Source organism: Duganella sp. OV510, from assembly GCF_900100205.1.
In the GTDB taxonomy this organism is placed as follows: Bacteria; Pseudomonadota; Gammaproteobacteria; order Burkholderiales; family Burkholderiaceae_D; genus Rugamonas.
Genome location: NZ_FNEQ01000015.1, coordinates 1 through 52,964 on the forward strand (window position 1 = coordinate 1; position 52,964 = coordinate 52,964).

63 protein-coding genes (1 of these 63 running past the window's edge) are annotated in these 52,964 nt (G+C 61.5%); 38 read left to right on the forward strand and 25 right to left on the reverse strand.

Annotated features, from left to right (window positions below; translation table 11 throughout):
* The 5 genes from BLS51_RS29880 to BLS51_RS27775 all read left to right on the forward strand — a co-directional run.
* Positions 1 to 705: hypothetical protein (locus BLS51_RS29880; RefSeq protein ID WP_175472713.1), on the forward strand; the 705-nt coding region annotated here is incomplete at its 5' end.
* Positions 706 to 713: 8 nt separating this feature from the next.
* Positions 714 to 1,364, forward strand: coding sequence for a hypothetical protein (locus BLS51_RS27760; protein ID WP_090192319.1), 651 nt, complete (start codon positions 714 to 716; stop codon positions 1,362 to 1,364).
* Positions 1,365 to 1,397: 33 nt separating this feature from the next.
* A complete protein-coding gene (locus BLS51_RS27765; RefSeq protein WP_090192318.1) occupies positions 1,398 to 1,832 on the forward strand; it encodes a hypothetical protein in 435 nt (144 codons plus the stop codon).
* Positions 1,829 to 2,326, forward strand: coding sequence for a glycoside hydrolase family 24 protein (locus tag BLS51_RS27770; protein WP_090192317.1), 498 nt, complete (start codon positions 1,829 to 1,831; stop codon positions 2,324 to 2,326). Before BLS51_RS27765 ends, BLS51_RS27770 begins: the two co-directional genes overlap by 4 nt.
* On the forward strand, positions 2,323 to 2,889 hold the full coding sequence (locus tag BLS51_RS27775) for a hypothetical protein (protein WP_090192316.1): 567 nt from the start codon (positions 2,323 to 2,325) through the stop codon (positions 2,887 to 2,889). The genes BLS51_RS27770 and BLS51_RS27775 overlap by 4 nt, the downstream gene beginning before the upstream one ends.
* On the opposite strand, the gene BLS51_RS27780 is transcribed toward BLS51_RS27775, so the two are convergent.
* Together BLS51_RS27780 and BLS51_RS27785 are read right to left on the reverse strand one after the other, a co-directional pair.
* Complete coding sequence (locus BLS51_RS27780) at positions 2,886 to 3,116, reverse strand: hypothetical protein (RefSeq protein WP_090192315.1); 231 nt, start codon at positions 3,114 to 3,116, stop codon at positions 2,886 to 2,888. The genes BLS51_RS27775 and BLS51_RS27780 overlap by 4 nt on opposite strands.
* Positions 3,113 to 3,808: an SOS response-associated peptidase gene (locus BLS51_RS27785; RefSeq protein WP_090192314.1), complete on the reverse strand. Its 696-nt coding sequence runs from the start codon at positions 3,806 to 3,808 to the stop codon at positions 3,113 to 3,115. The genes BLS51_RS27780 and BLS51_RS27785 overlap by 4 nt, the downstream gene beginning before the upstream one ends.
* A gap of 92 nt (positions 3,809 to 3,900) precedes the next feature.
* On the opposite strand from BLS51_RS27785, the gene BLS51_RS27790 reads away from it, so the two are divergent.
* Together BLS51_RS27790 and BLS51_RS29615 are read left to right on the forward strand one after the other, a co-directional pair.
* Positions 3,901 to 4,575 (forward strand): hypothetical protein, encoded by a 675-nt coding sequence (locus BLS51_RS27790; RefSeq protein ID WP_139168809.1) that lies wholly within the window; start codon positions 3,901 to 3,903, stop codon positions 4,573 to 4,575.
* 215 nt (positions 4,576 to 4,790) lie between these two features.
* Positions 4,791 to 6,047 carry a hypothetical protein gene (locus BLS51_RS29615; protein WP_139168810.1) on the forward strand — a complete coding sequence of 419 codons (1,257 nt, stop codon included), beginning with the start codon at positions 4,791 to 4,793 and terminating at the stop codon, positions 6,045 to 6,047.
* A 433-nt stretch (positions 6,048 to 6,480) separates the two neighbouring features.
* Here the strand turns inward: BLS51_RS29615 and BLS51_RS27795 are convergent, their stop codons facing one another.
* The 3 genes from BLS51_RS27795 to BLS51_RS27805 form a co-directional block, all read right to left on the reverse strand.
* Positions 6,481 to 6,903, reverse strand: a complete 423-nt coding sequence (locus tag BLS51_RS27795; RefSeq protein WP_090192312.1) for a type II toxin-antitoxin system HicB family antitoxin — start codon at positions 6,901 to 6,903, stop codon at positions 6,481 to 6,483.
* 28 nt (positions 6,904 to 6,931) lie between these two features.
* A complete protein-coding gene (locus BLS51_RS27800; protein WP_090192311.1) occupies positions 6,932 to 7,114 on the reverse strand; it encodes a type II toxin-antitoxin system HicA family toxin in 183 nt (60 codons plus the stop codon).
* Between the two features lie 394 nt (positions 7,115 to 7,508).
* Complete coding sequence (locus BLS51_RS27805) at positions 7,509 to 7,778, reverse strand: hypothetical protein (RefSeq protein WP_090192310.1); 270 nt, start codon at positions 7,776 to 7,778, stop codon at positions 7,509 to 7,511.
* 130 nt (positions 7,779 to 7,908) lie between these two features.
* Here BLS51_RS27805 and BLS51_RS27810 point away from each other — a divergent pair, with 130 nt between their 5' ends.
* The 7 genes from BLS51_RS27810 (at position 7,909) to BLS51_RS27840 (ending at position 14,033) form a co-directional block, all read left to right on the forward strand.
* The gene (locus tag BLS51_RS27810; RefSeq protein WP_090192331.1) at positions 7,909 to 8,088 is read left to right on the forward strand and encodes a DUF3606 domain-containing protein; all 180 of its coding nucleotides are present in this window, start codon (positions 7,909 to 7,911) and stop codon (positions 8,086 to 8,088) included.
* A gap of 82 nt (positions 8,089 to 8,170) precedes the next feature.
* Entirely contained in the window at positions 8,171 to 8,848 is a 678-nt protein-coding gene (locus BLS51_RS27815; protein WP_217636508.1) for a glutamine amidotransferase, read from the forward strand.
* The gene (locus tag BLS51_RS27820; RefSeq protein WP_090192308.1) at positions 8,845 to 9,540 is read left to right on the forward strand and encodes an MOSC domain-containing protein; all 696 of its coding nucleotides are present in this window, start codon (positions 8,845 to 8,847) and stop codon (positions 9,538 to 9,540) included. Before BLS51_RS27815 ends, BLS51_RS27820 begins: the two co-directional genes overlap by 4 nt.
* 435 nt (positions 9,541 to 9,975) lie before the next feature.
* Positions 9,976 to 10,626, forward strand: coding sequence for an aldehyde dehydrogenase iron-sulfur subunit PaoA (paoA, locus tag BLS51_RS27825; protein ID WP_090192307.1), 651 nt, complete (start codon positions 9,976 to 9,978; stop codon positions 10,624 to 10,626).
* Positions 10,623 to 11,576, forward strand: coding sequence for an FAD binding domain-containing protein (locus BLS51_RS27830; protein ID WP_090192306.1), 954 nt, complete (start codon positions 10,623 to 10,625; stop codon positions 11,574 to 11,576). Before paoA ends, BLS51_RS27830 begins: the two co-directional genes overlap by 4 nt.
* Positions 11,577 to 11,581: 5 nt before the next feature.
* Positions 11,582 to 13,774: an aldehyde oxidoreductase molybdenum-binding subunit PaoC gene (gene paoC / locus BLS51_RS27835; RefSeq protein WP_090192305.1), complete on the forward strand. Its 2,193-nt coding sequence runs from the start codon at positions 11,582 to 11,584 to the stop codon at positions 13,772 to 13,774.
* 43 nt (positions 13,775 to 13,817) lie between these two features.
* Positions 13,818 to 14,033 carry a hypothetical protein gene (locus BLS51_RS27840; RefSeq protein WP_090192304.1) on the forward strand — a complete coding sequence of 72 codons (216 nt, stop codon included), beginning with the start codon at positions 13,818 to 13,820 and terminating at the stop codon, positions 14,031 to 14,033.
* 1 nt (position 14,034) lies between these two features.
* Here BLS51_RS27840 and BLS51_RS27845 read toward each other — a convergent pair whose 3' ends face one another.
* Positions 14,035 to 15,237 (reverse strand): serine hydrolase domain-containing protein, encoded by a 1,203-nt coding sequence (locus BLS51_RS27845; RefSeq protein WP_090192303.1) that lies wholly within the window; start codon positions 15,235 to 15,237, stop codon positions 14,035 to 14,037.
* 2 nt (positions 15,238 to 15,239) lie between these two features.
* A complete protein-coding gene (locus BLS51_RS27850) occupies positions 15,240 to 16,379 on the reverse strand; it encodes an aminotransferase class I/II-fold pyridoxal phosphate-dependent enzyme (RefSeq protein ID WP_090192302.1) in 1,140 nt (379 codons plus the stop codon).
* Between the two features lie 51 nt (positions 16,380 to 16,430).
* Here BLS51_RS27850 and BLS51_RS27855 point away from each other — a divergent pair, with 51 nt between their 5' ends.
* The 6 genes from BLS51_RS27855 (at position 16,431) to BLS51_RS27880 (ending at position 23,301) form a co-directional block, all read left to right on the forward strand.
* Positions 16,431 to 19,808, forward strand: coding sequence for a DUF748 domain-containing protein (locus tag BLS51_RS27855; protein WP_090192301.1), 3,378 nt, complete (start codon positions 16,431 to 16,433; stop codon positions 19,806 to 19,808).
* 1 nt (position 19,809) lies between these two features.
* Positions 19,810 to 20,664, forward strand: coding sequence for an EamA family transporter (locus tag BLS51_RS27860; protein WP_090192300.1), 855 nt, complete (start codon positions 19,810 to 19,812; stop codon positions 20,662 to 20,664).
* A 55-nt stretch (positions 20,665 to 20,719) separates the two neighbouring features.
* Positions 20,720 to 21,013, forward strand: coding sequence for a hypothetical protein (locus tag BLS51_RS29620; protein WP_139168811.1), 294 nt, complete (start codon positions 20,720 to 20,722; stop codon positions 21,011 to 21,013).
* A 59-nt stretch (positions 21,014 to 21,072) separates the two neighbouring features.
* A complete protein-coding gene (locus tag BLS51_RS27870) occupies positions 21,073 to 21,390 on the forward strand; it encodes a hypothetical protein (RefSeq protein WP_090192298.1) in 318 nt (105 codons plus the stop codon).
* A 97-nt stretch (positions 21,391 to 21,487) separates the two neighbouring features.
* The gene (gene alaC / locus BLS51_RS27875; RefSeq protein ID WP_090192297.1) at positions 21,488 to 22,687 is read left to right on the forward strand and encodes an alanine transaminase; all 1,200 of its coding nucleotides are present in this window, start codon (positions 21,488 to 21,490) and stop codon (positions 22,685 to 22,687) included.
* An 86-nt stretch (positions 22,688 to 22,773) separates the two neighbouring features.
* Positions 22,774 to 23,301 (forward strand): hypothetical protein, encoded by a 528-nt coding sequence (locus tag BLS51_RS27880; protein WP_090192296.1) that lies wholly within the window; start codon positions 22,774 to 22,776, stop codon positions 23,299 to 23,301.
* On the opposite strand, the gene BLS51_RS27885 is transcribed toward BLS51_RS27880, so the two are convergent.
* Positions 23,298 to 24,314: a zinc-binding alcohol dehydrogenase family protein gene (locus BLS51_RS27885; RefSeq protein ID WP_090192295.1), complete on the reverse strand. Its 1,017-nt coding sequence runs from the start codon at positions 24,312 to 24,314 to the stop codon at positions 23,298 to 23,300. The genes BLS51_RS27880 and BLS51_RS27885 overlap by 4 nt on opposite strands.
* Before the next feature lie 102 nt (positions 24,315 to 24,416).
* On the opposite strand from BLS51_RS27885, the gene BLS51_RS27890 reads away from it, so the two are divergent.
* Both BLS51_RS27890 and BLS51_RS27895 read left to right on the forward strand, forming a co-directional pair.
* Positions 24,417 to 25,316 carry a LysR family transcriptional regulator gene (locus BLS51_RS27890; RefSeq protein ID WP_090192294.1) on the forward strand — a complete coding sequence of 300 codons (900 nt, stop codon included), beginning with the start codon at positions 24,417 to 24,419 and terminating at the stop codon, positions 25,314 to 25,316.
* Between the two features lie 88 nt (positions 25,317 to 25,404).
* On the forward strand, positions 25,405 to 26,481 hold the full coding sequence (locus BLS51_RS27895; protein WP_090192293.1) for an AI-2E family transporter: 1,077 nt from the start codon (positions 25,405 to 25,407) through the stop codon (positions 26,479 to 26,481).
* A 72-nt stretch (positions 26,482 to 26,553) separates the two neighbouring features.
* Here BLS51_RS27895 and BLS51_RS27900 read toward each other — a convergent pair whose 3' ends face one another.
* Entirely contained in the window at positions 26,554 to 26,784 is a 231-nt protein-coding gene (locus tag BLS51_RS27900; protein ID WP_090192292.1) for a hypothetical protein, read from the reverse strand.
* 229 nt (positions 26,785 to 27,013) lie between these two features.
* Here BLS51_RS27900 and BLS51_RS27905 point away from each other — a divergent pair, with 229 nt between their 5' ends.
* The 3 genes from BLS51_RS27905 to BLS51_RS27915 are packed head-to-tail and all read left to right on the forward strand — an operon-like array spanning position 27,014 to position 29,361.
* Positions 27,014 to 27,646, forward strand: coding sequence for a phosphatase PAP2 family protein (locus BLS51_RS27905; RefSeq protein ID WP_090192291.1), 633 nt, complete (start codon positions 27,014 to 27,016; stop codon positions 27,644 to 27,646).
* Positions 27,643 to 28,533, forward strand: a complete 891-nt coding sequence (locus BLS51_RS27910; RefSeq protein WP_090192290.1) for a diacylglycerol/lipid kinase family protein — start codon at positions 27,643 to 27,645, stop codon at positions 28,531 to 28,533. Before BLS51_RS27905 ends, BLS51_RS27910 begins: the two co-directional genes overlap by 4 nt.
* 9 nt (positions 28,534 to 28,542) lie before the next feature.
* Complete coding sequence (locus BLS51_RS27915; RefSeq protein ID WP_090192289.1) at positions 28,543 to 29,361, forward strand: metallophosphoesterase family protein; 819 nt, start codon at positions 28,543 to 28,545, stop codon at positions 29,359 to 29,361.
* 84 nt (positions 29,362 to 29,445) lie between these two features.
* Here BLS51_RS27915 and cls read toward each other — a convergent pair whose 3' ends face one another.
* Positions 29,446 to 30,843, reverse strand: coding sequence for a cardiolipin synthase (cls, locus tag BLS51_RS27920; protein ID WP_090192288.1), 1,398 nt, complete (start codon positions 30,841 to 30,843; stop codon positions 29,446 to 29,448).
* A complete protein-coding gene (locus tag BLS51_RS27925; RefSeq protein ID WP_090192287.1) occupies positions 30,840 to 32,861 on the reverse strand; it encodes a site-specific recombinase in 2,022 nt (673 codons plus the stop codon). The genes cls and BLS51_RS27925 overlap by 4 nt, the downstream gene beginning before the upstream one ends.
* Before the next feature lie 194 nt (positions 32,862 to 33,055).
* Here BLS51_RS27925 and BLS51_RS27930 point away from each other — a divergent pair, with 194 nt between their 5' ends.
* Both BLS51_RS27930 and BLS51_RS27935 read left to right on the forward strand, forming a co-directional pair.
* Positions 33,056 to 34,126: a porin gene (locus BLS51_RS27930; protein ID WP_090192286.1), complete on the forward strand. Its 1,071-nt coding sequence runs from the start codon at positions 33,056 to 33,058 to the stop codon at positions 34,124 to 34,126.
* 51 nt (positions 34,127 to 34,177) lie between these two features.
* Positions 34,178 to 35,014: a branched-chain amino acid aminotransferase gene (locus BLS51_RS27935; protein ID WP_090192285.1), complete on the forward strand. Its 837-nt coding sequence runs from the start codon at positions 34,178 to 34,180 to the stop codon at positions 35,012 to 35,014.
* Here the strand turns inward: BLS51_RS27935 and BLS51_RS27940 are convergent, their stop codons facing one another.
* The 3 genes from BLS51_RS27940 to BLS51_RS27945 form a co-directional block, all read right to left on the reverse strand.
* Positions 35,015 to 35,551 carry a DUF3617 domain-containing protein gene (locus tag BLS51_RS27940; protein WP_090192284.1) on the reverse strand — a complete coding sequence of 179 codons (537 nt, stop codon included), beginning with the start codon at positions 35,549 to 35,551 and terminating at the stop codon, positions 35,015 to 35,017. It abuts the gene before it with no gap.
* A gap of 73 nt (positions 35,552 to 35,624) precedes the next feature.
* A complete protein-coding gene (locus BLS51_RS29625; protein WP_139168812.1) occupies positions 35,625 to 35,771 on the reverse strand; it encodes a lmo0937 family membrane protein in 147 nt (48 codons plus the stop codon).
* 78 nt (positions 35,772 to 35,849) lie between these two features.
* Positions 35,850 to 36,449 carry a glycine zipper 2TM domain-containing protein gene (locus BLS51_RS27945; protein WP_090192283.1) on the reverse strand — a complete coding sequence of 200 codons (600 nt, stop codon included), beginning with the start codon at positions 36,447 to 36,449 and terminating at the stop codon, positions 35,850 to 35,852.
* 106 nt (positions 36,450 to 36,555) lie between these two features.
* On the opposite strand from BLS51_RS27945, the gene BLS51_RS27950 reads away from it, so the two are divergent.
* Positions 36,556 to 37,275, forward strand: coding sequence for a Crp/Fnr family transcriptional regulator (locus BLS51_RS27950; protein WP_090192282.1), 720 nt, complete (start codon positions 36,556 to 36,558; stop codon positions 37,273 to 37,275).
* A 101-nt stretch (positions 37,276 to 37,376) separates the two neighbouring features.
* Here the strand turns inward: BLS51_RS27950 and BLS51_RS27955 are convergent, their stop codons facing one another.
* Both BLS51_RS27955 and BLS51_RS27960 read right to left on the reverse strand, forming a co-directional pair.
* Positions 37,377 to 37,601, reverse strand: coding sequence for a glycine zipper 2TM domain-containing protein (locus BLS51_RS27955; RefSeq protein WP_090192281.1), 225 nt, complete (start codon positions 37,599 to 37,601; stop codon positions 37,377 to 37,379).
* A gap of 107 nt (positions 37,602 to 37,708) precedes the next feature.
* Entirely contained in the window at positions 37,709 to 39,697 is a 1,989-nt protein-coding gene (locus BLS51_RS27960) for an AsmA family protein (RefSeq protein ID WP_090192280.1), read from the reverse strand.
* Positions 39,698 to 39,826: 129 nt separating this feature from the next.
* On the opposite strand from BLS51_RS27960, the gene BLS51_RS27965 reads away from it, so the two are divergent.
* The 6 genes from BLS51_RS27965 to BLS51_RS27990 all read left to right on the forward strand — a co-directional run bounded on the left by BLS51_RS27965 (position 39,827) and on the right by BLS51_RS27990 (position 42,833).
* Complete coding sequence (locus tag BLS51_RS27965) at positions 39,827 to 40,213, forward strand: DUF4398 domain-containing protein (protein ID WP_373994366.1); 387 nt, start codon at positions 39,827 to 39,829, stop codon at positions 40,211 to 40,213.
* Between the two features lie 15 nt (positions 40,214 to 40,228).
* Positions 40,229 to 41,122 carry an OmpA family protein gene (locus tag BLS51_RS27970; protein ID WP_229207787.1) on the forward strand — a complete coding sequence of 298 codons (894 nt, stop codon included), beginning with the start codon at positions 40,229 to 40,231 and terminating at the stop codon, positions 41,120 to 41,122.
* A 28-nt stretch (positions 41,123 to 41,150) separates the two neighbouring features.
* Positions 41,151 to 41,696: a ferritin-like domain-containing protein gene (locus tag BLS51_RS27975; RefSeq protein ID WP_090192278.1), complete on the forward strand. Its 546-nt coding sequence runs from the start codon at positions 41,151 to 41,153 to the stop codon at positions 41,694 to 41,696.
* 61 nt (positions 41,697 to 41,757) lie between these two features.
* Entirely contained in the window at positions 41,758 to 42,060 is a 303-nt protein-coding gene (locus BLS51_RS27980) for an ElaB/YgaM/YqjD family protein (RefSeq protein WP_090192277.1), read from the forward strand.
* The gene (locus BLS51_RS27985; protein ID WP_090192276.1) at positions 42,060 to 42,443 is read left to right on the forward strand and encodes a phage holin family protein; all 384 of its coding nucleotides are present in this window, start codon (positions 42,060 to 42,062) and stop codon (positions 42,441 to 42,443) included. Before BLS51_RS27980 ends, BLS51_RS27985 begins: the two co-directional genes overlap by 1 nt.
* Positions 42,444 to 42,452: 9 nt before the next feature.
* Complete coding sequence (locus BLS51_RS27990) at positions 42,453 to 42,833, forward strand: hypothetical protein (protein ID WP_090192275.1); 381 nt, start codon at positions 42,453 to 42,455, stop codon at positions 42,831 to 42,833.
* A gap of 43 nt (positions 42,834 to 42,876) precedes the next feature.
* On the opposite strand, the gene BLS51_RS27995 is transcribed toward BLS51_RS27990, so the two are convergent.
* Genes BLS51_RS27995 through BLS51_RS28005 form a run of 3 tightly spaced genes read right to left on the reverse strand, consistent with a single transcriptional unit; the run spans position 42,877 to position 43,848 of the window.
* Complete coding sequence (locus tag BLS51_RS27995) at positions 42,877 to 43,200, reverse strand: hypothetical protein (RefSeq protein ID WP_090192274.1); 324 nt, start codon at positions 43,198 to 43,200, stop codon at positions 42,877 to 42,879.
* Between the two features lie 15 nt (positions 43,201 to 43,215).
* On the reverse strand, positions 43,216 to 43,368 hold the full coding sequence (locus BLS51_RS28000; RefSeq protein WP_090192273.1) for a DUF3309 domain-containing protein: 153 nt from the start codon (positions 43,366 to 43,368) through the stop codon (positions 43,216 to 43,218).
* A gap of 30 nt (positions 43,369 to 43,398) precedes the next feature.
* Complete coding sequence (locus BLS51_RS28005; RefSeq protein WP_090192272.1) at positions 43,399 to 43,848, reverse strand: glycine zipper 2TM domain-containing protein; 450 nt, start codon at positions 43,846 to 43,848, stop codon at positions 43,399 to 43,401.
* 220 nt (positions 43,849 to 44,068) lie between these two features.
* Here BLS51_RS28005 and BLS51_RS28010 point away from each other — a divergent pair, with 220 nt between their 5' ends.
* Together BLS51_RS28010 and BLS51_RS28015 are read left to right on the forward strand one after the other, a co-directional pair.
* Positions 44,069 to 44,383 carry a BON domain-containing protein gene (locus BLS51_RS28010; RefSeq protein WP_090192271.1) on the forward strand — a complete coding sequence of 105 codons (315 nt, stop codon included), beginning with the start codon at positions 44,069 to 44,071 and terminating at the stop codon, positions 44,381 to 44,383.
* 61 nt (positions 44,384 to 44,444) lie between these two features.
* The gene (locus BLS51_RS28015; protein WP_090192270.1) at positions 44,445 to 45,623 is read left to right on the forward strand and encodes an AI-2E family transporter; all 1,179 of its coding nucleotides are present in this window, start codon (positions 44,445 to 44,447) and stop codon (positions 45,621 to 45,623) included.
* On the opposite strand, the gene BLS51_RS28020 is transcribed toward BLS51_RS28015, so the two are convergent.
* Both BLS51_RS28020 and BLS51_RS28025 read right to left on the reverse strand, forming a co-directional pair.
* On the reverse strand, positions 45,609 to 46,457 hold the full coding sequence (locus BLS51_RS28020; protein ID WP_090192269.1) for a YihY/virulence factor BrkB family protein: 849 nt from the start codon (positions 46,455 to 46,457) through the stop codon (positions 45,609 to 45,611). The two genes, BLS51_RS28015 and BLS51_RS28020, sit on opposite strands and share 15 nt — an antisense overlap.
* Positions 46,458 to 46,506: 49 nt before the next feature.
* The gene (locus tag BLS51_RS28025; protein WP_090192268.1) at positions 46,507 to 47,550 is read right to left on the reverse strand and encodes an OmpA family protein; all 1,044 of its coding nucleotides are present in this window, start codon (positions 47,548 to 47,550) and stop codon (positions 46,507 to 46,509) included.
* Between the two features lie 330 nt (positions 47,551 to 47,880).
* Between BLS51_RS28025 and BLS51_RS28030 the strand changes: the two genes are divergently transcribed.
* Positions 47,881 to 48,465, forward strand: a complete 585-nt coding sequence (locus BLS51_RS28030) for a winged helix-turn-helix domain-containing protein (RefSeq protein WP_090192329.1) — start codon at positions 47,881 to 47,883, stop codon at positions 48,463 to 48,465.
* A 115-nt stretch (positions 48,466 to 48,580) separates the two neighbouring features.
* Entirely contained in the window at positions 48,581 to 49,450 is an 870-nt protein-coding gene (locus BLS51_RS28035) for a M90 family metallopeptidase (RefSeq protein WP_090192267.1), read from the forward strand.
* Here BLS51_RS28035 and BLS51_RS28040 read toward each other — a convergent pair whose 3' ends face one another.
* The 4 genes in view from BLS51_RS28040 to BLS51_RS28055 are tightly spaced (at most 9 nt apart) and all read right to left on the reverse strand, a layout consistent with a single transcriptional unit that may run on beyond the window.
* Positions 49,451 to 49,951, reverse strand: a complete 501-nt coding sequence (locus BLS51_RS28040; RefSeq protein ID WP_090192266.1) for a response regulator — start codon at positions 49,949 to 49,951, stop codon at positions 49,451 to 49,453. It abuts the gene before it with no gap.
* Positions 49,948 to 51,324 carry an ATP-binding protein gene (locus BLS51_RS28045; RefSeq protein WP_090192265.1) on the reverse strand — a complete coding sequence of 459 codons (1,377 nt, stop codon included), beginning with the start codon at positions 51,322 to 51,324 and terminating at the stop codon, positions 49,948 to 49,950. Before BLS51_RS28045 ends, BLS51_RS28040 begins: the two co-directional genes overlap by 4 nt.
* A gap of 9 nt (positions 51,325 to 51,333) precedes the next feature.
* Positions 51,334 to 52,158 (reverse strand): HDOD domain-containing protein, encoded by an 825-nt coding sequence (locus tag BLS51_RS28050; RefSeq protein WP_090192264.1) that lies wholly within the window; start codon positions 52,156 to 52,158, stop codon positions 51,334 to 51,336.
* On the reverse strand, positions 52,155 to 52,964 hold the 3' portion of the coding sequence (locus BLS51_RS28055; protein ID WP_090192263.1) for an EAL domain-containing protein. 693 nt of this gene lie beyond the right edge of the window; 810 of the gene's 1,503 nt are visible here — the last part of the coding sequence; its start codon lies off the right edge, out of view; it ends in the stop codon at positions 52,155 to 52,157. The genes BLS51_RS28050 and BLS51_RS28055 overlap by 4 nt, the downstream gene beginning before the upstream one ends.

Sequence of the window (52,964 nt, forward strand, 5' to 3'; positions counted from 1 at the left end):
GCGCTACGCACCTCGCTGCCGACGAACAACACGCAGGGCCAGCCGGCCCGCGCCATCGTGATGCTGGGCGGCGCCACGCCGAACGGCTATGTCGTCGCTGAAGTGACCGACAACGTCGATGGCGCGACGTGCCGGTATCAGCTGGTGAACTGCAACTCCACGCCGGTGGCCGTCGGTACCCAACTCTCGTACGCCGGCCAGCCGGCCACCAATGTCCCGAACCTATTGGTTCCAATGGGAGCAATGAAGGCGGTCGCGATCGACGTCGGTGGCGGTTCAGCGAAGGCGCGAGCGTCGCTACTCAACACGAACTCGGCGACTGCGCCGACGACGCTACTCAAAGGCGCCGAGGTGGCGCTACCGCCACCACCTGGCAAGAGCGCTTCCGATGTCGTGGCCATGGTGCTCGTTCCTTACCTGGCCGGCAATGCTTGGTTCGGTGAAGGGAAGGCCGTAATCATCACGCGCTGGTTCCTGACGGACAGCACCAACGTCGAGCTGCCAATCCTGCTCTCGTCCAGTTCCACCTCCAGCATCACCGCGACGGTGCTGACCACCGACAGCCGGGGCAAGAACATCAACGCCATCATCGGCGGCGCCATCTTGGGATCGAAGTTCGTGGTCTCGGCGCCGGGCGGCAGGGCTGTCGTGTTCGTCAAGCGCGCACGCGACAACCAGCATGAACAGTTTGTCTACCAGCTCTGAAAGAACACATGAAACTAATCAATCTGACAACCAAGGCCACATGCAGCCTGGCCGAGTTCATCACCGCCCATGCCCCGACGATCTTCCCGACGGATGCCACCCTGATCGACTTCTCCGAATGGGACCACGCCGTGCTGGTGGACGATCCGCAGCCAGCGATCGACGACTTGCGCGAGAACGTGGTGCTGGGCGAGATCATCGAGCGGGACGGCTGCTGGTGCCAGACCTACCAGGTCGCCGCGCTGCCGGCGGAAGCCGTGGCCGCCAACCTGGTCGCCGAGCAGGATCGCATCACTGAAGTGAAGCGGCAGCTGGTCGGCCAGATCGATGATGCCATCGCAGCCATCTACGCGCGCTGGCAGCGCTTCGAGTCGGAATATGTGCTGCGCGAGGCCGCCGCGCGCGCCTATGTCGACGGCGGTTACCAGGGCGATCCGGGTGTGTGGGTGACGGCGTACGCCACCGGCGCCGGCATCGCGCTGGAGGTCGCTGCGGACCGCATCCTGCAACAGGCCGACGCCAGGCGCGACGCGCTGGAGCAACTGGCCGCCCTGCGCATGCAGAAGTATTCGATCGAAGCCGCCGCCGATATCGCCGGCGCGGCTACCGCCCACGATCTCATCGCGCAGCGCGCCGCCGAACTAGGCGCCGCTGCTTAACCCACGCCAATCACCACAACCATGAAAGCTAACATGCCAGCACTCGAAACCACCTCCGCCGGCGCCGGCGCGCTGATCAAAATCTTTGGCGTGCCTGTACTTGCCGGCGCCGCCGCGACCGCGCTGACCTTCTTGTTCATGTGGCCGCGCACGCGCCGCGAGGCATTCGTGCGTTTTACCTGTTCGATCTGCACCAGCACGATTCTCGGGCCGGTCCTGGTCGTCGCGCTGCACAGCTGGTGGCCCAGTCTGTTCGAATCAGCGGCGGCCGTAGCCGCGATGAATGGCGCCGACCCGACGTTGGGCGTGCTGGCGGTGGCCGGGCCGATCATGGTGCTGGCCGGCCTGCCGGCATGGTGGGTGCTGGGCGGCATCGTGCTGTGGCTGGAGCGCCGGCGCGGCAAGGACATCGGCGAGCTGGCGCGCGACGCCGCAGAAATCATCAAGGATGTGCGAGGTGCGCAATGATCGCGACGGCAAGCAAAAATCTCGCTGCGGTCCTGGACGTGATCTCCTGGGCCGAGGGCACTAGCACCAGCGCAGCCACCCGTAACAATGGCTATGACGTCATCGTTACCGGAGTAGATGGCATCCTCGAAACCTTTTCGGACTACAGCGCGCACCCGTTTGCCAATGGCCGCAAGTCGAAGGTCATCAACCGGAAGGGGCTGACCAGCAACGCTTCGGGCCGCTATCAGCACATGCTGCGGGACTGGCAGCACTATCGCGCGCTGCTATCGCTGCCTGACTTCGGCCCGGATTCCCAGGATAAATGGGCGATTCAGTTGATCCGCGAGCGGCGTGCGCTGCCGCTCATCGAAGCGGGCAATTTCGCTGGTGCGATCGCTGCGATCAGCAACCTTTGGGCCAGCTTGCCTGGCGCGAACTATGAAGGGCAGCCAATGCGCAAACTGGACCAACTGGCGCGTATTTACACGGCTGCTGGCGGGCGACTTGCATGAACCTGATACCGTGGTGGTGGAAGCTGATCGGCGCCGGCGCGATTGTTCTTGCGGCGGTGCTGGCCAAGCAGGCTTACGATGCGCGCCTAGTCAAACAGGGCGACGGTATCGGCTATGCGCGAGCAAAGGGGGAGTGGGCCGAGGCTGAGCGGCGCATCAAGGATGACGCCGAGCACGAGGCCGCAATCGAGACCGGCAAGGCGCGGCAGGAAACGGTAGCGCTACAGAAGAAATTTGACCAGCTGGCTGATAGTCAGCAAAACGATAGGATCGATCATGAAAACGAAAAACGCATTGCTGTTGCTGCTGCTCTCGCTGGTACTGAGCGCTTGTCATTCCCTGCCAGAAGCGAGTCCTGCGCCGGTGGTGCGGTACCTCAAGCCGGAGCGGCCGAAGATTCCGGCACTGGAGCCGGCGCTGGCGCGGAAGCGCGGACCTTCCTCTTGCCAGGAGCTGCTGCAGCAGTTTTCCGCATCGCCGGCGACTATGGACAGCTTGTGCGGGACTACAACGGCCTGGTCGAGCGGTATGACGCCGCCCGCGCCGTCTGCAACGCCGACTAAGTAGTTTGTTGCCCTCGCTCGACGATGTCCAGTTGGCCGGGCCTGAACACCTCGGTCTGCGGCTCGCCGTCAATGGTCCATTCGCAGAGAATCCCGTTCGAGACTCCCTCCCATAGGTGATCTTCACCCAACGCGGAGCATGTCACCCACATGACTTGGCCATCTGGGTCACCCTTCATTCTGACCAGGCTGCCTTCTGGCGGACGGTCGTTCAGATCCTCGCTCATAGCAACCCCATCTGCGTGTCTGGCGCCGGCGTCACCGGCTCTGATTTCTTGGTACGCGGCGGCACAGGGAATTCCCAGGCACGCATCAGATCGGCGGGGTAGTGCCGCAGGAAGCTGCGAGCGTATTCCGGATCGGTGCAGGCGAGCCAGTCATCCCATTCCGCCTGCGGCACGATCACCAGTGCGCGCTTTTCATCGCCCGGCTTGTGGAAGCGGCGCATCAGCAGGTGCTCGTCCGCATTGATGGTCAGCTGGGTGAAGCTGTGCTCCGGGCCGTTTTCGCCATCCCATTCGCGCCATAGGCCGCCGACGGCGAACATCGACTGATCGGACATGCCGATGCCCCAGCGTATCGGCTTGCCGCTCTCGTAGTTCGGTTCGTAAAAGGCGGTCATCGGTACCAGGCATAGCTGTGACTTCTTCCATGCGCCAGAGAACGAGCGCAGCTGGCCAACCGTTTCGGCGCGGGCGTTCATGGTGTCGAAGGGGCGCACGCCGGGCGGGATGCGTTTGCGCGGCACGATGCCATAGCTGGCCAGCAGACCCTCGCGCTGGCCGCCAGCGCCACGCCGCACGATCGGTGCGCCATAATCTTTCCACGTCTCGCCCCGCCAGATATCATCCGGGCCGAACAAGTCGCCCATGACGCCGTTTAGTGTAGCGGTGTCCGGCGGTCGGTAGTTCACGCACATAGCGGCACCTCTTTATGTTGGGAATTCAATAATAGCGCGTTTTCGCGCGTGCCATTATACTGTATGTACATACAGTATTTAGTGGGTGCGTGATGAAGGTTTGGGCGAAACGGCGACGTGACGATGGTGTGGTGCTGGGCGCGCCCGTGCCGGTGGTGGAGGGCGCCTCGCTGCTGGAGCTGGTCGTGGTCGAGATTACGGAAGAGGGTAACCGGCGCCCGATCAAGGTGGCCAGGCTGATGCCTATTGGCGAGCAGCGCATTCTCGCTCAGCTGAAGATGCCCACGCTGGTGCAGCTGAAAGGCTGGAAGCTGGTGCTGAGCGGGATCGAGGAGCTACGCGACGATCACAATAACGTCAGGGGCATGGCGCAGACCTGGCTGTGTGAACTGCACGCGCCGACGGCCGCTGTTGGGTTCAGGGTCAAGGATACGTTCGTTTGTGGTGTGAGAGTGCCGCGCGCGTCACTTTCCGGAACCGGCGGCACACGCGGGAAGCTGGTGGTGACCGGCGACTATTCCAGCGCGCTGCAACGCCACGCGGCCTGCGCCGAAGTGCATCGACACGAGATATCGACCTTCCCGGCGGGCCGGCTCATAGATTGCCACCTGGAGTTCATGTCGGATACCACGTTTGCCTTGGGCGGCTTGCGCGTGCGTGAGGCGCATGGCGATGATCCTCAGCGCATCGAGCGCGCCGGCTGGCTATGCGAGTTTGATATCTACGAGCGGGAGCTGACAAAGCGCGAGGCGCGCATGCTGAGGTAGGTGGCGTAACTTTTGGCGTAACTTCTTAGATCGCTGCACGTGCCGTCATAGCCAAATGGTGCTGCTGCATCAACGGCATTGATTTTCCAATTCAATTGTTGCTTTTCAGTTTAAATCTTGTTAATTTGTATCGTATTTTTGGATCTATTTTTTTAAACTAAACAGATGGCTTTAATATTTCTAGTTATGTCAGAGTTGGGCAGCGAAGGATCTATATGAATTCAATAGACAAGAAAAAATTAAATTCGCATTATCGAATAACGGATCAGGAACGACCAGCAGTTCTTGAGTCAATTAAGAGAATATTTGAAGGTGATTATAGGCGCTATTGTAACGGCATTGCCACGAAAGCCGAAAATATTCTTCGCAAAGACTATGTCGATTTAATTGAATGGGCTAAACACAAGATTATTTTAGGGTTGCATGTAATTTTTAATGAATCCGATAATCTAATATTTAAGAATTATGAAAGTGAGGCTTGGATTTTTTTGCGCTTCTTTTCGTTATCATATGAGCGTGCAGACAGCGTATTGAAAAATAAATTGAGAGGGCAATTTGTCAACGGCATAAAAACGGATCACGGTTTTCCTGCATTATTTTTGGAACTTAATATCCTTCAAACTTTCTTATCGTTGGGGCATGCTGCTGAACTAATTAGCGAGGATGATGCCCCTGATATCTTATTGCGGTCTGACTTCGGTGATATCTACGTAGAATGTAAGTGTATGTCGATAAAATCGAAGCCCCCAATTCCTGAAGGCGCCGATATATTTTTGGGGAAATTAATGTCTAAGTGTCTAGAAGCCACACCCGAAGGCGAGCGACGATTACTAACTATGACATATCATGGGCCACGCGACGAAAAATTGCGAAATATTGAAGCTTCGGCTCAGGAAGCTCTTGAGAAAATTGTAATGGGTCGGGAATTTTCTAATAGGTTTTGGAACTGCAAGTTAGAGCTCCTGCCGTTTGGTATCGGCGTAGGGGAATGCGAGAAGGCTATTTCTGATAGAAAATATGTTATGCCAACAGCGCTCGAAGGATGTTTTCTCTTCGGAACCTCAGTTGGGTATGCTGTTGTGAAATCTGTGCATACTCATCGATTGGAGCGCGCAATAGAAAATTTAATTGTCGATGCATTAAAACAACTTCCATCCAGCGGATTGAGATTCATTTGCATACAGGTTCTAGGCAGTTTTGGCCACTCGCAAATAATGAATCACTGGAGAACCTTAATTCACGAAAGTGTGGCGCCTGGGTCGGGTGCAGGGAGAAAAATTGAAAAGGAAAATAAAAAGGAAAATGGTTTTGCCGGAGTAAATTTTATTAGCGATTTTTATGTTAATAAATATGAAGATGCAGTAGGAATTGATTATGTTTCGATTATCCATGGTGGCATAGGTAATGGGCTGGTCGACTTGATGAACTATGGCATTTATAAGAGACCAGTAACTAGTATTGGTACGTACTAAAAAATCATTGAAAACTTATCTAGGAGACGTTGTAGAGCGTTGACCATATTTAAGGTTCTGATTTGTTGGGAAATTTTTTCCGGCAAGCGGGCACGAAATTTGTTGTGCACTGGCTTTTCGCAGTAAATTTTCACTAGGATTAGCCGTAGGTATAGCTGTAGGTACGTGATCGCGTACCATCGCGCCAGGGCTCATGAAAGCTCGATATGTGCATTACACCGCTTCCGCCAAGAAACAAAAAAAATAACCGCCGAAGAGGCGGTTTTTTTGTTTCTTGGCGGAAGCGAGGGGAGCGCCTGCGCGCTCCCCGTGTGAGATTCGAAGGGCATGGCCCTACCGGGCCATCCCGCTCCGAATCGCCCATCTGCTGGCGCAACGCGCCAGCCCCGCGCGCCGAGGGCGCGCGTTCATCACACAAGCGAGCGAGAACCTCTTATGTGGATGCAAGCGAGTTTGTCTCTGCCTCAATTAGATGGAGCGCGGCGCGCGATAGCAGCCCGCTACGAGTTTCGTGGCGAGATTCTGCATAGCGGTCAATTTTGTTTAATACGAATCGAGGAACGCTAATATTTATGCGCTCCGGCTTGCTATCGAGCTTTTCAAGATCGACCTCTACCAAGGCCCAAATTCCGCCTTTGTAGTCAGGATGGCTTTGCAGAGTATCAATTTTGGTTTGAGCGATCTCAACAGGCTCATCCAATTCAAGGAGAGTTTCAATGTGGCTTGTAATGGCCTCTCTCACATTTTTAAGCGCATCCTCAACAGTATCTCCCCACGAGTGGACGCCTTTTATGTTGGGGACATTCACTCCAAAAACACTACCTTCGTCTTTGAAAATCACAACAGGGATGTCCATTTCTGCCTCTTTTGTGCATAGATACGAGTTACTTCAAACCCGCGTCCTTCAATATGCTGTTCCACGTTCCGATTGGCAGGTCTTTCTTTGGGTGAGGCATTGTTGCGAGGCCTGGCTTCGTCGGGTGCTTAAAGTGGTGGTGGCTTCCTTTAATGCGAATTAGCCTCCAGCCGTCCTCCTCCAGCAATCGGATCAATGTACTGGAGTTCATAAAGCCTCCGTATGTCTTCGTGTGTAATTTTACACACAAAATCCGGTTTGTGTGGAAGTGTGTAGGAAATCTGGCGAAATACTCCGCAGTCCCTTTGTACGCGTGGGCAAATGGGCCATGGTCGGCTTTTGACGTCGGTTCCCAATTCCATGCCGCGTCGAAGAAATAGGATCTTGCCAGCTGATGTGAGGTTTCGATAAGTCGCTAAACTCCCGGCGTTCTCGCGTAATCTTCCATCAATAGTTCAGCCTGTGTGAGATTGTCAGACCTGACACCGTATTTGTTGGCGCAGTCATCGTTACGTCCCCAACTGGTGAGCGGTTCCGATAATGATGGAGCGGAATTGTGGATTTCACAATTAAAGTCTCCAGACTAAGTCCTGGTAGTCGTCAGGTCACTCAGCAAACGGCGCTTCCTCAATGGCAATGCGCACCTGGTCAGCTGGGCCGAGGTAGACATCGCCGCCTATAGGGCCGTCCTGGAAGGCGAAGTGGGCGCCTTCGTAATCTTCTACTACCCAGATGTCCGTGATGATGCGGTCGGTGGGGTCCAGTGGGTTGATGACGTCTATCTTGCGGCGCTCGCCTGGAATGAGATCTTTGACGGCGTCCTTGGTGCGCTCGGTGGGGAGCGGCATGTATTTCGCTGCGATGTGTTCGTTCATGTAGGCCTCCTTAATCACATTGTAGACGCGGCATGAGTCCGGTGACGCGCGTATGACGTGTGGTAATTAACTGACCGCGTAGCTGCGTCATGCGACCCTTGGGCCACGCTTTTACATGGAGGACATTATCATGAGTGACGATCTGAACAACAAGGGTGCACAGGACCGCGCCCGCATCAATGTGAATGAGCCACATGAGGTGGCTTACTGGACCCACGAGCTGGGCGTCAATAAGGTGCGGCTGGAGCAATTGGTAAAAGAGGTGGGGACCAGCGCCAAGGCTGTCCGCGAGCGGCTGGCGGCTGGCTAAGCGCTGCTGATTGACAGGAGTTTCTCTCCTGTTTTCTTTTTCGTGATATATTTAGGATTCCTATTTAATTGAGAGTCCCATCATGAACTGCATCGCGCTCTATCACGTGGCTTTTGAAAACCTGGGGATCTTTGCTGCGCCGTTGCAGGAGCGCGGGTTCTCGATTACGTATCAGCATGCTTCCCAGCCGCTGTCGCAGGCGCAGTGGGCGGAGGCGGATCTGGTGGTGGTGCTGGGCGGGCCGATTGGTGTGAATGATGTCGATCTGTATCCGTGGCTGAATGATGAGATTGATGGCATCCGCTTGCGCTTGCAGTTGAAGCGGCCGCTGCTGGGTGTTTGCCTGGGTGCGCAGCTGATGGCGTTTGCGCTGGGGGGCGAGGTTGTCGCGCGTGAGGCCGGCAAGGAGATTGGCTGGTCGGCGCTGGATGTCGGTGTGGATGCCGGGCCGTTGAGGCATCTGCAAGGTGTGCCGGTGTTGCACTGGCATGGCGACAATATCCGTTTGCCGGATGGTGTGGCGTCGGTTGCTGCTACGGCGGGTACGCCTTGCCAGGCGTTTATGGTGGGCGATCATGCGCTGGGGATTCAGTTTCATGCGGAGTTTGAGCCGGAGGCGCTGGAGCAATGGCTGACGGGGCATGCGGTGGAGTTGCATCATGCGGGTGTCGATTTGCGGCGCTTGCGCGAGGATACTCAGTGCTATGGCGCCGGGCTTGCGGATGCGGGGAAGGCGGTCATTCGGGATTGGTTGAAATGAGCGTGCTGATTCAGTCGCTGCTTGTCGGCAAGGCCAGGCCGCTGCCGAGAGATGGTCATGCTGATGTGTTGAGCGGGATTGTGAAGTTGCCGCAGGATGGCAAGGTGTGGCTGTCGATTAACGGCTTGCAGGGTGATGAGCAGGGGGATCGTGCTTATCATGGCGGGCCGGAGAAGGCGCTGCATCATTATGCGGCTGAACATTATCCGCATTGGCGGTCGCTGTATGCGGATGGACCGGTTGAGATGGTTGCGGGTGCGTTTGGCGAAAACATTTCCACTGTCGGCATGACGGAGCGCGATGTGTGTGTTGGCGATGTTTATCGCGTCGGCTCGGCATTGTTGCAGGTGTCGCAGGGACGGCAGCCATGCTGGAAGTTGAATCGCTTGCTGCGTCGTGACGGTGCGGCGCTGGCGATGCAGGAGTCTGGTGCAACGGGTTGGTATTACCGCGTGTTGCAGGAAGGTTGGCTTGGTCGGGGCGACGGGCTGGAACTGGTGGAGCGGCCGCAGCCGGCGTGGCCGATGGCGCGGTTGATTAGTGTACTGTTCTCGCCGGCGTTGCTGCGTGATGAATGGCGTCAGGCTGCGGAGATTGCGCAGCTAACGTCAAATTGGCGGACAACGTTTTCGCGCCGCTTGCAGACAGGCCAGGTTGAGGACTGGGTACGACGTTTGCTGGAGCCTTTGTAGGACTTTCCTCCTTCGGAGCCAAACGCAAGAACAAGGTTGAACTGACGGTGATAGAGATTGCCGTCAATGCGAGCATCGTTCCGATCATCCATTTCACGGCATCGATTAAACTGCGATGAATGCTTCCTTCCAATTGGGAAATTTTCTCGTTGAATTCAACACGAAAGGCTTGAAGATCTCGTTGGAAATTTCCCAGGTGGCCATCACTTGCGATTTGATGGCCGCGCGCTTCTCCATTTAGCCGTTCAATTACTGTTTGTAGTTTGCTGTCGATATAGTCTTTTTCGGTTGGCGCGTTCATGGTTTCTCCCGTTCGTAGCACAGGATTCTGCGCTGGCTATTTGGCTTGTCAATGACATCGCTCAATCGTGTTTAACCTGAAGTCGTAACGCATTTACTATAAGTCCTGACCCGACTGGCAGAGGATGCGACGACATGAACGATCTTTGCGATGTAAATCTTTCCCGGCGTAATGTGCTGATTGCGGGCGCGCTGTCCGCGACGGCGACAGCGGTGCCGATGGCTGCGGATGCACAGCAGCAACAACAACAGCCCGCCTCGACGCCACCGCCCTCCAAGGCGAAATTCACTTTACAGGTTAATGGCAAGCAGCACACGCTGGAGGTCGATACGCGGACGACGCTGCTCGATGCCTTGCGCGAACATCTGCATTTCAGCGGCACCAAGAAGGGCTGCGATCATGGCCAGTGCGGCGCCTGCACGGTGATCGTCGACGGCCGCCGCATCAATTCCTGCCTGACGCTGGCCGTCATGCATGACGGCGGCAAGGTCACCACCATCGAGGGACTGGGCACGCCGGACAAGCTGCATCCGATGCAAGCCGCCTTCGTCAAGCACGATGGCTATCAATGTGGCTACTGTACGCCGGGGCAGATCTGTTCCGCCGTCGCGGTGCTGGATGAGATCCAGCAGGGCATCCCGAGCCACGTCAGCGCCGACCTGAACACCAAGCCATTGTTGAGCGAAGCAGAATTGCGTGAACGCATGAGCGGCAATATCTGTCGATGTGGCGCCTACTCCAACATCATCGATGCCATCACGGAAGTGGCGGGGAGGACGGCATGAGGGCCTTTACCTATCAGCGCGCGAACTCGCCGGTGGAGGCGGCCGCAGCTGCCGCCCGCGCACCCGGCGCAAGATTCATCGCCGGCGGCACCAATCTGCTGGACCTGATGAAGCTGGAAATCGAGACGCCCCCGCACCTGATTGATGTCAACGGCCTGGGCTTGGACAAGATCGAAGCCACGTCCGGCGGCGGCTTGCGCATCGGCGCCCTGGTGCGCAACACCGATCTTGCTGCCGATCCGCGTGTACGCAAGGATTACGCCGTGCTGTCGCGCGCCTTGCTGGCTGGCGCTTCGGCGCAGTTGCGCAACAAGGCCACCACCGCCGGCAATCTGCTGCAACGCACGCGCTGCCCGTACTTCTATGACACCAATCAACCTTGCAACAAGCGCCAACCCGGCAGCGGTTGCTCGGCGATTGGCGGCTATAGCCGCAACCACGCCATCCTCGGCGCCAGCGATGCCTGCATTGCCACGCATCCTAGCGATATGGCGGTCGCCATGCAGTTGCTGGATGCGACGGTGGAAACGGTGAGGGCGGATGGCGTCACCCGTACGATTCCGATTGCGGACTTTCATCGGCTGCCCGGCAATACGCCGCACGTGGAAAACGCGCTGGCGCTGGGCGAGCTGATTACCGCTGTCACGCTGCCCAGGCCGCTGGGCGGCACGCACATCTATCGCAAGGTGCGCGACCGTGCATCGTATGCGTTCGCGCTGATCTCGGTGGCGGCTGTGGTATTACCTGATGGCAGCGGGCGCGTCGCCTTGGGTGGCGTCGCCCACAAGCCCTGGCGCGTGCCGGCCGCCGATGCCAGCATGCAGCAAGGCGCCAAGGTGGTGGCCGAGCAATTGCTGGCCGGCGCCAAGCCGAGCGCCGAGAGCGCCTTCAAGATTCCACTGGTACAGCGCACGCTGGCTTCCGTGCTGGCTGATGTGAAGAAAGGCTAACGGACATGAAATTCCTCACTCCCGCCACCACCAATCCCATCGATCAGCTGAAAGTCATCGGCCATCCGACCGATCGCATCGATGGCCCGTATAAAACCACCGGCACCGCGCCGTATGCCTACGAGCACCAGCCTGACAACGTGGCCTATGGCTATGTGGTGGGCGCCGCTGTGGCCAAGGGCCGCATCACGTCCATCGATGTCATCGACGCCAGGCGTGCACCCGGCGTGCTGGCCGTCGTTACCGCTGACAATGCCGGCAAGCTGAGCAAGGGCAACTTCAACACCGCCAAGCTGCTGGGCGGACCGGAAATCCAGCATTACCATCAAGCGATCGCGCTGGTGGTGGCCGAGACGTTCGAGCAGGCCCGCGCCGCAGCGCAATTGATCCACGTGAAGTACAGCAAGGAAGCCGGCGCCTACAACCTGGCCAAGGTCAAGGACAAGGCCAAGGAGCCGGACGACAAGGATGCCAAGGACCACAAGGTCGGCGATTTCAACGGCGCCTTCGGTGCGTCGCCGGTGAAGCTGGATGCTGCCTACAGCACGCCGGACCAGTCGCACGCGATGATGGAGCCGCACGCTTCCATCGCCAACTGGCAGGGCGACAAGCTGACGCTGTGGACCTCCAACCAGATGATTGCCTGGGGCCGTGGCGACATGGCAAAGACGCTGGGCATTCCGAAGGAAAATGTGCGCCTGGTTTCGCCCTATATCGGCGGCGGCTTTGGCGGCAAGCTGTTCCTGCGTGCCGAATCGGTGCTGGCGGCGCTGGGCGCCAAGGCGGCGGGACGGCCGGTCAAGGTCGCCTTGCAACGTCCGCTGATGATGAACAACACCACGCACCGTCCGGCCACCATTCAGCGCATCCGCATCGGCGCCACGCGCGAGGGCAAGATCAGCGCCATCGCCCATGAAAGCTGGTCGGGCGATCTGCCGGATGGCAAGCCGGAAACCGCCGTGCAGCAGACGCAATTGCTGTACGCCGGCGCCAACCGGCTGACCAGGCTACGCCTGGCCGTACTCGATCTGCCCGAAGGCAACGCCATGCGTGCGCCGGGCGAGGCACCGGGTTTGATGGCGCTGGAAATCGCCATCGATGAAATGGCTGAGAAGCTGAAGATGGACCCGATCACCTTCCGCATCATCAACGACACCACGGTCGATCCTGCCAAGCGCGAGCGCAAATTCTCGACGCGCCGCTTTGTCGACTGCCTGCGCACCGGCGCACAGCGCTTCGGCTGGGATAAGCGCAATCCGGTGCCCGGCAAGGTGCGCGACGGCCGCTGGCTGGTCGGCATCGGCATGGCGTCCGCATTCCGTAACAACCTGGTGCAGAAGTCCGGTGCGCGGGTGAAGCTGGACGCCAAGGGCACCGTCACCGTGGAAACCGATATGACCGACATCGGCACCGGCAGCTACACCATCATCGCGCAGACCGCCGCCGAGATGATGGGTGTGCCGCTGAAGCAGGTGGTGGTCAAGCTGGGCGACTCGGACTTCCCGGTGTCTGCCGGATCGGGTGGCCAGTGGGGCGGCAACAGCTCGACGGCCGGCGTGTACGCGGCCTGCGTCAAGCTGCGCGAGCTGGCGGCGCAGAAGCTTGGCCTCGATCCGACCAAGGCCGAGTTTGTCGCTGGCGCGGTGCGTGCCGACGGCCGTTCCTTGCCGCTAACGCAAGCCGCCGAGCAGGGCGAACTGGTCTGTGAAGACACGATGGAATACGGCGATCTGGACAAGAAATTCCAGCAATCCACCTTTGGCGCGCATTTCGTTGAAGTGGGCGTGGACGCCTACACCGGTGAAACCCGCGTGCGGCGCATGCTGGCCGTCTGCGCCGCCGGCCGCATCCTCAATCCGAAGGCGGCACGCAGCCAGGTTATCGGCGCGATGACCATGGGCGTGGGCGCAGCGCTGATGGAAGATCTGGTGATCGATGAGCGCGCCGGCTTCTTCGTCAATCACGACCTGGCCAGTTACGAGGTGCCGGTGCACGCCGACATTCCGCACCAGGAGGTTATTTTCCTGGATGAAACTGATCCCGTCTCTTCACCGATGAAAGCCAAGGGCGTCGGCGAACTGGGCATCTGCGGCGTGGGCGCGGCGGTGGCCAACGCCATTTACAATGCCACCGGCGTTCGGGTGCGCGACTATCCGATCACACTGGACAAACTGATCGCGAAAATGCCGCCAATCTGAGTTAGTGCTATGCTTGCAGGACGTTTTGACAAAGGAGGATGATATGGCTGCCTCTCATGAAACCTACACCCGCAAGCAGGGTTTGAAACAGACCTACGACGTGGAATACACGGCGCTGCGCTACAAAATATCCTTGGGCAACAAAGTGCTCAAGGATATACAGCTTGGTCTGCAATCATCCCCGGTCTATGATCCCGAAATTACCTGGCGCCACGCAGTAGCCGATATTGAAAACTTGCGGGGCATGACCGAACAATAGCTCAGCGCCCGCAGCCGGCACTCATCACCGGCCGCTCGCGCGCCTGCAGGCCCATCAGCTCCGGCTTGTCGTAGGGGATGTAATTCATCCAGAACCACGGCAGGCAGGTGTTGCCGTAGACGTACTCCACGGCGGGCAGGTACATGCCCTGTGCCATGGACGTATTGCTCAGCAATACGATGCCGTTGCGCGTCTTCAGGAAGCCGAGCGCGAAGTTTTGTGTGCCATCGTCGTTGCCCTCCTTGAAGAAGGCCGGTCCCAGCGGCGAGTTGTACAGCGGCCAGCCGAGGCCGATGGACAGGCCGATGCTGCGCCACAAATCCGTATCGCCAGGCCAGTGCGAGGGGAATTGCTGGACCGAGACGATAGGGAATTGCGGCGACAGCATTTCTTTGTATGACTTGGCCGACAGCCCTTCGGCGCGCAGCACGCCGGCGAGGAAGCTGGCGTAGTCGGTGATGGTGGTATCCATCGAACCGGCCGCGCGCGCGTTGCCGCGCCGCTTGTGGACGATGGTGCTGCCGTCCCTGGCGTAGTGGGTGACTTCGCGGCCTTCCCATTCCTTGCGCCAGACCATGCTGGTGTCATGCATCTTGAAACGGTCGAACACGCGCTGCTGCATCAGTGTTTGCAGGGGCACGCCGGTGCGTTCTTCCAGCACCAGCTGCAGCAGGTTCAGGCCTTCGCCGGAATACACATAGCGCGTACCGGGCGGATATTTGAAATCCAGTTTGTTGTTTTCGTTGATGTAGCGCCAGTTGAGCAGTCCACTGGTGTGCGACAACAACATACGCGGCGTCAACTGCCGCCAGCGTGGATCATCCTTCAGGTCCGCATAGGCGGCATACTCGGGCAGCGGCTTTTTCAGCAGTGTCGGCAGCGGCGCATCCAGCGTCAGCACGCCTTCGTCCACCAGTTGCATCACCGTGTAGGCAAACACTGCCTTGGTCAGCGAGGCGCTGTACATGATGGAATCGGTGCGCAGCGGCTGCTGCTTTTCGACGTTGGCGTAGCCGTAGGCATGCGTGTAACTGACCTGGCCGTCTTCGATCAGCGCCAGCGCCAGGCTTGGCACGTTGGCGGCCTGCATCAGGCGCTGGATTTCCTTGTCCAGTGCCTGGTGGTCTTTCGGCGGGGAGGCGCATCCTCCAAGCATCACAGCGGCAATCAGTGCGGCGCAGTGGGGCAGGGAGGACAGGCGCATGGTCAGACCTTTCTGGGTTGGGCCGCAAACCAGGGCAGCAGGCGGCGGATGGCTTCTTCGATCTCTGCCGTGGACACGGCAAAGCTGAAACGGATGAAGTGCTTGCCGTCGACCGGATCGAAATCGATGCCGGGGGCGGTGGCGATGCCGGTGTCCTGTAGCAGGCGCTTGCAGAAGGCCAGGCTATCGTCGGTCAGGTGGGCGATGCTGGCATAGATGTAGAACGCGCCATCCGGCGGCGCCACCGTGGTCAGGCCGAGGCCGGGCAGGGCGGCCAGCAGCAGGCGGCGGTTTTCGCGATAGACCTTGATATGGCCGTCCAGCTCGTCCAGCGCGTCAAACGCGGCTAGGCCGGCGTGCTGGCTCAGCGATGGTGCAGTCAGGAACAGGTTGCCGCAATAGGCTTGCGCGCGCTCGACGTGCCCAGGCGGCGCCAGCAGCCAGCCGAGGCGCCAGCCCGCCATGCTGAAATATTTCGAGAAGCTGCTGACCACCAGTGCCTGCGGCTCGTAGGCGAGGATGGTCTGCGCCGGTTCGACGTAGCTGAGGCCGTGGTAAATCTCGTCCGAGATGATGCGGATGCCGCGTTCACGGCAGACCGCGACAATCGCCTTCAATTCATCCTGCTGGATCAGCGTGCCGGTTGGATTGGCGGGAGAGGCGATGATGACGCCTTGCGGCGCCGGCTCAACGGCGGCGAGCGCGGCGGCGGTCAGCTGGAAGCCGACCTCTGCGCCACAGGCGATCTCCACCGGCTGCATGTGCAGCGCCTTCAACGTATTGCGGTAGGCTACATAGCCGGGCCGCGCCATGGCGATGCGGTCGCTTGGCGAGAACATCGAACTCAGCGCCAGCACCAGCGCCGGCGAGGCGCCGCAGGTCAGGATGAACTGGCTGGCGTCAACCTGCACGCCATAACGCTCCTGATAGAACTGCGCCAGCCTTTCCTTCAGTGGCGCGCTTTCCCAATAGCCCATGGCTTCGGCGTCCAGCACCGCGTGCGCCTTGGCGATGGCGGCCTGCGGCGCGCCGGTGGACGGCTGGCCAAATTCCATGTGGATGATTGAACGGCCCTCGGCTTTCAGGGCGTGTGCCTGCTTGCTGATGGCGATGGCGTGGAAGGGTTCAAGTTGCGCATTCATGCTTCGATTATACTGTTGCCTGTAGCATAAAAAAAGCAAAGGTTAGCAGGCATGACGATACGATGGAAGCGATGGGCAATTGGCGCGGCAAGCGCGGTTGGTGTGTATGCGGTGGCTGGCTTTGGGCTGCTGCCGGGCATCATCAAGAGCCAGCTGCCCAAGTATGCGGAGACGGAGCTGGAGCGCAAGGCCAGTATCGGCGAACTCCGTTTCAATCCCTTCACTTTAAGGCTGGAGGCCAAGGACGTCAGGCTGACCGAAGCCGATGGCGCGCCGCTGTTCGCGGTCGGTGGACTGGCGGTGGAGATGCAATGGCGCTCGCTGTTCCGTCGCGCCTGGAGTTTTGCCGAGATCCGCATCAGCGAGCCGGCGCTGCAACTGGCGATTGCCAAGGATGGCAAGTTCAACATCGCCGAACTGCTGGCGACCATCGAGAAGCACAAGAAGAAAGACGAGCCGGAGTCCGGTCTGCCGCGCCTGGTGATCGAGCACTTTGCGCTGGAAGACGGCCAGGTGGCGATGCACGACAAGCACGCCGGCTATGACGATACCTTCACGCCGATCACTTTTTCGCTGAATAACCTGAGCACGCTGCCGGACGAAAACGGCGATTACACGCTGAGCGCGGATGCCGGCCAGGGCGGCAAGCTGCGCTGGAAGGGCGTGGCGGCGGTCAACCCAATCAGCGGCAACGGCGTGCTGACGCTGGAGAACGTGGCGCTGCCGGGTGTGGCTGCCTACCTGAAGTCGTTCTCGCGCATCGCGGTGGCGGACGGCAAGTTGTCGGCTCAGCTGCCGTACAAATTCGGTTATCACGATGGTCAGCTAGACGCGAGTTTGATCGGCGCCGGCCTGAGCCTGGTCGATCTGTCGTTGAAGCGGGACGCCGATGCGCCGTTCGTAAAATTGAAGCAGTTGTCGGTGAATGATATCGGCGTCGATTTGCTGAAGCAGTCGGTGCAGGTTGGCGCCCTGCGCCTGAACGGCGGCGCGCTGACGGTGCGCCGCGATGCGCGTGGCGAGCTGGATGTCGCCAATCTGATGCTGCCTGCGCGTCCGGCTGCTGCCAAGCCGGCGCCTGCGGCCGCCAAGGGCGGCAGCTGGAAGCTGAAGTTCAAGCAGATCGGCCTCGACGGCGTGGCGCTTAGTTACTTCGACCAGACCGTTAGCCCGGCAATGAAGGTCAGCGCCGATGGCGCCCGGCTGAAGCTGGTGTTGGCGATGGAAGGTTCCCGGCTGAACATCGACGATGCCGCATTCTCGATGGACAACGTGTCGCTAAGCAGCGGCACGCGAGCGCCGTTCAAGCTGTCGCGCATTGGCTTCGAGGATGCCGCGCTGGACCTGGATGCGCACAAGATCAGCGCCGGCCGCTTGTACGCGAATGGCGGACAGCTGGACCTGTCGCGCGACGCCAAGGGACAGTTCCTGTTCCTGGACATGCTGCCGAAATCTGGCAGCGCCGCAACGTCGCGCGAGGCCAGCGGGCCGGCGTGGACGGCGGATGTGAAATCGGTCGAGGTCAACAAGTTCGGCGCGCTGTATGCGGATGCCGGCACCGGCATCAAGGTCAATCTGCAAAACTTCAACCTGAAGCTGCGCGACGCCAGCACGGACTTGAAGAAGCCGCTGGCGTTCGAGGGTGGCGTTGGCCTGAAAGAGGGCGGCCAACTGCTGGCCAAGGGCAAGGTCGTCCCAGCCACCGGCGCGGTCGATACCGAACTGAATCTGACCAAGCTGGCGCTGGCGCCGGTGCAGCCGCTGCTGAGCAAATACGTCAAGCTGAAGATCGCCGATGGCGCGATCAATGCGCAAGGCTGGCTGCGTACCGGCACGGGCAATAGCAAGGCCGATCCTGCGGTGCGCTACAACGGCTCGTTCGAGGTGGCCGAGCTATCGCTGAATGAGCTGGATAACGATCGTTTCGCCCACTGGACCAGCGTGCGCGCCGACAAGCTGGCGCTGAGCGTGCAGCCGAATCTGCTGGATGTGTCCGAGCTGCGCGTGATCGAGCCGAATGCCATCCTGATTATCGAGAACGACCGCAGCTTCAATGCGCAGCGGCTGCTGGTGGAACAGCCTGCGCCGGCAGCCACAGCCACAGCCACAGCCACACCGGCCGCGCAGCCAGCCGGTGCATCGGCCGAGCCGTTCCCGATCCGTGTGCGCCGCGTGCGCCTGCAGGACGCCAAGCTGGATTTCACGGACCTGAGCCTGCGCCCGCAGTTTGGCGCCAAGATTTATGCGTTGAATGGTGTGATCACCGGCCTGTCGTCCAAGCGCGATGCGCGCAGCCAGATCGAACTGGATGGCCGTGTCGATGACTATGGCCTGGCGCGCGTGCGCGGCCAGCTGAATCCTTTCGTGCCGGCAGATAACACTGATCTGAATGTGCTGTTCAAAAATGTCGACATGGTTGCCGCCTCGCCGTACAGCATGAAGTTCGCCGGCTACAAGATCGCCGAGGGCAAGATCTCGCTGGACTTGCAGTATAAAGTGCGCAATGGCCAACTGGATGGCAACAACCAGGTCGTGCTCGACAAGCTGACGCTGGGTGAACGCATCGACAGCCCGGATGCGCTCAAGCTGCCGCTGGAGCTGGCGCTGGCCATCCTCAAGGACAGCAATGGCAAGATCGATCTGGGCATTCCGGTGTCGGGCAACCTGAACGACCCGAGTTTCAGCTATGGCGCGGTGGTGTGGAAGGCGCTGGGCAATGTGCTGACCAAGGTGGTGACGTCGCCATTCCGCGCGCTGGGTAATCTGTTTGGCGTCAGCGGCGACAGGCTGGAAGCAGTGGAGTTTGATGCCGGCAGCGATGTGGTATTGCCGCCAGAACGCGAGAAGCTGAAGCAGGTGGCGCAGATTCTGGCGAAGAAGCCGGAGCTGAAACTGTCCGTGCCGGGCTTGTATAGCGAAGCGGCCGACGGCGCCGCACTGCGTGCACAAGCGTTGCGTCGCGAGGCGCTGGGGCGCGCGGGCGTCAAGCTGGCCGCGAATGAGCAGCCAGGTCCGCTGGATATCGGCCAGCGCAAGGTGCGCGGTGCGATACGCGATCTGTACGCGGAGCGCTTCGGTGCACCTGAACTGGACAAGGAAAAGAAAGCGGCCGAAGTGGCTGGTGCGAACGCGGTGGCCGTTGATGCCACGCAGAAGAAGCTGCCGGTGCTGCAACGCCTGGGCAATATGGTGCAGGGTGAACCGCAGGTGGCGGATGCGACGGCGTTCTACGGCAAGCTGCAAGCACGCCTGGAACAAAATCAGCCGCTGCCGAAGGATGCCTTGCTGCAGCTGGGCGCACGTCGCACCTCGGCGGTGATTACGGTGCTGAAGGAGGCCGGCGCGACGGCCACGCCGGCGGTGCCGGTGGCGGTGGATGGCGCAATCGGCAAGCCGGTGGCCGTCAAGCTGGAACTGTCGGCCAAATAAGATGGCGGAGGATAAAACATCCGTCGCGGGTAATCCATGGTTGGCCGGGCTGGCGCTGCTGTGCAGCCAGCTGTCGCTGAACGTCGGCGCGGCGTTTGCCAAGAACCTGTTTCCCAAGGTGGGCGTGGAGGGCGTGACGGCGTATCGCGTCGGCATCTCGGCGCTGATCATGCTGGCGATGTTTCGTCCATGGCGCACGCGGCTGACGTGGAAGCAGGCCGTCAATGTCGCGATCTATGGTTCGGTGATCGGCATCATGAACCTGATGATCTACCGCGCTTTTGCGCGAATTCCGATGGGGATCGCGGTGGCGATTGAAGTGGCGGGGCCGCTGACGGTGGCGGTGCTGTCCTCGCACCGGCCACGCGATATCGTCGCCGTGTGCCTGGCGGTGGCGGGGCTGTATTTCCTGCTGCCGATCCATGGCCACGTCGACCAGCTTGATCCGGTAGGCGTCGCCTATGCGGCAGGCGCGGCGGTGTGCTGGGCCTTGTACATCGTCTACGGCAAGCGCGTGTCGGCGATGTCCGGCGGCCAGTCGGTGGCGTGGGGCATGCTGGCGGCGTCGGTGTTCATTGTGCCGATCGGCGCGGCGCATACAGGCATGGACTTGCTGACGCCGTCGTTCCTGCTGGTCGGCACAGTGATCGCCGTGATGTCCAGCGCCGTGCCGTACACGCTGGAGATGCTATCGATGCGCACGCTGTCGTCGCGCACCTTCAGCATGTTCAGCAGCGCCGCCCCGGCACTGAGCGCGCTGGCCGGCATGTTCGTGCTCGGCGAACATTTGACACTGACACAATGGCTGGCCATCACCGCCATCGTCATGGCGTCAGCGCTCACATCTTTGCGCTAGATCAAACCAGCTCAGCTTGCCTGAGCGGCACGCGACGGCCTACGATGTAGCCATTATGGATCTTGACGCCCGCCTCGACAAAATTGAAACGCGCCTCGACAGGCATGACGAAATGTTTGTCGATGTGCTCGGCCGTCTGGCGCGCATCGAGGCCCGGCTGGAGCATATGGCGACCAAGGAGGACCTGGAGAAAATATCCGCCACCATCATACGCTGGATGGTCGGCATCATGTTCGGTGGCGGGGTGCTGGCGGTGACAGTGATGACCTTTGTGCTGAACAACGCTGTACCGAAAGCGGCAGCGGTGCCGCCTACGCCCATCGTCATCCAGGTACCGGCCTACAAATAGCTGCTTGTTGCTTTTGCAACCGGATCGTGGCAGCATGATTGCTTCTTCAAGGAGACGCCATGCAAATCGCCCGTGCCCAACAACCTATCGCTGCCGCCGCTGTCACGCTGGTGTTGTGGATCGCTTGCGTGGCGTCGTACTTGCCGCCGCTGGTGCAGCACACCACAAAGTCGATCCTGCTGATGATCGCCACCGGCATCGGTATCCTGGTGTGCTATGTGCTGCACCTGGTATTTGTCGGCATTGCCGCCAGGCGGCTCGGCCGTTCGCCGGTGTTGTGGGTGATTGTGTCGGCATGCTTCATGCCGATTGCTTCCATCATCGGCCTGATCATCTTCGAGTGGTTCAGCGAGCAGGAAAAGCAAGCCACCGCCTGAAGCACTTGCCAGACATGGATGGGATCGTCTAGTATCGATCCCGATGCATCAGCATCGACGTCGCTCGGACGGTTCCGGGCGCTTACGTGAGACATCCATGACTGACACCCAAAATCCGCGCAGCTTTGCGCGCATCGATCGCCTGCCTCCCTACGTTTTCAATGTCACCGCCGAGCTCAAGCTGGCGGCACGCCGTCGCGGCGAAGACATCATCGATATGTCGATGGGCAATCCAGACGGCGCCACGCCGCCGCACATCGTGTCCAAGCTGGTCGACACGGTGCAACGCCCGGATACCCATGGCTATTCGGCCTCCAAAGGCATCCCGCGCCTGCGCCGCGCCATCTCGCGCTGGTACAAGACGCGCTATGAGGTCGACTTCGATCCGGACTCGGAAGCCATCGTCACCATCGGCTCCAAGGAAGGCCTGGCGCACCTGATGCTGGCCACGCTGGACCAGGGCGACACCGTGCTGGTGCCCAATCCCAGCTATCCGATCCATATCTGGGGCGCGGTGATCGCCGGTGCGAATATCCGCTCGGTGCGCATGACGCCGGGCGTCGACTTCTTCGATGAACTGGAACGCGCGGTGCGCGAAAGCTATCCGAAGCCGAAGATGATGATACTTGGCTTCCCGTCGAATCCCACCGCGCAGTGCGTCGAGCTGGAATTTTTTGAGCGTGTGGTGGCGCTGGCCAGGCAGCACAACATCCTGGTGGTGCACGATCTGGCCTACGCCGACATCGTGTTTGACGGCTGGAAAGCGCCGTCGATCATGCAGGTGCCGGGCGCGCGCGAGGTGGCGGTGGAATTCTTCACGCTGTCGAAGAGCTACAACATGGCTGGCTGGCGCGTCGGCTTCATGGTCGGCAACAAGGAGCTGGTGGCCGCACTGGCGCGCATCAAGAGCTACCACGACTACGGCAGCTTCACGCCGGTGCAGGTGGCGGCGATTGCCGCGCTGGAGGGCGACCAGTCCTGCGTCAGCGACATCTGCGCGCAATACCAAAGCCGCCGCGACGTGCTGCACAAGGGCCTGGTCGAAGCCGGCTGGCCGGTGGACAAGCCGAAAGCTTCGATGTACATCTGGGCGCGCATCCCGGAAGCTTATCGCCATCTGGGCTCGCTGGAATTCGCCAAGCTGCTGCTGGCCGAGGCCAAGGTTTGCGTATCCCCCGGCATCGGCTTCGGGGAGTACGGGGACGAATACGTGCGCTTCGCCCTGATCGAGAACGAAGCGCGCATCCGTCAGGGCCTGCGTGGCATTAAAGCCATGTTACGTAAAACTGCGGCGTAAATCTGCGCCAAGTTTAAGCCGCATCAAACCCTAGGGTTGATGCGGAGGCTACTGTAGCTCCCTGGACCATTAGAGGAGCTGCCATCATGTCCCACCTTCCCACCGGAGCCAGCGCGCGCCGCCTGGTCGATGCTGTCCAAAAACTCGAACGCAGCCTGGCGCACGCCGGCCTGCCACGCTTTGTCGCGCGGCTGCCGGTGTGCTGGCTGGCGTGGTACTACTGTCGCATGCTGGATGAAAAGATCGCCCGCATCACGCGCATCGCCGGCAAGTTCGACCGCTGGGGGCCGGCCATCCGCGAGGCCTCGCCCAAGGCGCAGGAAAAGCTGGAAATGCTGGACCTGGACCGCAGCATGCGCACCGACATCGAGTTCACCAAGGTCACCATGATGGACCTGCGTTCGTATTGCGAGGATATCGACCGCATGTTCGGCGAACTGGGCTATGAATCAGCGGGCTTGAAGCGGCGCCAGGCCGCCTTTCTGGCAATCCTGGACGCTTCCTGCGCCTCGGCCAGCCGCATGCAGGACGCATTGACGCGCCATGACGACGCGGTGCTGGCGCGCTTGCGGGCCGAAGCGGATTCCGCCGCGGCCCAGGCAGCCAGGGCTTAGAAGCCTTCCAGCACGATCTTGCCCTTGGCGCGGTTGCTCTCGATCAGGGCGTGGGCGCGCTTCAGGTTGTCGGCGTTGATCTTGCCGAAACGCTCGGCCAGCGTGGTCTTCACCGCGCCGGTTTCCACCAGCTTGGCCACGTCGTTCAGCAACTGGTGCTGTTGCTGGATGTCGTCGGTCTGGAACATCGAGCGGGTGTACATGAATTCCCAGTGCAGCGATACGCTCTTGCGCTTCAGCGTGCGCACGTCGATGGCGTCCGGATCGTCGATCAGCGCGACCTTGCCTTGCGGCGCCACCAGCTCGCTGATCGCGGCCCAGTGATGGTCGGTCTGGTTCAGCGCGGCGACATACGTGACCGGCGGCAGGCCGAGGCGGCTGATTTCCTCATTCAGCGGCTTGCTGTGGTCGATGACGTGGTGCGCGCCCAGCTGCTTGATCCACTCGCCGGTTTCCGGACGCGATGCCGTGCCGATGATGGTCAGGCCGGTCAGCTGACGCGCCAGCTGCACCAGGATCGAGCCGACACCGCCAGCCGCGCCGATCACCAGCAGCGACTTGCCATGGTTGGCGCCGGCGTCGCGGCTTACTTGCAGGCGGTCGAACAGCAGCTCCCAGGCAGTGATGGTGGTCAGCGGCAGGGCGGCGGCCTGGGCGAAATCCAGATTCTTCGGCTTGTGGCCGACGATGCGCTCGTCCACCAGGTGCAGCTCGCTGTTGGTGCCGGCGCGGGTCAGGTCGCCTGCATACCAGACTTCATCGCCGACCTTGAACAGACTGATGTCCGGGCCTACTGCTTTCACCACGCCGGCGGCGTCCCAGCCGATTACCTTGGCCTGGCCTTCGGCCGGCGCAACGTTGCGGCGGATTTTGGTATCGACCGGGTTGACCGAGATGGCCCGTACTTCCACCAGCAGGTCGCGGCCGCTGGCTTGTGGCGTCGGCAGCTCGATATCGATCAGCGACTCGGCGTCTTCGATCGGCAGGGAGCGGCGGTAGGCAATGGCTTTCATGGAAAATTCTCCGAAAAATGTTGTGATGGGCGTATCATCATTTATTTCGTAGCGATGAAAAAGAGGCGCTACGCCGAAACACTTTCAAGGATTTGACGAAAATTGCTCAGGCTCGATGATTTGACTGTCTTTGTCCGCACCGCCGACCGTGGCAGCCTGTCTGCCGCTGCGCGCGAACTTGAGATTTCGCCGGCGCTGGCCAGCGCCGCCGTCAAGCGGCTGGAGGGGGAACTGAAGCTGCGGCTGTTCGCCCGCACCACCCGTTCGCTGCGGCTGACGGAGGAGGGCGAGCACTATCTGCGCCATGCGCGCGAGGCGCTGCGGCTGCTGAAGGAAGGGCATGACGCGCTGATCCAGGGCCAGGAAACGCTGGGCGGCACGCTGAAAATCTCCATGCCGTCAGACCTCGGCCGCAATATGGTGGTCGGCTGGCTGGATGCTTTTCAGGCGCAGTATCCACGCGTGTCGCTGCAACTGAGCATCAGCGACCGCGTGTCGGATATGTACCGGCAGCCGGTCGACATCGCTATCCGCTATGGCGCGCAGGAGGATTCCAGCCTGATCGCCTTGCCGCTGGCACCGGAAAACCGCCGCGTGCTGGTGGCGTCGCCGGACTACATCAAGCATCACGGCAAGCTGAATACGCTGGACGACCTGGCGCGCCACAACTGTTTGCGCTTCATGCTGGAAGACGTCATTCACGATCGCTGGAGCTTCTACCGCGAGGCGCAGTCCGAAGCCGAAGTCATCCACGTCAATGGCAACCGCAGCGCCGATGACGCCGACGTGGTGCGGCGCTGGGCGGTAGCCGGTGTGGGCATCGCGTATAAATCGCGCCTCGACCTGAGCGCCGATATCCGCGCCGGCCGCCTGCAAGTGCTGCTGCCGGATGTGCTGGGCGAGCCGACGCCGCTGAATATGCTGTGCATGCACCGCTCACAGATCTCGCCGACAGTGCTGCAACTGCGCGACTTCCTGCGCACGCAGTGCGAGAAAGCTTAAGGACACCTGAAATCCCCCTTCCGCACAGTTGCGCTGCAACAAAATGCGCTTACCATAGCGCTAACAAGAACAATCGGGAGAGAGAGCAATGACCGAAACCCAGCGCGACATCCTCAGCGCCGGCTTTTCGCTGACGCTGATTGCGCTTGCCGCTTTCGTCATGCAGCGATTCTTCCTGCCGCTGATCTGGGCGGGCATCCTGTGCGTGGCGACATGGCCGCTGTACCTGCGGCTGCGCACGCGCATCGGCCACAACATCATCGCCGCTGCCTTGCTGACCTTGCTGGTGGCGGCCGTGTTCATTGTGCCGGTACTGCTGGGCGTGGCGCAAGCAATGCGGCAGGCACCGGAACTGGCCAACTACATCGTTACCGCCAATACCGACGGCATTGCTGTGCCCAGCTTCGTGCTGCACTTGCCGGTGATCGGCGATTCGCTGGCCGAATGGTGGCAGGCGACACTGAGCCAGCCGCATGGCCTGGCGCACCTGGTGTCCGATCGCCAGATCAACGGTTTCCATTCGGCCAGTGACATCATCAAGGTGGCCGGTGTTGGCCTGATGCACCGGCTGGTGGATTTCGGCCTGGCCTTTCTGTGCCTGTTTTTCTTCTACAAGGACGGCGAGGCGCTGAAGCGCCAGATCACCAACATCGGCAGCCGCTGGTTCAGCGAACAGCGCTGGGCCCAGTATTCGGACAAAATCCCGACCGCGATCCGCGCCACCGTCAACGGCCTGGTGCTGGTGGGACTGGCGGAAGGCGTCCTGATCGGTATTGCATACTGGCTGACCGGCCTGAAATCGGCCGCGCTGTGGGCGGCGGCAACCGGCATCCTGGCCATTATTCCGTTTGGCGCACCGCTGGCGTTTGTCAGCGCGGCCGGCGTGCTGGCCTTTGGTGGCGCCATACCGGCGGCAATTGCCGTCGTGGCCTGGGGTACGGTGGTGCTGTTTGTCGCGGATCACTTTGTACGGCCAGGCATCATCGGCAACGCTACGCGCTTGCCCTTCCTGGCCGTACTGTTCGGCATATTAGGCGGGGTGGAAACCCTCGGCCTGGTGGGGCTGTTTATTGGCCCGGTAGTGATGGTTCTGTTCGTAACCCTGTGGCACGAAGCGCAGTCACATCGTCAGGATGTCGGTTCGCCAGTTGCCAAACCCAGGTGAGGAGCGCAAGCGAGGTCGCGGCATCTGCCGGCCTGTCCTGTGCATGGGTAGGGCAACTGGCACCGGCAACCATTAATGTGCTTTCGATTTCGACAGGATCAGCAGCCAGCGGCGGAAGAGCAGCACTTCCAGATGGCCAGCTTGCACGCCGGTGTCGCATTCCATGATCGGGTTCACTGCGTAGAAGCGCTTGCGGAAGTCACGGCACACCATCATTTCGCGTTTGCCCATGCGAACCATGAAAGAGGTCGGCAGGTATTCCAGACCGAAGCGGGAACCATAGCTGCTGTTCAGAGTGCTCATGACATTTCCTTTTTTGTTGGAGGTGTTTTACGAGGAGTTCAGAATAGCACAACTACTGTATGAATAAACAGGTACTGTGTAAATAAACAGTAAATTCGTTGTTTCGTAGTTTTTACGCCGACTTAATCGGCGGTCAACCAGGGAGGACCAAATTTTCAGCAAATTGCTCAATTTCGTGGAGGCAAGACTGTCTCCGAACGGTGAATTCGGTTTACATTTGACCGTGGGGATGGCATTGCTGCTGGTTGCCGGCATGGTGTTCCATGAACTGGCCGAGGCGGTCATGGGGCAGGACGCCATTACGGTAATGGACGTGCAGGTTGCGCACTGGTTCAATGCCCATGCGTTTGAACCGTTGACCAGCGTGATGTATGTAGTGACCTACGCACACTCGGTGGCCGGCATGGTGGTGCTGTTCGGCCTGCTGGCCTGGTATTTGTGGAAGCAGCGTGCGCGCTACTGGTTGCTGGCGCTGGCGTTTGCCGTGCCGGGCGGGATGATGCTGAATGTAGCGCTGAAGTTTTACTTTCAGCGCGCCCGGCCGGTGTTCGAGGAGCCGCTGGTGACGCTGGCTACTTATAGCTTCCCCAGCGGGCACACGACGGCGGCGACCTGCTTCTATGGCCTGCTGGCGAGTTACCTGGTGATTGCCCGGCCGGCATGGAATGTGCGCCTGGGAACGGTGACGTTCTGCCTGATGATGGTATTGTTGGTGGCATTCAGCCGCGTCTATCTGGGCGCGCATTATGTCAGCGATGTGCTGGCCGCCATGGCCGAGAGTGTGGCCTGGCTGGCCGTGTGCATTACAGCTATCTCGACCTTGCGCCGCCGGCGCGAGGGTAAAACGGTAAGAAGCCTATGAAGAAAATCGTCGTCATCGTCAATGCCAGCGCCGGACTGGGCTACTGCGGCGGGTGGACCGCCGCGTTGCAGGAGAAATTCCGCAGCCAGGGCGCCGAGCCGGACATCACGCTGGCGCAAAGCGGCGAACAGATGATCGAACGCGCGCGGCGCGCCGTAGAAGAGGGCGCGCCACTGGTGGTGGCGGGGGGCGGCGACGGCACCATCAATGCGGTGGCGTCGGTGCTGGCGGGTACGGAGACAGTGCTGGGCGTGCTGCCGCTGGGCACGCTGAATCACTTCGCCAAGGACCTGAAGATTCCGCTGGAGCTTGACGAAGCGGTCGCCAACGTGGTGCACGGTGTGGCGCGCAAGGTCGACGTCGGTGAGGTCAACGGCCGCATCTTCCTCAATAATTCCAGTCTCGGCATCTATCCTGACATCGTGCGCGACCGTGAGCAGCAGCAACGCCATCTCGGCCGCAGCAAGTGGCCGGCATTCGGACGGGCGCTGTTTGCGGCGATCCGCCGCTTCCCTTTTTTAAGCGTGCGGCTGAAGATCAATGGCGAAGAGCATCTGCGCCGAACGCCGTTCGTCTTCATCGGTAATAACGAATACCTGCAAGGCTTGACGCTGGGCGCGCGCGAGCGGCTCGATAGCGGCAAGCTGTGCCTGTACGTGGCGCAGAAGCCAACCAGGCTGGGCCTGCTGCGTTACGCGCTGCATGCGTTGTTCGGCAAGCTGCAACAGGCGCGCGATTTCGATGTGCTGTCGGCGGCTTCGCTGGAAATCGATACGCGTCATCACCACCTGCGCGTGGCCACCGATGGCGAGGTCACGCTGATGAAACCGCCACTGTGCTATCGTTCAAGGGCTGCGGCGCTGAACGTCGTCGTGCCGGCGGCATAGGAGGCAAGCATGCGCACCATCGTCCATTTATCCGATCTGCATTTTGGCCGCGTCGATCAGGATTTGCTGCGGCCGCTGCAGGAGCTGGTGACCAGGCTGGCGCCGGACGTGGTAGTGGTTTCCGGCGACCTGACCCAGCGGGCGAAGACCGAAGAATTCAAGGCCGCGCGCGCCTGGCTGGACACCTTGCCCGGGCCGCAGATCGTGGTGCCCGGTAACCATGACATCCCGCTGTACAACGTCGCCAGCCGCTTCCTGACGCCGCTGCGCAAGTACACGCGCTACGTCACGCTCGACCTGGCGCCGGAATATATAGACGACGAGATCGCCGTACTCGGCATCAATACGGCGCGCTCGCTGACCTTCAAGGATGGCCGCGTCAACAAGGAACAGCTAGCGCAGATGCGGCAGCGCATGCAGGCGGTGAGCGCGCAGCACACGCGCATCATCGTCACCCACCATCCGTTTGACCTGCCGGATAATTTCGACAAGGACGACCTGGTCGACCGCGCGCCGATGGCGATGCAGGCGTTTGCCGAGTGTGGTGTTGATTTGCTGCTGGCGGGCCACCTGCATTCCAGCCATGCCGGCAACAGCGCAGGCCGCTACAAGATCGCTGGCTACGCCGCGCTGGTAGTACAGGCCGGCACGGCGACCTCCACGCGCGGGCGTGGCGAATCCAACTCCTTCAACGTGCTGCGCATCGATCCGGACGATATCCAGGTTGACCGTTACAGCTGGATCGAAGGCACCGCCAGCTTCGAGCTGGCCCACACCGAATACTTCCGCCGCAGCGGCGACGTCTGGGCCCTTGCCGCCGAAGCTTAAGTCGGGGTCAGTTCTGCCAAACGTACACGGGCTCAACTGCGTAGCAGTTGAGCCCGTGTACGTTTGGCAGAACTGACCCCGGTTTTAGAGCCAGTAGTTCATGAAGCGGGCGGCCCATTCTTTCATGCGGTTGCTGAGCGGGCGCTGGCGCCATTTGTCCAGCGTGACCTGGTTGGAGTCGCGCAGGTCTTCCTGGAAGGCTTTTTCCATTTCGTTGCCGAAGGCGTCGCCCATGATGATGACGTTGATCTCGCTATTGTGCAGGAAGCTGCGCATGTCGATGTTGGTCGAGCCGACCGTCGACCAGCGGCCATCAATCACGGCGGTCTTGGCGTGCAGTACGGCCAGCTTCAGCTGATAGATCTTGACGCCGGATTCCAGCAGCTCGTCGTAGAAGGCGTGGCCGGCGTAGACCACCAGGCCAACATCCGATACGCCCGGCACGACGATCTTGACGTCGACGCCACGCTTGGCGGCGGCTTTCAGCGCATCCACCGTCTGCCGGTCCGGCACGAAGTAGGCCGAGGTCAGGTGGATGGATTTTTTCGCTTCCTGCAGGGCCAGTGCGTACGCCTTGTAGATTTCAAAATGGCCGTCCGGCTCGCTGCCCAGCACGCGCACCACTTTGTCGCCGGCAATCACCGGTGTCGGGAAATAGTCGGCTTCCGGCAGGTCGTATTTGTCGGCCTTGGTCCACTGGCGGATGAACAGCCACTGGAAAGCCTGCACCGCTGGCCCTTCAATCTTGATGTGGGTGTCGCGCCAGCCGACATCGTCCTTGTTGGTCGGCCGCGAGGCCGAGCGGAACAGCGAGCTCTTGGCATAGGTGGCGCTGATGTTGATGCCGCCGGTAAAGGCAGTCTTGCCGTCAACGATCAGGATCTTGCGGTGGTCGCGGTTGTTCAGCTTCCAGCCGTCGCCATTTACCTTGGCCGGATTGACCGGGTTGAATTCGATCAGCCGGATGCCGGCGTCGCGCATGCGCTTGAAGAATTCCGCCGGCGTGCCGAAGGTGCCGACGCTGTCGTAGATGATGTTGACCGTCACGCCTTCCTGCTGTTTCTTGATCAGCGCGTCGGCGAACTTCATGCCCAGTTCGTCCTGGTCGAAGATATAGGTTTCAAAGTTGATGTTGTTGCGCGCACCCTGGATGGCTTTCAGCATTTCCGTCAGCGTCTGCGGGCCGTCGAACAGCAGCGTGGTCTTGTTGCCGGCGATGAGCGGCACGCCGGTCGCCGCTTCCTCCAGCGAGGCCTGGGCCTGCAAGTCCAGCGTGCCCTTCGACCAGCGCTTGGACAGCAGCGCCTTGGCATGCGCACCGCTCAGTTCGCCATTCTTGCCCTTGACGGTGGGCGCGGTCGCCGTGGCTGGCTCCAGCTTGTCGCCCAGCGCGGTGACATTGGGCAATGATGCGCAGGCGCTTAGCGAACCCAGGCACAAGAAGCCAGCGGTGAGCCAGTAACGCATGCGCAGCAGTTTCATTTGTCGACCTTTTCAATGAGCGGAATGGCATCTTCTTTCGAGCCGAACAGGAACGACACCGGCCCCACGCGGAACCGGCGCCCCAGCGCCTTCAGCAGCTGCCAGCCGTGCTGGAAGCGTACCTGGCGCGAGCGTAGCGCCACCCACAGCGCCAGGCCGAAGCTGACCAGCAGATTGACGATCCCGATGGAAAGAAAACCTGCTATAGAGGTCACAACCAGTTCCCAGCTGACATTGTGATCGAGTCCAACAATTGCTGTCGCAAAGTTGGCTGACGAGAACGTCACATGGCGGATGTCCAGCGGCATCCCCAGCACGAAGCCGATGAATGGCATCATGCCCAGCAGGATGCCGAAGAAGAAATTGCCCATCAGGCCGCCCAGGTTGTTTTCCAGGTAGACGCCGAGACGCTGCGCGCGCTCCTGGCCCAGCAGCCGGCTGAGGCCGCGCAACTGCGCAATGCGCTGCGCCCAGCAGGTGTACAGCGCCTTGTTGTCGTAGTAGCCCGAAATCAGGCCGGCGACAAACAGGCAGACGCCGGCGATGGCCGCATAGATCAGCGTTGGCGCGTGGATCGGGTCGATGTCGGCCAGCAGGTGCATGGCCTTGTCCGGCGACACCAGATGGTGGCCGGTCAGGTGGGGCCAGGCCATGGCGATCAGCCAGGCGGTCGGAATGCAGATCGCCAGGTTGCCCAGCACCGCCATGACCTGCGTGCGCAGCACCTTGTTGCACAGCTCGGCCATGCTGTCGATATCGATATTGCGCCCGTCCCTGGAATGCAGGCCGGAAGCGATGCGCGAGGCGGTCATCGCCGGCTGCTTGGTCGCTACCGTGAAGTGCAGCAGGTGGATAAACACAAAGCCCAGCGAATAGTTCATGCTGAACAGGAAAGCTTCCACCAGCGGCGCCGCGTGCAGGTAGGACAGCAGGATCTTGAACAGCGCCATGAAGCCGATGATCAGGCCGGCGCCGGCCGCCGAGGAAAACATGGCGCCCAGTTCGCGGCGGGTGTTGGCCACGTAGTGTTCGCCGGTGTGGCTGGCGTTCTCGGTGACGTTGCGCGCCAGCAGGTCGATGTTGTCGCGCAGCAGGTCGGTCACCATGTATTTGTTGTTGTGCGCCTCGATCAGTTCCAGCGCCAGCGCGATGGCAGCGGCCCGGCGCGTCAGGTCGTTTTCTTCGCCCGGCAGGTGCACATCGACCAGGAACAGCAGCTTGCGCATGCGGTCCAGGCTTTGCGTCAGCGACACCAGCAGATAGGTGAGGGCGATGCTGGTGCCCTGGTTCAGCGCCTTCTTGCGGATCTTGGCGATGACGGCGTCGCACTGGTCCAGCATCACCAGCAGGTGGCGGGCGTCGTCGATATCGACTTCCTCGCCGGCCAGCTTGCGGTGGTAGGCATCCAGGTAGGCGTTGACTTCGAAGTTCTGCACCATGAAGGGCGACTCGTAAGTCTCCATCTCGGTGTGGAAGTTGGTCAGGCGCGGCTCCAGGCCGATCGCGCAGACGCGGTAGGACAGCGTGCGGATTGCTTCCAGCAGGCCCGGCAGCATCAGGTTGCCGCCACGCTGCACCACGGCGCGCTGTTCGGAATGGACCACTACATCCAGCAGCGCCAGCCATTCCTCGGCCGGCACCGCCGCCATCCACAGGTAATCGGTACGCTTGTAGACGATCTGGTCCAGCGCTTCGCTCAGGTAGTCGTTGCCCAGCGCCGGCGGCAGGATGCGGTAGGCGATGCGGGTGCGCAGCTCGCTGAAGAAGCCGTCGCTCGACAGCACGCCGATCTCGGTGTACAGGCTGGAATGGCGGCGCGAGGCGATGATGTTGCGCGCGTAGTTGCGCAGCGCGTTGGCGTGTGCCGGATTGCCTTTTAATAGCTGGGTCAGGGTGCGCACGTTGGCGACGGCGCGGGCGCCATCGGTCGCACGCTTGGGACGCAGGGTGTCGAACAGCTCGACCATCTGCGTGATCTCGTTGCTGTCTGCGTTAATGCGTTCCAATATTTCGAGCATGAAAAGAGCCTCGTCAAACAAAAAGCCAGTATAACCGCAGCCATGGTGCAAGTATGTACGACAGCGTACATAGGTTTCCTCGGTGAAATGATTGATGTGCGTGATGATCCGCACAGAACCGACGCATGTGGCGGACTACACTGGTTACAACGCTTAACCAATTAAGCCCCAATTAACCCATTTCCTGGCTCATCATGAAACCCGCACTCATTACGTTAGCAATGCTGGTGCCGCTGACCTCGATGGCTCAGACGGAAGTGTATGGTGTCATCGATGCCGGCGTCGTCGCCGAGCGTGGATGCCAAGGTGACTGCGCCAGGACGCGGCTGGACAGCGGTGTCGCCAGCGGCTCACGGCTGGGCGTGCGCGGACGCGAGGACCTGGGCGGCGATACGGCAGCGGTGTATGCGCTGGAAGCCGGCTTCCTCAGCGATACCGGCGCCCAGGAGCAGAATGGCAAGCTGTTCAACCGCCAGGCGTATGTCGGCATTGACGGCCCGCTGGGAGTGGTGACGCTAGGGCGCCAGTACAATCTGGTGTATGAAACGCTGACCGATGTGGCCGACCCGTTTCATGGCGGCATGGCGGGCAGCGCGGCCAACCTGGTCGGCTATAACGCCAAGCGCTATGACAACACCATCAAGTACCAGTCGCGGCGCTCGCGCAGCGGCTTGATCGGCTCCGCCACCTACAGCCTGGGCGAAACGCAGTTCAACAGCAAGGCCAACCGCGCCTATGGCGCCACCATCGGCTACGAAGGCAGCAAGGCGAACATCCGCATCAGCCACCAGCGCAAGGAAAACACGCTGGATGCCACTGGCGCCTCGCCGGAGCTGGACCGCACTGCGCGCAACACGCTGGTGGCGGCCAACTACGACTTTGGCCGCTTTGTCGGCTATGCGGCCTATGGCCACAGCAAGGGCGACATCAGCAGCCAGTGGAACGAGACCAATCCGTATGGCGCGGTAGGGCAGCGCGACCTGTACACCAACAGCCGCGACGTGCTGGTTGGCGTGGCGGTGCCCCTGGGCGGTGCCACGACCTTGCTGGCGTCTTACATCCACAAGGATGACCGGGGCGTCGCCGACCGCGACGCCAACCAGCTTGCCATCGGCGCCAGCTACGCGTTTTCAAAGCGCACCGACGTCTACGCCGCGTTCTCCAAAATCCAGAACCGCAACGGCGCCAGCTATACCGCCGGCAACGCCACCAGCCGTGGCAGCGGCGACCGCGCCATCAACGTCGGCTTCCGCCACGCCTTTTAAGCCGTCCGTCAAACATGCTACATTGCTGGTTTTGTTGACCAGGAACGTAGCATGTACCTCACTTATTTCAACGGCAACTGGGCCGAAGGCAACGCGCCGCTGTTTGGCGCCATGGATCACAGCGTCTGGCTGGGCTCGTCCGTATTCGACGGCGCCCGCTCGCTACGCGGCCATATGCCTGACCTGCGCCCGCACCTGCAGCGCGTCATCACCTCGGCCGAGCGCGTCGGCCTGACCTGCCCGCTGAGCGTCGATGAAATGGAGAAGCTGGTGCGCGAAGGCGTGGCCAAGTTCCCGCCGGATGCCGAACTGTACATCCGCCCGCTGGTGTTCGGCACCGATGGCCTGCTGATTCCGATGCCGGAAAAGAGCGCGTTCGCGCTGACCCTGTTCGATGCGCCGATGCCGCCGTTTACCGGCTTCTCGGCCTGCCTGTCCGGCCTGCGCCGTCCGGATGCGCTGATGGCGCCAACCGACGCCAAGGCGTCCTCGCTGTACGCCAACACCAGCAAGGCGCTGCGCGAAGCGCGCGACCGCGGCTTTGACAACGCGGTGGTGTGCGACAGCGCCGGCCATGTGGCCGAGTTCGCATCGGCCAATCTGTTCTTTGTCACGCCGGAGGGCAAGGTGGTGACGCCGGTGGCCAATGGCACTTTCCTGTCCGGCATCACCCGCGCGCGCGTGATCGCCCTGCTGGCGCAGGAGGGCATTCAGGTGGAGGAGCGCAGCGTGCGTCCGGAGGAATTGGAGAGCGCGGTGGAGATCTTCAATACCGGCAACTACGGCAAGGTCACGCCATGCGTGCGCTACGAGTCGCGCACGCTGGCGGTCGGTCCGATCGCCACGCTGGCGCGCGATCGCTACATGGCATTCTCCGACAGCCAGTAATCACTTCGGCGTGGCTGGGCAGCTGGCGCCGAGCCAGCGGCCGGTCGATTCCACGGTGGCGTTCTGCGGCCCTGTGCCACTGTTGTTGGTGACGTTCATGGTCATCGTGTAGGCGCTGTCGCCTTGCAAGCGGATCTGTCCCTGGCCACTGGAGGCGGGATCGGTGCAGGTGAAGGAGACGTTCAGGCCCCCTGGTACCGGGTCCTGCTTCGACGTGCATTTGCCTTGCTGGTTCAGCGGCAGCTCCTTGCGCGCGGCCATCTCCGGCGTGACGCAGGCGGTCATTTTGAGGCTGCCGTCGCCGCCGGCCTGCGGCATCGAGACGCCGTTCTGCGCCATCATCGCTTCGACCCTGGCGCGCTGCTCGGGCGGCAGCACCGCCAGTTGTGCCAGTGCGCTGCTGAGCGCCTGGTCGGTCTGGCGGTCGCCGGTCTTGATCTTGTTGGTCAATTCCCATAAGCCAGGCTTGATGGTCTGGGTCTGCGCAGACGCGTGCGCGGCGGCCAGCATGGCCATGGATATCAGCAGTCGTTTCATAGGGCGTTCCTCCTTGTGGGCAGCATAAACGAAAACGGCGCCATTGGCGCCGTTTCCCTTGGGGCGTTAAGCTCTATATGCCGCGACCGCTAATCAGGCGCAGCAGTACCATGATGATGGCGACTACCAGCAGGATGTGGATGAAGCCGCCGATGGTATAGGAAGTAACCAGGCCCAGCAGCCACAGGATAAGCAGAACGACAGCGATGGTGTAAAGCATGATGATCTCCTCGGGTTGTGTTGGATCTATTATCAGCAGGAACGATAAATCTTTCTGTACGCTGGCGTACCTTGCGCCTTAGTCAAGCGGACGCAGCTGGCCTTTGACGATGCGCACCGGATCGCCATTACGCCACTGTGGCGCTGCCGAGGCGTGCAGAGTGCGCTTGTTGCCGTTGTCCATGCGGACCACGATGTCCCAGCTGTAGGTGGTTTTCATATTGCCTTCAATCTGGTTGCCGGCCACGGCGCCGCCCACCGCGCCAGCCACCGTTGCCAGCTGGCGTCCATGGCCGCCGCCTACCTGGTTGCCCAGCAAGCCGCCCAGCACCGCACCACCAACCGCACCGACACCACTGCCTTGCGGACGATGTTCAACGCGGCGCACCGATTCCACCACGCCGCAGTTGCTGCATGGGGCATTGCGGGCTTCCTGTTCCGGCACTTGGCCCTGGCCTTGCTGCATGGCCGGAGCGGCTGGCGCCGGCTCGGTGTAAGCCATCTGCTGCTGTTGCTGCGGCGCCGGCGGCATGCCGCTGACTTGCGTCGGCACGGTGGCGTTGGAGGTCGGCAGCCAGCCGAGAATGGCGGCGCTGCCGACGCCGCAGAACAGCACCACCGCGACGGCGGCGATGACCATGATTGGATGAGTGCCAGGTTTGTTGGTTTGCGTGTCCATGGGTAAGTCCTTTTTATTTTGGATGCCGGTATTTTCCTAAAGGACATGCTTTGCTTCCGTGCGTCACCGTACATACAGGGTAAATAATTGCCATTACGCTGGTTCCATGCATACTTCTATCTCACACTCCCCCGAAGAAGACCGCGCGCAGCCGCGCCTGGCGAATAATCGCCTGCTGGCCAGCCTGCCGGACGACGATCAGTCCCAGCTTGCCGAGAAGTGCGAGACGGTACGGGTCGACAACGGCCAGGTGCTGTCGGAGCCAGGGCAGGAGGTGCGCTATGTGTATTTCCCGATCGACTGCCTGGTGTCGCTGCTGGGCGTGGCCGAAGGCCGCATGACGCTGGAAGTGGGCTCGATAGGCCGCGAAGGCATGCTGGGCGCCCCCGTGGTGCTGGGGCATGAACTGGCGCAGGTGCGGGCCGTGGTGCAGCGCTCCGGCCGCGCCTACCGCATGGCGGCCGGCGATTTCGTCACCGAGTTCTATCGCATGGAATCCTTGCAGCGCCTGCTGCACCGCTATACCGACACCGCGCTGGCGCAGGCGATCCAGATCGCCGTGTGCAGCCGCTTCCACGTGCTGGAGGCGCGCCTGGCGCGTTCGCTGCTGATTACCCGTGACCGCCTGCAATCGGAGAAATTTCACCTGACCCACGAATTCCTCGCGCATTCGCTGGGCGTGCGCCGCGTTGGCGTGACCAAGGCAGCCAGCGCGCTGCAACAGCAAAAGCTGATTACCTACAGCCGCGGCAATATCGAGATCCTCGATTCAACCGGCCTGGAAGCCGCCTCCTGCCACTGCTACGAAATGTTCAAGGACAAATAAGGTGATTCCCGCGCAAGCGGGAATCCATGCGCCGTGATTGAACACGCGCCGTATGGATTCCCGCTTGCGCGGGAATGAGGTGGGGATGGCTGGTGCTGGTCTTAGCGTGGTGGCTTCTGTACTTGATTGCCGATCACGCCGCCAACTGCTGCGCCGCCGACGGCGCCGACCGCGCTGCCGCCGGTCAGGACTGAGCCAGCGACCGCGCCGACACCCGCGCCGATGGCGGTGTTTTTATCCTGGCCCGACATGTTGGCGCAGGCACTCAGACCCAGGGTGGCTGCCAACACGGTGGCGGTTGCTGCAATACGCTTGATGTTGTTCATGATTTTCTCCTCTGGCAGGTCAGGCGCGGTATTGCACCCGGACCGATGGTTCCAGAGTAATCACTCATGCCATGCGCTTCCGTTCGTCATCCCACATAGAACTCATATCAGCGTTGAGCTTTGCCGGGAGGTGGTGCCACTGCCTTGCCGCCGGCCTGCGCCATCAGTGCCTGGCAGCCCGGCGTTTCGCCAGGCCCGGTGCTGACCAGCGGCACGATGGCCGCCACCGGGGCTACCACCGCCAAAGCCAGCGCTCCGCCAGCGCGCAGCGCCAGCGCGCCCTTGTCGACGCTGACGTCCGGGTCCTTGAATGTGCCGCGCACATAAATCGGCGCGCGCAGCGAGATCACGCGCACCGACTTGGCGTCCGGCTTCAGTGTCAGGTCGAGCTGCTCGTTGCCGAGGTTGACGGTGCCGTTGACATCGATGCGCGCTTCGGACGTATCCACCGTGAACAGCCGCGACTTCATCACGCCGTTATGCACGGCAAAGTCGGTGACCATGCAGTTCAGCTTGACCTGCTTGTCGCCCACCAGGCGCGTCAGCACCACGCTGCCGATGTTCAGGCCCATGGTTTCCAGCATCAGCTTGCTGACGCTGCCCTGGTTGATGACGCCCTTCAGTTCGCCATTGGACGCGCCCAGCAGGCCGGCCACCGAGTTGCCGGTGGCGGACAGCGACACGTCGGCATTGATTTCACCCACGGTGGCCTGCATGCCGTCGATCGACGGGAACAGCTGCTTCAGTTGCAAGCGCTTGGCGCCGGCCTTCAGCTCGGCGCGGATGGCGTCCGGATTGATCTTGCCACTGCCGTCCAGCATGACGTTGGAAACGAAGCGGCCACCGGCGATGTCGAAGTTCAGCGGCGTCAGCGCCAGCACGCCATCCTTCAGGTGAATCTGCGTTTCCAGGTTCTGGATCGGCAAATCCTTGTCGCGGGTGATGCGCGCAGCCTTGAAGTTGACGTCGGCGTCGATGGCGGTCCAGCGCTTGGTGCGGAATTTCTCCACCGGTAGCACCTTGTTGCCGGGCTGAAGCTGCTCGGCGCCGCGCGCCTCCTTGCTGGCGTTGGAATCGGCGCCGATCAGCGGGCCGAGGTCGGACACTTGCAGCAGCCTCGATTGCACCGTGCCGCTCAGCAGCGGGCGTGGCGCGCCGGTCTTGAATTCCAGCTTGCCGGCGATGTCGCTGTGGCCGACCTTGCCAGTAAATTTCTCGTACACCCAGCGGCTGGCATTGGCGCCGAGGTTGCCAGTCAGGTGGCCTTCGGTGACGAAGGGCGGCGTCTCCGGCAGCAGCACGCCGGTCAGGCCGTACAAGCGTGCCATGCTGGGGCCGGACAGCTTCAGCTGCATGTCGATTGCCGTCAGCGAGGCGGGCTTGGTCAGCGTGCCGTCAAAGCTGATGCTGGTGCCGCCGACGTTGAGATTGGCCATCAGCGGGTAGGGCGTCAGTTGCTGTAGCGCCAGAACGGCGCCGGCCTTGCCGCTGCCGCTGACGTCCTGGTTGTTCCATTTGCCCCGCAACTGCCAGCTGACGCCGTAGCGCGGGTCGGCGATGGTGTCGACCATGGCGCTGGCGTCCACATGCGTCATGGCGTCGATGTAGCGCACCGTGCCTTTGGAGAACACCACGCTACGCACGTTCAGTTTCCAGGCCGAAGCTTCATCGTCGCTGTGGAAGGTCCAGTTGTTGCGGCCATCGGCTTCGCGTTGCAGCAGCAACTGCGGATTATCGAAGCGCAGCTGCGGAATCTCGATACGCTGGCGTAGCAGTGGCAGCGGTTCGATGGCAAACGCGAACTGGCCGACGCTGGCCATCTCGGCCGGCGCCTGCATGCCGCGCGGATTGCCGATGTGGACATCGCTGGCCACCAGGTGCGGCATCGGTAGCCAGCTGCCTTGCTGGCGCCAGGCCAGCGACACCGCGCCGCGTATCTCGAACGGCCGCTTGATGGCGGTGCCGATCTTGTCGTTGAGCCAGGGGCGCGCACGGTTCCAGTCGACATTGCTCAGCACGATAACGGCGACGACAGGCACGGCCAGCACGACGGCGCTGGCGGCAACGGCAATACGGGTACGGCGGGACAGGGGCATGGCTAACCTTGGAAGTGAGTTGCATCATTTTACACACTCCGGCTTTTTGTGCGTCACCGTACTGATGCTACAGCGACATCAGCCTATAACGTCAACCGTACCTTCCAATTTTTAAGGAGAACAATAATGATGACGATGAACGCCCAATGGCAAATGCTGTGCGGTATGGCCGTGCTGATCGGCCTGAGTGGTTGTGCCAGCGATAAAACGCCTGCCACCGCTGACGTGGCTGTCTCGCGCGCCCAGGTCGCTGCGGCCACCAGTGCCGGCGCCGCCGACCTGGCACCAGCCGAAATGCAGGCCGCACGTGAAAAACTGATGCGCGCCAACCAGGCGCTGGCCGCCAAGGACTACAAAACAGCGCAAGACCTGGCCACGCAGGCCTCGGCTGACGCGCAGCTGGCGCAAAGCAAGGCCAACTCGGCCAAAGCCACCACCGCTGCCGACGAGCTGCAAAACAATATCCGCCTGCTGCGCGAAGAAGTCCAGCGCGCCAACGCCACCAGCCAACAATAACAAGGAGTAGCCATCATGAAAAAACTCGTTCTGCTGCCAACCGCTTTTGCCATGTCGGTAATGTTTGCTGCTTGCAGCACCACGCCAACCACCACCAGCCAGCTGGACCAGGCGCGTGGTGACTTCATGGCTGCGCAAAGCAATCCATCCGTGGCCGCCAATGCGCCGCTGGAATTCAAGGCCGCATCGGATGCGCTGGACCGCGCCAATACCGCCGCCGCGAAAAAAGAGAGCCTGGACGAAATCGACAAGCTGGCCTACATCGCCAAGCAGAAGATCGCCACCGCGCAGGAAGCTGCCAAGGCCAAGCAGGCAGAGGCCGATGTGGCCAACGCCGCCCGTCAGCGTGACGAGATCCGTCTGCAGGCGCGCACCGCCGAAGCCAACAACGCCAAGGCTGCCGCCGACCGCGCCAAGGCCGACGCTGACGCCGCGCGCATGCAGGCTGAAGCCGCTGCCAATTCGGCGCGCGACGAAGCCGCCAAGAACGCTGCGCTGCAACAGCAACTGGCCGACCTGCAAGCCAAGCAGACCGAACGCGGCATCGTCATCACGCTGAGCGATGTGCTGTTCCAGGTTGACCGGGCCGAACTGAGCGCCGAAGGCATGCGCACCGCACAAAAAGTCGCCGACGTGCTGGCGCAGGAACCACAGAGCATTGTGCAGGTCGAAGGCTTTACCGACAGCACCGGCACTTCGTCGCACAATCTGGAGCTGTCGCAGCGTCGCGCCGAATCGGTACGCAACGCGCTGATCGGCCTGGGCGTTTCAAGCGCCAAGATCGCCACCCGTGGCTATGGTGAAGCGTATCCGGTGGCCAGCAATAGCGACGCCGGTAGCCGCCAACTGAACCGCCGCGTGGAAATCGTGCTGTCGCAAAACGGCGCACCGATTGCCAACCGACGTTAATCTGACTCTCACTTAGGAAGGAAAGACCATGGCTGAATCCAATCCCACCCAACCGGCAGGCATCGATACCGAAGCCATCCGCGCCGCCGCCCGTAATCTGGAAGACGGTGCGGTGACCGCTGGCTACCAGGGAAACCGCCAGGCCGTCATCAAGATGCTGAACGATGCGCTGGCCACCGAGCTGGTCTGCATCAACCGCTACAAGCGCCACTACTACACGGTCAGCGGCCGCGAGAACGCGGCCATCAAGGCGGAGTTCCTGGAGCATGCCAACGAGGAGCAGGAGCACGCCGACTGGCTGGCCGAGCGCATCGTCCAGCTGAACGGCGACCCTGATTTCAATCCGGCGACGTTGCTTGCACGTAGCCATGCCGAGTATGATGCGTCAGAGGACGTACAATCGATGGTGCGCGCCAACCTGATTGCCGAGCGCGTGGCGATCGAAGCCTACCGTCAGATGATCAATCAAATTGGCGATACCGACCCGACAACGCGCCATCTTTTGATCAAGATCATGGCGGTTGAAGAGGAGCACGCCGACGATATGCGTGATATGTTGACCGAACACGGTTGACACGGCGGAACCCTATTTGCTATACAGTTTTCACATCAACAACCAAAACAGGAGCTTAATCATGCTGGAACAAAACATCAGTACCGTGAATAATGACGTGAAAACTCTGGTAAAGGATGCCCAGGCCTTGTTCACCGCAGCCACCGCGCTGACCGGCGAAAAGGCCGATGAACTGCGCGGCCGCGGCATGCGTGCGCTGGATACTGCACTGGCCAAGGCGCATGAAGCCCAGGTCAGCGCGGTGGCTGCCACCAAGGTCGCGGCGCAGCAAGCCGACGACTACGTCAAGGAAAACCCATGGCGTTCGATCGCAGCAGCGGCTGGTATCGGCCTGCTGATCGGCGTCATCATCGGCCGCAAGTAATGGCACAAGACGAAGGCACCCGTCCGCCGGGCCTGATCGCATCGCTGGGTCTGGTGACCCGCAATGCGATCGGCCTGCTGCTCAACCGGCTGGAGCTGGCCGCACTGGAACTGGCGCAGGCACGCAACCACTTGCTGCAACTGGTGGTGGTGTTTGCGCTGGCCGTGCTGCTGGGCGGCTTTGCGCTGATCTATGCGTCGGTCACCATCGTCTACCTGGCGTGGGCGGCGATTGGCTGGGTGATCCTGCCCATCATCACCGTGGTGTTCCTGCTGCTGGCGGTCGCCCTGATCCTGTACGCGCGCGCCATGCTGCGGAGTGGCAAATTGTCGCTGCCGGCCACGATGGCGGAACTCAAGTCCGACCGCGACATGCTGGTCTAAGGAGAAGCCATGACCAACAAACACGAAGACGAGGCCGCGCTGGCGGCTGAAAAGCAGCGCCTGATACGCGAGGGCGAACTGCTGCGCATCAAGGTGGTGCATTCGAAGGCGCTGGTTGGCCAGGCTTTGCAGCCGGATGCGCTGATGCATGGCGCGGTCGACCACGCGGTGGCGCTGGCCCAGGCTCGCCTGGGCGGCTTGCTGCAACCGGGCGGCGCCGGCGGCATGCTGGGCGGCCTGAATTTCAAGTCGATCAAGTCGCTGATGCCGTATGCGCTGACGGTCGGTTCGTTCATTGCGCGCAGGCGCCTGATCAAGCCGGCGCTGGTGGTGGCGGCGCTGGCCGGAGTAGGCGTCGCCTGGCTGTTAAGGCACAAGCGTCAAGCATAAAACAAGGGCCGCTGATGCGGCCCTTGTTGTTTTTACTGGCGTTTCACTTGCCGGCAAGTAGCTGCGGCACTCTGGCCATGTCGGTGTGGTAGGTTTGCTGCGCTTCTTTCAGGCAGGCGCTGCGTTCGGCGGCGGGCGCCTGCTTGCATGCCTGTTTGGCTTCGGCCAGTGCGGCGCCGATTTCCTTGCGCAAGGTGCGCGCCTGTTCGGCGCTGCTGCGGTCCGGTTGCGACCAGCGTGCCGGTTCGCCCTTGGCGACTTCCTGATGTTGCAGCTGGACGTTCTGCGGTGGCGTGGTATCTTGCTGCGCGTGCGCGGCAAGTGCCGCGCACGCCATCATCACGCCGGTGACGATGCGATGAACCATGATGTTCTCCTGAGTTTATAGCCTGCCGGTGAGCAGCATAATCAACAGTATGACCACGATCAGGCCGGTGATGCCGCTGGGTGCATAGCCCCAGTTGCGGCTGTGTGGCCAGGTCGGCAGGGCGCCGATCAGCGCCAGGACCAGGATAATCAGAATTATGGTGCCCATGAGGTTCTCCTTGTTGTATTAGCGGGATTATTAGCGGGAAGAGTAGCGGTACAAACGGCCGTCGATCAGGCGCACGCGGTTGCCAACGCGCAGATCGTAGACGCTGTCCTGTTGCACGACGCGGGTTTCGCCGTTATCCATGCGCACGCTGATCTGGTATTCCTCTTTGGCGTTGCGGTTGTTCTCGACATTGTTGCCGACTACCGCGCCACCAACGGCGCCCGCGACAGTGGCAGCAGCACGGCCGCCGCCGGAACCGACCTGGTTGCCCAGCAGGCCGCCAATCAGGCCGCCGGTGACAGCACCGACGCCAGAGCTTTGACGCCCTTGCATCACCTGGATCGCATCGATGGTGCCGTAGGTCGATGAGTCATTGCTGATATAGCCGATCTGTTGCGGCTGCTGGCTGGTGCTGGCGCAGCCGCTCAGTACGGCGGCGCCGGCCAGGATGGCAGCGGCAAACGTCATTGAGCGTTTCATATTGTTCTCCTCGGAAAAGTGTGTGTCCAGAATAGACAGCTGCCGCGCAGGGGTCTGTGCGCTTACGCACGATGTGCCGAGGTGGCTTTTGTGTACGCTATCGAACAGTAAAACGTCTGAAAGCAGCGTTTAATGGCGACATCGGTAGCAGAGACGGCACAAACCAACGTCCCGCTGGCTGACAAACCCACCTGTAAGTAAAACATCAAGGAGAAACGCCATGAAAATCGCACATAAAATCGCTACTGCTCTGTTCACCGTTTCGCTGCTGGGCGCCATGACCGGCTGCGCATCCACCTCCAGCAAGGAAGGCACCGGCGAATATGTCGACGATTCCGTCATCACCACCAAAGTGAAAGCCAGCATCTTCAACGAGCCTACCCTGAAATCGACCGAAATCAATGTCGAAACCTTCAAAGGCACCGTGCAGCTGAGCGGCTTCGTGGCCCAGCCTGAAGACATCGCCAAAGCAGGCCAGGTGGCCCGTGGCGTCAAAGGCGTAACGGCAGTGAAAAACGACCTGCACGTGAAGTAATTCCCCCCCTGGCTGGCGCGCGCGCACGATGCCGCGCGCCGGCATTCTTCTGTGAGTCATCATGAACCAGCCTGTCGACCTGCCCCGGACTCACGCACAGGCGGCCAGCGCCGACGCTGAGCTCCCTCCAGTTCTTCCTTCCCGTATTCCCCTGCATGTCAACGCGCGCGGCCTGGCGCTGGGCGTGATCGCGACCGTGTCGTTCGTCTGGGCGCTGCAATGGGCGCGCGATTTCCTGGTGCCGCTGCTGCTGGGCATCCTGATTACCTATATGCTGAGCCCACTGGTGTGCTGGCTGGAGCGCTTGCGCGTGCCGCGCGTGATCGGCGTGACGCTGGTGACCGCCGCCATCGTCGGCGGCTCGGTGCTGGTGGTGGACAAGTTGCAGGGCCAGTTCCAGTCGATCGTCGATGAATTGCCGACCGCCGGCCACAAGCTTTCACGTCTGCTGTCCGAGCATTTGCACAGCGGCGGCCCGAGCGCCTTGCAGCGCATCCAGGACGTGGCGACTGAATTGCAACAGGCCACTGCCGCCACCGCCGCCGAACGGCGCGCTGCCCGGCGCGCTGCCGCTGCCGCGCCGCCATCGGCCTTCCCGGTGATGGACTGGATCTGGGCCGGCTCGATGGGCGTGGCCGGTTTCCTCAGCCAGGCGACGATGGTGATCTTCCTGGTGTTTTTCCTGCTGCTGTCGGGCGACACCTTCAAGCGCAAGCTGGTCAAGCTGACCGGGCCGTCGCTGAGCAAGAAAAAAATCACCGTGCACATCCTGGAAGACATCAATATCTCGATCCAGAAATACATGCTGATGCTGCTGGTGACGAATGCCGCGCTGGCGCTGCTGATGTGGGTGGCGCTGCGCTGGATCGGCCTGGAGAATGCCGGCGCCTGGGCCATCGTTGCCGGCCTGCTGCACCTGATGCCTTATTTCGGCCCGCTGCTGATCATGCTGGCCACCGGCGTGGTCGCCTTCCTGCAGTTTGAATCGTTGCAGATGAGTTTGCTGGTGATGGGCGCGTCGCTGGCTGTCGCCACGCTGATCGGCACCGTGGTGACCACCTGGATGACCGGCCGCTTCGCCCGCATGAATGCGGCGGCGGTGTTTGTCAGCCTGCTGTTCTGGGGCTGGTTGTGGGGCGTGTGGGGCTTGCTGCTCGGCGTCCCCGTGATCGTCATCGTCAAGGTGGTCGCCGAGCGGGTCGAAGGCATGGAAGTGCTGGCCGAACTACTTGGAGAGTGAGCCCAGCTGCAAGGCATATTGCCGCGCAAACTCGGCGCCGAGGAAGAAAATCTGCGCCGAGTAGTACACCCACATCAGCACCGCGATCAGCGAGCCGGCGGCGCCATAGCTGCTGGCCACGCCACTATTGCCGATATACGCGCCGATCGCATATTTGCCCAAGGTGAACAGGGCGGCGGTGCCAAGCGCACCGATGGTGACGTCGTGCCACGACAGCGTCACGCGCGGCAGCATCTTGAAGATCACGCCAAACAGCGCGGCAATCACCAGGAAGCTGATGCTCATGTTGACGCAAGTTAGCACGATGCCGGCGTCACCCCACAAGCTGCCCCAGAATTTCTCCAGCAAGGTCAGCGCCGCGCTGATCACCAGCGACACCATCAGCAGAAAGGCCAGCACCAGCACCATGCCGAACGACAGCAGGCGGGTGCGGATGGTGTCCCATACCGTGCCGCTGGTCAGCGGCGGTACTTGCCAGATGGCGTCCAGGCTGGCCTTGAGTTCAGCAAATACGGTGGTGGCGCCGAACAGCAGCAGGCCGCCGGCGATCAGCGTGGCCAGCCGTCCTTCCTCCTTGTTCTGCGCGCCGGCCAGCACCGCCTGGATCGCTTCCGCGCCTTGCGCGCCAACCAGGCCGCGCAACTGTGCGAACAGCTCGCCCTGTGCCGCCTGCGGCCCGTAGAACCAGCCGGCGATCGCCAGCACCAGCACGATGATGGGCGCCAGCGAAAACAGCGTATAAAACGCCAACGCCGCGCCCATGCTGCTGCCGCGGTGTTCGAACCATTCGAGGACGGTGCATTTCAGCACCGAGAATATCGTTTTCTTTTGCATAAATAAAAAAGCCCCGCAACCTGGGTTGCGGGGCTGTTGTTACGGGGATTTATTGTACGCGGCGTTCGATGGTGATCTGTTCCACCTCGACGCGGCGGTTAGGCTCCAGGCACTTGATCAGGTCGGCGCGTTTCTTGTCAGTGCACTCAACCACTGGATTCGACTCGCCCTTGCCCACTGCGGTCAGGCGATTCGCTGCCACACCTTTGCTGACCAGGTAGTCCTTGACCGCGTTGGCGCGGCGCTCGGACAGTTTCTGGTTGTACTTGTCGCTGCCCAGGCGGTCGGCGTAACCGGAGATGGTGACGTCGTTGATGCTGGAGTTGTTGTTCAGCACGTTGGCGATGTCGTCCAGCTTAGGCTGGTTCGAGTTCAGCTTGGCGCTGTCAAACGAGAACAGCTCGGTTGCCGACATGGTCACCTTCTCGAAGCGCGCTGGCGGTGGAGGAGGTGGCGCTGGTGGTGCTGGTGGCGGTGGTGGTGGTTCGGCCACTGGTGGTGCTGGCGGTGCTGGCGGCACAGCGCGCGGTGGCGCGTTGAAGGCGATGTTCAGGCCAATCGTTGCGTAGTAGTTATTGCTCTTGCTGTTAGGGAAGTCTTCGCCACGGATGAAGCCGTGCACGTTACGGATGTCCGCCTGCAGCGCGACGCGTTCGTTCAGGTCAGCCTGGAAGCCCAGGCCGGCGCTCAGGTAAGGCGAGGTGCGCTTGCGCTCGATGTTGCCTGCCAGGTTGGCCTTGTCGCGCTCGGCGCCGATACCCACCAGGATGAATGGACGGAAGGATTTACGGGAGAACATATACAAGCCGTCCACGCCCAGCGTCTCCTGCTGGTAGCGCTGGCCGTTTTCACGCGAGCGGGCATAGGTGTAGCCGGTCTGCACGTCCCAGTTTTCGTTGACGGCTTTGCCGAATTTCAGGCCGGCGCCGTAGCCGGTCTTGTCGACCGCACGGAAATCATCGTCAGGCTTGACAGCGTTGACGCTAGGCTGGATGTACCACGATGGGTTGATGACCGGGTCTTGCTGGGCCATTGCAGAGAACGACGCACACAGGGCTGCTGCGGCTAAGGCGATTTTTTTGGATTTATTCACAGGGTTGCTCCCGATTGTTTAAAAAGTTTCACTGTCAGCAATGTTGTTGCATCGCTGTTGGACCGAAGATTAGGTGACATGGGGCACTCCTTCCGTTCGATACCGCACCAAACTTTGTGCTGTCTCAAATCCGACACAGTTGGTGAAACTTAAACGAACGCCATTTGTCCGAGCTTAAGGCAATAGATGCTTCGCTAATGTTCGTTGACGCACAGACTGTAGCGGCGCTAGCGGGCATTCTTGCGTCAAGCCGTACCAATTCGCGCATTAATTTAAGGAGTGATCCCCATGCACGCAGTCAGCAAACAACAAACCATGGTCCAAAACGAGATGAAAGCCTCGCCGGAGATGCAATCCACCACGGCGCGCCTGGCGATGATGGAGCGCTCGACTCCGGCCCCGCTGGATCGCAAGCCAGCACTGTCGATGGCGTCGATTGAGCGTGTGCGTTCGACCTCTGCCACGCTGCGTCGCATTGAAAACATGCAAAAGCTGATCGGCGAGCTGTCCATGCATGAAATGCTGGCAGATGAAATCGCCTGGTTCCTGAAATTTTCGCCGTCCGGCGCCCGCAAATACATCCGCGACCTGCGCGAAGCCGGCGTCATCGAGCTGGCGCGCTATGTCGAGGGCACGGCCACCTACCTGGGCAAGGCGGTCTATCAGCTGACGCCAGATCCTGAGCGCATCGCTGCCTTCCTGGCCGCCATCGCCCAGCCGAAACGCGAAGGCGTGCCACCACGCAAGGAGCGTCCAGGCCTGCGCGAGCAAGCGATGGCTGGCAGCGGCCGCCACTTCCACATCCTGGCGGACGACACCCATTACGCCATCCGCGTCAACCGTGGCCCGGTGATGCGCGATCCACTGGTGGCAGCGCTGTTTGGCAGCGCCCCGTCGCAGCAAAAAGCAGAATAAGATCCCCCCGCAGGGGTATCATGAACAGCCGGCGCACGCGCCGGCTGTTTTCGTATTGAAATGTTGATATGCAGCCCCACCTTGGCTGGAATGACATCTTACGGACCTGCGGCACATGGAAGCTTTGATCTGGTTAGGCCTGTCGGCGCTGGCGGTGGCGCTGCCCTTCATCTATCCGCGCTGGCGCCTGCAACGGGTGCTGGCCAGGCCCTTGCCGGCTGAAGCCGAGGCGGTTTTACGGCGCAATATTCCCGTCTACAGCCGCATGAGTGCGGATTTGCAGCAGCAGCTGCGGCGCATGGTGGTGCAGTTCCTGCATCAAAAAAAATTCATCGGCTGCGAAGGGCTGGAGGTGACCGATGAAATGGCGGTGATCATCGCCGGCCAGGCTTGTCTGCTGCTCTTGAACCGTCACAGCAAGGTGTATCCGGCCTTGCATACCATCCTGGTTTATCCCAGCGAATTCGTGGCGCAGCGCGCCGAAGTGGGGCCGGGCGGCGTCATCACGCCGGGCCGCCAGAGCATGCTGGGTGAATCGTGGGACGACGGCCGTGTGGTGCTGTCGTGGGACGATGTGCGCCGTGGCGCCGGCGACTGGACCGATGGCCACAATGTCGTGCTGCACGAGTTCGCACACCAGCTGGACAGCGAGTCCGGCCGCGCCAACGGCGCCCCTTATCTGGGCAATCCGGCCAGCTATACCGAATGGTCGGAAGTGCTGTCGCGCGCCTACCAGGACCTGCGCATGCACGCGATGTATCGGCAGGAGGCGGTGATGGACCACTACGGCGCCACCAGCCCGGCCGAATTCTTCGCCGTCGCCACCGAAACCTTTTATGAAAAGCCGTACCAGATGGCGCAGCATTATCCCGAGCTGTTTGCGGAATTCCTCAAATACTACCGGGTCGATCCGCGCGAATGGATGTCGCCGCCGCCACCGCCGCCAGCGCCGGAACAGCCGCTCAGCTACGCCTACGGCTGGTAATCACAGGATGATGGAGCCGTCGTCGGTGCGCTTGACGTGCAACAGGCCCGGTTCCTCTTCCTCCAGCCGCCGCGCCTCCAGTTCCTCCGCGCTGGGCGCCTTGCCGGCTTCGGCCAGCAGGCGCTGGCGCTCTTCCAGTCCTTGCAGGATGTTCTGTTCCAGCTCGGCCTGCTGCCACGGCTTGGGAATAAAACGGAACACGTGAGCGTCGTTGATGGCTGCCATGGCGGTCTTGAAGTCGGTCGAGGCGCTCAGCATGATGCGCACCGTGGTTGGCGCCACCTCTTTCAGCGCCTGCAGGAAATCGCCGCCGGTCATCTCCGGCATCATGAAATCGGACATCACCAGGTCGAAATCGCAGACGCAGATGCGGTTCAGCGCGTCGAAAGGATTGGTGAAGGTTTCAATTTGCGCGCCGGCCAGCGCCTTGCTCTGACGTAGCGCCCGTTGCAGCGCGCTCAGCATGTTGGGTTCGTCGTCCACCAGCAGTATGCGGGTCATGATTGCTCCTCGGTATGGCGTATCGGCAGCAGCACGCGGAAGCAGGTGCCGCGTCCCAGTTCGGTATCGACTTCGATGCGGCCGCCATGCTTCTGCACGATGCCGTAAGCCAGCGACAGGCCCAGCCCGGTGCCTTTGCCGACCGCCTTGGTGGTGAAAAAAGGATCGAAGATGCGCGACAGCGTATCGGGCGCGATGCCGTTGCCGGTGTCTTCGACTTCCAGCCTGACGGTGTGCGGGTCGGCCATGCCGGTGCGCAGCGTGATGGTGCCGCGCTGCTCGCCCATGGCTTGCGCGGCGTTAACCACCAGGTTCAGCACCACCTGGTTGATCTGCAAGGGCAGGCACTCGATTTCCGGGATGTCGCCATAGGCCTTGACCACGTCGGCGCGGTATTTGACTTCGTTGGCGACGATGTTGAGGGTGGAGTCGATGCCCTGGTGCAGGTCGGCGCGGCTCCATTCCTGGTTGTTGTCGGCGCGCGAGAAATCCTTCAGGTCGTCGACGATGTGGCGCACGCGCACCAGGCCTTCGCCAGATTCGCGCATCAGCGCCGGGATGTCTTCGCGCAGGAAATCGAGGTCGATGCGCTCGCGCATGGCGCGCAGCCGCGCCGCCACCGCCGGCTCGGCGATGCTGGTTTCGGCAGCCTGGTAGGCGTCCAGCATCTCGAACAGCTGGGTCAGGTAGTTTTGCAGCGTGCCGACATTCGAGAAGATGTAGCCGATCGGGTTGTTGATTTCGTGTGCGACGCCGGCCGCCAGTTGGCCGATCGAGGCCATTTTCTCGGCCTGCACCAGTTGCTGCTGGGCCGCCGACAGCAGGTCGTTCAGCTCGGTCAGCTGGCGGATGTCGTCCTCCAGCTTGTCGTTGGCCTGGGCCAGCTGGCCGGTGCGCTTCTCGACGATGTGTTCGAGGCTGTCGCGCGACTTGCGCAGCGCGTTCTCGGCCACGCGGCGCTCGGTGACGTCGCGCAGCGTTTCGATGGCGCCGACGATATGGCCGTCGGCATCGCGCAGCGGCGCGGCGGTGAAATGCAGCCAGTGGCCGCTGGCGCCGATATTCGGGAAGAAGTCTTCCGACTCGTAGGCGCCGGGGATCAGCGCCGATTCATGGGTATGGCCGGGATAGTAGGACGGGATGTCGGGATCGCCGGACAGGATCAGGTCGCACAGCAGCGGCCGCTCCTTCAGGTAGAACGGCTGCCACTGGTTGCGCGTGCCGACCATGCAGGCGCGGGTCCAGCCCAGCAGCTGCTCGCACGCCTTGTTCCAGTGGGTGATGACGTGGTGGCGGTTGATGGCGAAGGTGGCGACCGGATGGCCGTCAAAGAATTCGGACAAGGCCACTTCCGCCTGGGTAGGGAGTTTCATCGCGCTTTCCTAGTTGACCAATATCTGGCACATGTCGTTGACCATCAGCGGGCAGTTGACGCTGAGCTGCTGGCGCTGCGCGTCGTCGAACGCCAGCCGCTGCCAGGCCTGCTCGCGCTGTGCTGCATCGCCGTCGTCCGGCCCGGCCAGCAGGTGCGCCAGGCCGACCGCCAGCGCCAAGCCAGTGGCGTTGGCACGGTGCTGGTGGCTGATGGCGTCCTGGATCGCCTGCGGGAATTTCCAGTGGGCGGCCAGCGCGCTGCCGGCCTGCGCGTGATCGACGCCGAACACCGCCAGTTCGGCCGCAGCCACGCTGGCATCCTCGTGGGCGGCGCGCCAGGCCGGTACTGCCGCGTATTCAGTGGGAAAGCGGGTGGCCAGCACCAGCGTGCCAAGCTGGTGTAGCAGACCGGCGGTGAAGGCGGTGTCCGGGCTTTGCCGCAGCTGGCGCGCCAGCGCGCGCGCCCACACGGCGGTGGCGATGGCTTCGCGCCAGAACAGGTCCAGGTCCAGCACCGCGCCGGCTGCCGGCGGCACCGCGCCGATGACGCCGCAGGCGGTCACCAGCGTGCGCACGCTGTGCAGGCCGAGCACCGACATCGCCTGCTGAATGCTGGTGACCTTGGACGGCATGCCGTAGAACGAGGAATTCGCCAGCCGCAGCGTCTTGGCGGTCAGTGCCGGCTCCAGCGCGATGCGGCCAGCCAGGTAGTGCAGGTCGATATCGTCCTCGTCCATGCTGGTCAGCAGCTCGGCCACCACCGCCGGCAGCGACGGCAGGTCGTGGATGCGGCGCACCACGTCATCCAGCGCCACGTGGCCGGCCGCGCTCATGGCAGCGCCTCGTCCAGGCTGAAGGTGATCAGGCTGCCGCGCGAGGCCGAGCTGCCGCCCATCGGATAGGCTTTGACCGCATAGCGCGTGCCGCCGATGTCGGTGTGGTGGCCGTCCGGCGGCAGCGCGCCGCCATCCGGAAACAGTTGCGGCAGCACCGCGCTGGCCTCGTTGCCCAACAGGGCACCGCTGCGCTGGAACATGCGGCCGGCGGCGCCGTTGACGAAGGCGATCATGCCGCCGTCATCCATGCCGATCACCGGCAGCGGCAACTGTTGCAGGATTTCGCGCGCGATGTTGAGGCTGATCTCGTCGCGGTCGATCTGGCGCTGCATCTGGTGCAGCAACTGTTCCATGCGGCGGTTGGCGCTGGCCAGCTCGTGGTTGGCGTTGCGCACTTCCATATTCAGGCGCACGTTGTCGTCGGCGATTTCCTTCAGGCGGAAGGCGTCGGCCAGGTGGGTGCGCAGTTGCTCGTCGTTCCACGGCTTGGTGAGGAATTTATAGATGGCGCCCTCGTTGACGGCGTCAGTCACCGATTGCAGCTCGGTGTAGCCGGACAACATGATGCGGATGGTGTCGGGGCGCAGGATGCGTGCCTGGCGCAGGAAGTCGGCGCCGTTCAGGCCGGGCATGCGCTGATCGGAGATGATGACGTCGACCGGCTGCTGCGCCAGCATCTCCAGCCCTTGCTCGCCGGAGTTGGCGCTGTGGATTTCGTAGCCGTCCGGGCGCAGCAGGCGCTTCAGCGCGGAGATGATGTTGGCCTCGTCGTCGACCAGCAGCAGGCGGCGGCGCTTCTGCTG

Excerpts from the sequence above, each read along its gene's own strand:
- BLS51_RS27760 (WP_090192319.1), top strand. The coding sequence starts at position 714 with ATGAAACTAATCAATCTGACAACCAAGGCCACATGCAGCCTGGCCGAG.
- BLS51_RS27765 (WP_090192318.1), top strand. The coding sequence starts at position 1,398 with ATGCCAGCACTCGAAACCACCTCCGCCGGCGCCGGCGCGCTGATCAAA.
- BLS51_RS27770 (WP_090192317.1), top strand. The coding sequence starts at position 1,829 with ATGATCGCGACGGCAAGCAAAAATCTCGCTGCGGTCCTGGACGTGATC.
- BLS51_RS27775 (WP_090192316.1), top strand. The coding sequence starts at position 2,323 with ATGAACCTGATACCGTGGTGGTGGAAGCTGATCGGCGCCGGCGCGATT.
- BLS51_RS27780 (WP_090192315.1), bottom strand. The coding sequence starts at position 3,116 with ATGAGCGAGGATCTGAACGACCGTCCGCCAGAAGGCAGCCTGGTCAGA.
- BLS51_RS27785 (WP_090192314.1), bottom strand. The coding sequence starts at position 3,808 with ATGTGCGTGAACTACCGACCGCCGGACACCGCTACACTAAACGGCGTC.
- BLS51_RS27790 (WP_139168809.1), top strand. The coding sequence starts at position 3,901 with ATGAAGGTTTGGGCGAAACGGCGACGTGACGATGGTGTGGTGCTGGGC.
- BLS51_RS29615 (WP_139168810.1), top strand. The coding sequence starts at position 4,791 with ATGAATTCAATAGACAAGAAAAAATTAAATTCGCATTATCGAATAACG.
- BLS51_RS27795 (WP_090192312.1), bottom strand. The coding sequence starts at position 6,903 with ATGGACATCCCTGTTGTGATTTTCAAAGACGAAGGTAGTGTTTTTGGA.
- BLS51_RS27800 (WP_090192311.1), bottom strand. The coding sequence starts at position 7,114 with ATGAACTCCAGTACATTGATCCGATTGCTGGAGGAGGACGGCTGGAGG.
- BLS51_RS27805 (WP_090192310.1), bottom strand. The coding sequence starts at position 7,778 with ATGAACGAACACATCGCAGCGAAATACATGCCGCTCCCCACCGAGCGC.
- BLS51_RS27810 (WP_090192331.1), top strand. The coding sequence starts at position 7,909 with ATGAGTGACGATCTGAACAACAAGGGTGCACAGGACCGCGCCCGCATC.
- BLS51_RS27815 (WP_217636508.1), top strand. The coding sequence starts at position 8,171 with ATGAACTGCATCGCGCTCTATCACGTGGCTTTTGAAAACCTGGGGATC.
- BLS51_RS27820 (WP_090192308.1), top strand. The coding sequence starts at position 8,845 with ATGAGCGTGCTGATTCAGTCGCTGCTTGTCGGCAAGGCCAGGCCGCTG.
- paoA (WP_090192307.1), top strand. The coding sequence starts at position 9,976 with ATGAACGATCTTTGCGATGTAAATCTTTCCCGGCGTAATGTGCTGATT.
- BLS51_RS27830 (WP_090192306.1), top strand. The coding sequence starts at position 10,623 with ATGAGGGCCTTTACCTATCAGCGCGCGAACTCGCCGGTGGAGGCGGCC.
- paoC (WP_090192305.1), top strand. The coding sequence starts at position 11,582 with ATGAAATTCCTCACTCCCGCCACCACCAATCCCATCGATCAGCTGAAA.
- BLS51_RS27840 (WP_090192304.1), top strand. The coding sequence starts at position 13,818 with ATGGCTGCCTCTCATGAAACCTACACCCGCAAGCAGGGTTTGAAACAG.
- BLS51_RS27845 (WP_090192303.1), bottom strand. The coding sequence starts at position 15,237 with ATGCGCCTGTCCTCCCTGCCCCACTGCGCCGCACTGATTGCCGCTGTG.
- BLS51_RS27850 (WP_090192302.1), bottom strand. The coding sequence starts at position 16,379 with ATGAATGCGCAACTTGAACCCTTCCACGCCATCGCCATCAGCAAGCAG.
- BLS51_RS27855 (WP_090192301.1), top strand. The coding sequence starts at position 16,431 with ATGACGATACGATGGAAGCGATGGGCAATTGGCGCGGCAAGCGCGGTT.
- BLS51_RS27860 (WP_090192300.1), top strand. The coding sequence starts at position 19,810 with ATGGCGGAGGATAAAACATCCGTCGCGGGTAATCCATGGTTGGCCGGG.
- BLS51_RS29620 (WP_139168811.1), top strand. The coding sequence starts at position 20,720 with ATGGATCTTGACGCCCGCCTCGACAAAATTGAAACGCGCCTCGACAGG.
- BLS51_RS27870 (WP_090192298.1), top strand. The coding sequence starts at position 21,073 with ATGCAAATCGCCCGTGCCCAACAACCTATCGCTGCCGCCGCTGTCACG.
- alaC (WP_090192297.1), top strand. The coding sequence starts at position 21,488 with ATGACTGACACCCAAAATCCGCGCAGCTTTGCGCGCATCGATCGCCTG.
- BLS51_RS27880 (WP_090192296.1), top strand. The coding sequence starts at position 22,774 with ATGTCCCACCTTCCCACCGGAGCCAGCGCGCGCCGCCTGGTCGATGCT.
- BLS51_RS27885 (WP_090192295.1), bottom strand. The coding sequence starts at position 24,314 with ATGAAAGCCATTGCCTACCGCCGCTCCCTGCCGATCGAAGACGCCGAG.
- BLS51_RS27895 (WP_090192293.1), top strand. The coding sequence starts at position 25,405 with ATGACCGAAACCCAGCGCGACATCCTCAGCGCCGGCTTTTCGCTGACG.
- BLS51_RS27900 (WP_090192292.1), bottom strand. The coding sequence starts at position 26,784 with ATGAGCACTCTGAACAGCAGCTATGGTTCCCGCTTCGGTCTGGAATAC.
- BLS51_RS27905 (WP_090192291.1), top strand. The coding sequence starts at position 27,014 with ATGGCATTGCTGCTGGTTGCCGGCATGGTGTTCCATGAACTGGCCGAG.
- BLS51_RS27910 (WP_090192290.1), top strand. The coding sequence starts at position 27,643 with ATGAAGAAAATCGTCGTCATCGTCAATGCCAGCGCCGGACTGGGCTAC.
- BLS51_RS27915 (WP_090192289.1), top strand. The coding sequence starts at position 28,543 with ATGCGCACCATCGTCCATTTATCCGATCTGCATTTTGGCCGCGTCGAT.
- cls (WP_090192288.1), bottom strand. The coding sequence starts at position 30,843 with ATGAAACTGCTGCGCATGCGTTACTGGCTCACCGCTGGCTTCTTGTGC.
- BLS51_RS27925 (WP_090192287.1), bottom strand. The coding sequence starts at position 32,861 with ATGCTCGAAATATTGGAACGCATTAACGCAGACAGCAACGAGATCACG.
- BLS51_RS27930 (WP_090192286.1), top strand. The coding sequence starts at position 33,056 with ATGAAACCCGCACTCATTACGTTAGCAATGCTGGTGCCGCTGACCTCG.
- BLS51_RS27935 (WP_090192285.1), top strand. The coding sequence starts at position 34,178 with ATGTACCTCACTTATTTCAACGGCAACTGGGCCGAAGGCAACGCGCCG.
- BLS51_RS27940 (WP_090192284.1), bottom strand. The coding sequence starts at position 35,551 with ATGAAACGACTGCTGATATCCATGGCCATGCTGGCCGCCGCGCACGCG.
- BLS51_RS29625 (WP_139168812.1), bottom strand. The coding sequence starts at position 35,771 with ATGCTTTACACCATCGCTGTCGTTCTGCTTATCCTGTGGCTGCTGGGC.
- BLS51_RS27945 (WP_090192283.1), bottom strand. The coding sequence starts at position 36,449 with ATGGACACGCAAACCAACAAACCTGGCACTCATCCAATCATGGTCATC.
- BLS51_RS27950 (WP_090192282.1), top strand. The coding sequence starts at position 36,556 with ATGCATACTTCTATCTCACACTCCCCCGAAGAAGACCGCGCGCAGCCG.
- BLS51_RS27955 (WP_090192281.1), bottom strand. The coding sequence starts at position 37,601 with ATGAACAACATCAAGCGTATTGCAGCAACCGCCACCGTGTTGGCAGCC.
- BLS51_RS27960 (WP_090192280.1), bottom strand. The coding sequence starts at position 39,697 with ATGCCCCTGTCCCGCCGTACCCGTATTGCCGTTGCCGCCAGCGCCGTC.
- BLS51_RS27965 (WP_373994366.1), top strand. The coding sequence starts at position 39,827 with ATGACGATGAACGCCCAATGGCAAATGCTGTGCGGTATGGCCGTGCTG.
- BLS51_RS27970 (WP_229207787.1), top strand. The coding sequence starts at position 40,229 with ATGAAAAAACTCGTTCTGCTGCCAACCGCTTTTGCCATGTCGGTAATG.
- BLS51_RS27975 (WP_090192278.1), top strand. The coding sequence starts at position 41,151 with ATGGCTGAATCCAATCCCACCCAACCGGCAGGCATCGATACCGAAGCC.
- BLS51_RS27980 (WP_090192277.1), top strand. The coding sequence starts at position 41,758 with ATGCTGGAACAAAACATCAGTACCGTGAATAATGACGTGAAAACTCTG.
- BLS51_RS27985 (WP_090192276.1), top strand. The coding sequence starts at position 42,060 with ATGGCACAAGACGAAGGCACCCGTCCGCCGGGCCTGATCGCATCGCTG.
- BLS51_RS27990 (WP_090192275.1), top strand. The coding sequence starts at position 42,453 with ATGACCAACAAACACGAAGACGAGGCCGCGCTGGCGGCTGAAAAGCAG.
- BLS51_RS27995 (WP_090192274.1), bottom strand. The coding sequence starts at position 43,200 with ATGGTTCATCGCATCGTCACCGGCGTGATGATGGCGTGCGCGGCACTT.
- BLS51_RS28000 (WP_090192273.1), bottom strand. The coding sequence starts at position 43,368 with ATGGGCACCATAATTCTGATTATCCTGGTCCTGGCGCTGATCGGCGCC.
- BLS51_RS28005 (WP_090192272.1), bottom strand. The coding sequence starts at position 43,848 with ATGAAACGCTCAATGACGTTTGCCGCTGCCATCCTGGCCGGCGCCGCC.
- BLS51_RS28010 (WP_090192271.1), top strand. The coding sequence starts at position 44,069 with ATGAAAATCGCACATAAAATCGCTACTGCTCTGTTCACCGTTTCGCTG.
- BLS51_RS28015 (WP_090192270.1), top strand. The coding sequence starts at position 44,445 with ATGAACCAGCCTGTCGACCTGCCCCGGACTCACGCACAGGCGGCCAGC.
- BLS51_RS28020 (WP_090192269.1), bottom strand. The coding sequence starts at position 46,457 with ATGCAAAAGAAAACGATATTCTCGGTGCTGAAATGCACCGTCCTCGAA.
- BLS51_RS28030 (WP_090192329.1), top strand. The coding sequence starts at position 47,881 with ATGAAAGCCTCGCCGGAGATGCAATCCACCACGGCGCGCCTGGCGATG.
- BLS51_RS28035 (WP_090192267.1), top strand. The coding sequence starts at position 48,581 with ATGGAAGCTTTGATCTGGTTAGGCCTGTCGGCGCTGGCGGTGGCGCTG.
- BLS51_RS28040 (WP_090192266.1), bottom strand. The coding sequence starts at position 49,951 with ATGACCCGCATACTGCTGGTGGACGACGAACCCAACATGCTGAGCGCG.
- BLS51_RS28045 (WP_090192265.1), bottom strand. The coding sequence starts at position 51,324 with ATGAAACTCCCTACCCAGGCGGAAGTGGCCTTGTCCGAATTCTTTGAC.
- BLS51_RS28050 (WP_090192264.1), bottom strand. The coding sequence starts at position 52,158 with ATGAGCGCGGCCGGCCACGTGGCGCTGGATGACGTGGTGCGCCGCATC.